This is a genomic window from Anaerobacillus sp. ABA4_114, from assembly GCF_056159065.1.
Genome location: NZ_JBSWUM010000001.1, coordinates 230,687 through 286,800 on the forward strand (window position 1 = coordinate 230,687; position 56,114 = coordinate 286,800).

The 56,114-nt window shown below is 43.4% G+C and carries 68 protein-coding genes (1 of these 68 cut by a window edge); 57 read left to right on the forward strand and 11 right to left on the reverse strand.

Annotated elements, in window-relative coordinates; genetic code table 11:
* Positions 1 to 740: the 5' portion of an Nramp family divalent metal transporter gene (locus ACXAEY_RS01120; RefSeq protein WP_474809882.1), read on the reverse strand. 484 nt of this gene lie to the left of the window's left edge; 740 of the gene's 1,224 nt are visible here — the first part of the coding sequence; the start codon lies at positions 738 to 740; the stop codon falls past the left edge of the window.
* A 114-nt stretch (positions 741 to 854) separates the two neighbouring features.
* Between ACXAEY_RS01120 and fliW the strand changes: the two genes are divergently transcribed.
* The 15 genes from fliW to flgL all read left to right on the forward strand — a co-directional run bounded on the left by fliW (position 855) and on the right by flgL (position 10,956).
* The gene (fliW, locus tag ACXAEY_RS01125; RefSeq protein ID WP_474809884.1) at positions 855 to 1,298 is read left to right on the forward strand and encodes a flagellar assembly protein FliW; all 444 of its coding nucleotides are present in this window, start codon (positions 855 to 857) and stop codon (positions 1,296 to 1,298) included.
* Between the two features lies 1 nt (position 1,299).
* Positions 1,300 to 1,527, forward strand: coding sequence for a carbon storage regulator CsrA (gene csrA / locus ACXAEY_RS01130; protein ID WP_474809886.1), 228 nt, complete (start codon positions 1,300 to 1,302; stop codon positions 1,525 to 1,527).
* A 153-nt stretch (positions 1,528 to 1,680) separates the two neighbouring features.
* On the forward strand, positions 1,681 to 2,793 hold the full coding sequence (locus ACXAEY_RS01135) for a flagellin N-terminal helical domain-containing protein (protein WP_474809887.1): 1,113 nt from the start codon (positions 1,681 to 1,683) through the stop codon (positions 2,791 to 2,793).
* Positions 2,794 to 2,858: 65 nt separating this feature from the next.
* Positions 2,859 to 3,035, forward strand: a complete 177-nt coding sequence (locus tag ACXAEY_RS01140; RefSeq protein ID WP_270180481.1) for a YjfB family protein — start codon at positions 2,859 to 2,861, stop codon at positions 3,033 to 3,035.
* Positions 3,036 to 3,084: 49 nt separating this feature from the next.
* The gene (locus tag ACXAEY_RS01145; RefSeq protein WP_474809889.1) at positions 3,085 to 3,432 is read left to right on the forward strand and encodes a flagellar protein FlaG; all 348 of its coding nucleotides are present in this window, start codon (positions 3,085 to 3,087) and stop codon (positions 3,430 to 3,432) included.
* Positions 3,433 to 3,546: 114 nt separating this feature from the next.
* The gene (fliD, locus tag ACXAEY_RS01150) at positions 3,547 to 5,019 is read left to right on the forward strand and encodes a flagellar filament capping protein FliD (RefSeq protein WP_474809891.1); all 1,473 of its coding nucleotides are present in this window, start codon (positions 3,547 to 3,549) and stop codon (positions 5,017 to 5,019) included.
* Between the two features lie 2 nt (positions 5,020 to 5,021).
* Positions 5,022 to 5,402, forward strand: a complete 381-nt coding sequence (fliT, locus tag ACXAEY_RS01155) for a flagellar protein FliT (RefSeq protein WP_474809893.1) — start codon at positions 5,022 to 5,024, stop codon at positions 5,400 to 5,402.
* A 12-nt stretch (positions 5,403 to 5,414) separates the two neighbouring features.
* Positions 5,415 to 5,783, forward strand: a complete 369-nt coding sequence (fliS, locus tag ACXAEY_RS01160; protein ID WP_474809895.1) for a flagellar export chaperone FliS — start codon at positions 5,415 to 5,417, stop codon at positions 5,781 to 5,783.
* Between the two features lie 21 nt (positions 5,784 to 5,804).
* A complete protein-coding gene (motA, locus tag ACXAEY_RS01165; protein ID WP_474809897.1) occupies positions 5,805 to 6,623 on the forward strand; it encodes a flagellar motor stator protein MotA in 819 nt (272 codons plus the stop codon).
* The gene (motB, locus tag ACXAEY_RS01170) at positions 6,616 to 7,401 is read left to right on the forward strand and encodes a flagellar motor protein MotB (protein WP_474809899.1); all 786 of its coding nucleotides are present in this window, start codon (positions 6,616 to 6,618) and stop codon (positions 7,399 to 7,401) included. Before motA ends, motB begins: the two co-directional genes overlap by 8 nt.
* 21 nt (positions 7,402 to 7,422) lie before the next feature.
* The gene (locus ACXAEY_RS01175; RefSeq protein ID WP_474809901.1) at positions 7,423 to 7,854 is read left to right on the forward strand and encodes a flagellar basal body-associated FliL family protein; all 432 of its coding nucleotides are present in this window, start codon (positions 7,423 to 7,425) and stop codon (positions 7,852 to 7,854) included.
* A 110-nt stretch (positions 7,855 to 7,964) separates the two neighbouring features.
* Positions 7,965 to 8,225: a flagellar biosynthesis anti-sigma factor FlgM gene (flgM, locus tag ACXAEY_RS01180; protein ID WP_270180473.1), complete on the forward strand. Its 261-nt coding sequence runs from the start codon at positions 7,965 to 7,967 to the stop codon at positions 8,223 to 8,225.
* Between the two features lie 14 nt (positions 8,226 to 8,239).
* Positions 8,240 to 8,707 carry a flagellar protein FlgN gene (locus ACXAEY_RS01185; RefSeq protein WP_474809903.1) on the forward strand — a complete coding sequence of 156 codons (468 nt, stop codon included), beginning with the start codon at positions 8,240 to 8,242 and terminating at the stop codon, positions 8,705 to 8,707.
* A 22-nt stretch (positions 8,708 to 8,729) separates the two neighbouring features.
* Positions 8,730 to 10,058: a flagellar hook-associated protein FlgK gene (gene flgK / locus ACXAEY_RS01190; protein ID WP_474809905.1), complete on the forward strand. Its 1,329-nt coding sequence runs from the start codon at positions 8,730 to 8,732 to the stop codon at positions 10,056 to 10,058.
* A 19-nt stretch (positions 10,059 to 10,077) separates the two neighbouring features.
* The gene (gene flgL, locus ACXAEY_RS01195; protein ID WP_474809907.1) at positions 10,078 to 10,956 is read left to right on the forward strand and encodes a flagellar hook-associated protein FlgL; all 879 of its coding nucleotides are present in this window, start codon (positions 10,078 to 10,080) and stop codon (positions 10,954 to 10,956) included.
* 377 nt (positions 10,957 to 11,333) lie between these two features.
* Here flgL and ACXAEY_RS01200 read toward each other — a convergent pair whose 3' ends face one another.
* Entirely contained in the window at positions 11,334 to 12,116 is a 783-nt protein-coding gene (locus ACXAEY_RS01200) for a flagellar hook-basal body protein (protein WP_474809909.1), read from the reverse strand.
* An 11-nt stretch (positions 12,117 to 12,127) separates the two neighbouring features.
* Complete coding sequence (locus ACXAEY_RS01205; RefSeq protein WP_474809911.1) at positions 12,128 to 12,946, reverse strand: flagellar hook-basal body protein; 819 nt, start codon at positions 12,944 to 12,946, stop codon at positions 12,128 to 12,130.
* 249 nt (positions 12,947 to 13,195) lie between these two features.
* On the opposite strand from ACXAEY_RS01205, the gene flgB reads away from it, so the two are divergent.
* From flgB to ACXAEY_RS01360, 31 genes are all read left to right on the forward strand, one after another.
* Positions 13,196 to 13,588 (forward strand): flagellar basal body rod protein FlgB, encoded by a 393-nt coding sequence (gene flgB, locus ACXAEY_RS01210; protein ID WP_270180467.1) that lies wholly within the window; start codon positions 13,196 to 13,198, stop codon positions 13,586 to 13,588.
* Positions 13,589 to 13,593: 5 nt separating this feature from the next.
* A complete protein-coding gene (gene flgC, locus ACXAEY_RS01215; RefSeq protein ID WP_474809913.1) occupies positions 13,594 to 14,040 on the forward strand; it encodes a flagellar basal body rod protein FlgC in 447 nt (148 codons plus the stop codon).
* Positions 14,041 to 14,066: 26 nt separating this feature from the next.
* Positions 14,067 to 14,357 carry a flagellar hook-basal body complex protein FliE gene (gene fliE, locus ACXAEY_RS01220; RefSeq protein ID WP_474809914.1) on the forward strand — a complete coding sequence of 97 codons (291 nt, stop codon included), beginning with the start codon at positions 14,067 to 14,069 and terminating at the stop codon, positions 14,355 to 14,357.
* A gap of 21 nt (positions 14,358 to 14,378) precedes the next feature.
* Positions 14,379 to 16,019, forward strand: a complete 1,641-nt coding sequence (fliF, locus tag ACXAEY_RS01225; protein WP_474809916.1) for a flagellar basal-body MS-ring/collar protein FliF — start codon at positions 14,379 to 14,381, stop codon at positions 16,017 to 16,019.
* Positions 16,020 to 16,032: 13 nt separating this feature from the next.
* Complete coding sequence (gene fliG, locus ACXAEY_RS01230) at positions 16,033 to 17,043, forward strand: flagellar motor switch protein FliG (RefSeq protein WP_474809918.1); 1,011 nt, start codon at positions 16,033 to 16,035, stop codon at positions 17,041 to 17,043.
* Entirely contained in the window at positions 17,036 to 17,833 is a 798-nt protein-coding gene (locus ACXAEY_RS01235) for a FliH/SctL family protein (RefSeq protein WP_474809920.1), read from the forward strand. Before fliG ends, ACXAEY_RS01235 begins: the two co-directional genes overlap by 8 nt.
* Complete coding sequence (gene fliI, locus ACXAEY_RS01240; protein ID WP_474809922.1) at positions 17,823 to 19,142, forward strand: flagellar protein export ATPase FliI; 1,320 nt, start codon at positions 17,823 to 17,825, stop codon at positions 19,140 to 19,142. The genes ACXAEY_RS01235 and fliI overlap by 11 nt, the downstream gene beginning before the upstream one ends.
* Positions 19,143 to 19,144: 2 nt before the next feature.
* Entirely contained in the window at positions 19,145 to 19,591 is a 447-nt protein-coding gene (fliJ, locus tag ACXAEY_RS01245; RefSeq protein ID WP_474814699.1) for a flagellar export protein FliJ, read from the forward strand.
* Between the two features lie 21 nt (positions 19,592 to 19,612).
* Positions 19,613 to 20,461: a MotE family protein gene (locus ACXAEY_RS01250; RefSeq protein WP_474809923.1), complete on the forward strand. Its 849-nt coding sequence runs from the start codon at positions 19,613 to 19,615 to the stop codon at positions 20,459 to 20,461.
* A gap of 20 nt (positions 20,462 to 20,481) precedes the next feature.
* Positions 20,482 to 21,573 (forward strand): flagellar hook-length control protein FliK, encoded by a 1,092-nt coding sequence (locus ACXAEY_RS01255; protein WP_474809925.1) that lies wholly within the window; start codon positions 20,482 to 20,484, stop codon positions 21,571 to 21,573.
* Positions 21,574 to 21,583: 10 nt separating this feature from the next.
* Positions 21,584 to 22,000: a flagellar hook assembly protein FlgD gene (flgD, locus tag ACXAEY_RS01260; RefSeq protein ID WP_270180458.1), complete on the forward strand. Its 417-nt coding sequence runs from the start codon at positions 21,584 to 21,586 to the stop codon at positions 21,998 to 22,000.
* Between the two features lies 1 nt (position 22,001).
* Complete coding sequence (locus ACXAEY_RS01265) at positions 22,002 to 22,361, forward strand: TIGR02530 family flagellar biosynthesis protein (RefSeq protein ID WP_270180457.1); 360 nt, start codon at positions 22,002 to 22,004, stop codon at positions 22,359 to 22,361.
* A gap of 73 nt (positions 22,362 to 22,434) precedes the next feature.
* Complete coding sequence (locus ACXAEY_RS01270; RefSeq protein WP_270180456.1) at positions 22,435 to 23,208, forward strand: flagellar hook-basal body complex protein; 774 nt, start codon at positions 22,435 to 22,437, stop codon at positions 23,206 to 23,208.
* Positions 23,209 to 23,255: 47 nt separating this feature from the next.
* Entirely contained in the window at positions 23,256 to 23,444 is a 189-nt protein-coding gene (locus tag ACXAEY_RS01275) for a flagellar FlbD family protein (RefSeq protein WP_270180455.1), read from the forward strand.
* Positions 23,445 to 23,474: 30 nt separating this feature from the next.
* Positions 23,475 to 24,461, forward strand: coding sequence for a flagellar motor switch protein FliM (fliM, locus tag ACXAEY_RS01280; RefSeq protein ID WP_270180454.1), 987 nt, complete (start codon positions 23,475 to 23,477; stop codon positions 24,459 to 24,461).
* Complete coding sequence (gene fliY, locus ACXAEY_RS01285; protein WP_270180453.1) at positions 24,451 to 25,530, forward strand: flagellar motor switch phosphatase FliY; 1,080 nt, start codon at positions 24,451 to 24,453, stop codon at positions 25,528 to 25,530. Before fliM ends, fliY begins: the two co-directional genes overlap by 11 nt.
* Before the next feature lie 18 nt (positions 25,531 to 25,548).
* On the forward strand, positions 25,549 to 26,145 hold the full coding sequence (locus ACXAEY_RS01290) for a flagellar biosynthetic protein FliO (RefSeq protein ID WP_474809929.1): 597 nt from the start codon (positions 25,549 to 25,551) through the stop codon (positions 26,143 to 26,145).
* Positions 26,145 to 26,828: a flagellar type III secretion system pore protein FliP gene (gene fliP, locus ACXAEY_RS01295; protein ID WP_474814700.1), complete on the forward strand. Its 684-nt coding sequence runs from the start codon at positions 26,145 to 26,147 to the stop codon at positions 26,826 to 26,828. Before ACXAEY_RS01290 ends, fliP begins: the two co-directional genes overlap by 1 nt.
* A 10-nt stretch (positions 26,829 to 26,838) precedes the next feature.
* On the forward strand, positions 26,839 to 27,108 hold the full coding sequence (gene fliQ, locus ACXAEY_RS01300) for a flagellar biosynthesis protein FliQ (protein WP_270180450.1): 270 nt from the start codon (positions 26,839 to 26,841) through the stop codon (positions 27,106 to 27,108).
* 5 nt (positions 27,109 to 27,113) lie between these two features.
* A complete protein-coding gene (fliR, locus tag ACXAEY_RS01305) occupies positions 27,114 to 27,890 on the forward strand; it encodes a flagellar biosynthetic protein FliR (protein WP_270180449.1) in 777 nt (258 codons plus the stop codon).
* Positions 27,891 to 27,894: 4 nt separating this feature from the next.
* Positions 27,895 to 28,995: a flagellar biosynthesis protein FlhB gene (flhB, locus tag ACXAEY_RS01310; RefSeq protein ID WP_270180448.1), complete on the forward strand. Its 1,101-nt coding sequence runs from the start codon at positions 27,895 to 27,897 to the stop codon at positions 28,993 to 28,995.
* A gap of 2 nt (positions 28,996 to 28,997) precedes the next feature.
* Complete coding sequence (gene flhA / locus ACXAEY_RS01315; protein WP_474809932.1) at positions 28,998 to 31,034, forward strand: flagellar biosynthesis protein FlhA; 2,037 nt, start codon at positions 28,998 to 29,000, stop codon at positions 31,032 to 31,034.
* Positions 31,031 to 32,212 (forward strand): flagellar biosynthesis protein FlhF, encoded by a 1,182-nt coding sequence (flhF, locus tag ACXAEY_RS01320; protein ID WP_474809934.1) that lies wholly within the window; start codon positions 31,031 to 31,033, stop codon positions 32,210 to 32,212. Before flhA ends, flhF begins: the two co-directional genes overlap by 4 nt.
* Positions 32,196 to 33,059 (forward strand): MinD/ParA family protein, encoded by an 864-nt coding sequence (locus tag ACXAEY_RS01325; RefSeq protein ID WP_474809936.1) that lies wholly within the window; start codon positions 32,196 to 32,198, stop codon positions 33,057 to 33,059. Before flhF ends, ACXAEY_RS01325 begins: the two co-directional genes overlap by 17 nt.
* A gap of 25 nt (positions 33,060 to 33,084) precedes the next feature.
* A complete protein-coding gene (locus tag ACXAEY_RS01330; protein ID WP_474809937.1) occupies positions 33,085 to 33,870 on the forward strand; it encodes a FliA/WhiG family RNA polymerase sigma factor in 786 nt (261 codons plus the stop codon).
* Positions 33,871 to 33,884: 14 nt separating this feature from the next.
* Complete coding sequence (locus ACXAEY_RS01335; protein ID WP_270180443.1) at positions 33,885 to 34,352, forward strand: DUF6115 domain-containing protein; 468 nt, start codon at positions 33,885 to 33,887, stop codon at positions 34,350 to 34,352.
* Complete coding sequence (locus ACXAEY_RS01340) at positions 34,349 to 34,786, forward strand: YaaR family protein (protein WP_474809939.1); 438 nt, start codon at positions 34,349 to 34,351, stop codon at positions 34,784 to 34,786. The genes ACXAEY_RS01335 and ACXAEY_RS01340 overlap by 4 nt, the downstream gene beginning before the upstream one ends.
* A 156-nt stretch (positions 34,787 to 34,942) precedes the next feature.
* Positions 34,943 to 35,509 (forward strand): RNA polymerase sigma factor, encoded by a 567-nt coding sequence (locus ACXAEY_RS01345; protein ID WP_474809941.1) that lies wholly within the window; start codon positions 34,943 to 34,945, stop codon positions 35,507 to 35,509.
* Positions 35,506 to 35,652, forward strand: a complete 147-nt coding sequence (locus tag ACXAEY_RS01350) for a YvrJ family protein (RefSeq protein WP_270180440.1) — start codon at positions 35,506 to 35,508, stop codon at positions 35,650 to 35,652. The genes ACXAEY_RS01345 and ACXAEY_RS01350 overlap by 4 nt, the downstream gene beginning before the upstream one ends.
* Positions 35,653 to 35,654: 2 nt before the next feature.
* Complete coding sequence (locus ACXAEY_RS01355) at positions 35,655 to 35,906, forward strand: helix-turn-helix domain-containing protein (protein ID WP_474809943.1); 252 nt, start codon at positions 35,655 to 35,657, stop codon at positions 35,904 to 35,906.
* An 89-nt stretch (positions 35,907 to 35,995) separates the two neighbouring features.
* Positions 35,996 to 36,364 (forward strand): DUF423 domain-containing protein, encoded by a 369-nt coding sequence (locus tag ACXAEY_RS01360; RefSeq protein ID WP_270180438.1) that lies wholly within the window; start codon positions 35,996 to 35,998, stop codon positions 36,362 to 36,364.
* A 34-nt stretch (positions 36,365 to 36,398) separates the two neighbouring features.
* On the opposite strand, the gene gerQ is transcribed toward ACXAEY_RS01360, so the two are convergent.
* The 3 genes from gerQ to ACXAEY_RS01375 all read right to left on the reverse strand — a co-directional run bounded on the left by gerQ (position 36,399) and on the right by ACXAEY_RS01375 (position 39,319).
* Complete coding sequence (gene gerQ, locus ACXAEY_RS01365) at positions 36,399 to 36,884, reverse strand: spore coat protein GerQ (RefSeq protein WP_270180437.1); 486 nt, start codon at positions 36,882 to 36,884, stop codon at positions 36,399 to 36,401.
* 340 nt (positions 36,885 to 37,224) lie between these two features.
* Complete coding sequence (gene hemQ, locus ACXAEY_RS01370) at positions 37,225 to 37,971, reverse strand: hydrogen peroxide-dependent heme synthase (protein WP_270180436.1); 747 nt, start codon at positions 37,969 to 37,971, stop codon at positions 37,225 to 37,227.
* A 250-nt stretch (positions 37,972 to 38,221) separates the two neighbouring features.
* Positions 38,222 to 39,319: a S8 family peptidase gene (locus ACXAEY_RS01375; RefSeq protein ID WP_474809947.1), complete on the reverse strand. Its 1,098-nt coding sequence runs from the start codon at positions 39,317 to 39,319 to the stop codon at positions 38,222 to 38,224.
* A gap of 190 nt (positions 39,320 to 39,509) precedes the next feature.
* On the opposite strand from ACXAEY_RS01375, the gene pta reads away from it, so the two are divergent.
* Positions 39,510 to 40,484, forward strand: coding sequence for a phosphate acetyltransferase (gene pta / locus ACXAEY_RS01380; protein WP_270180434.1), 975 nt, complete (start codon positions 39,510 to 39,512; stop codon positions 40,482 to 40,484).
* A gap of 237 nt (positions 40,485 to 40,721) precedes the next feature.
* On the opposite strand, the gene lipL is transcribed toward pta, so the two are convergent.
* A complete protein-coding gene (gene lipL, locus ACXAEY_RS01385; RefSeq protein WP_270180433.1) occupies positions 40,722 to 41,555 on the reverse strand; it encodes an octanoyl-[GcvH]:protein N-octanoyltransferase in 834 nt (277 codons plus the stop codon).
* A 168-nt stretch (positions 41,556 to 41,723) separates the two neighbouring features.
* Here lipL and ACXAEY_RS01390 point away from each other — a divergent pair, with 168 nt between their 5' ends.
* The 4 genes from ACXAEY_RS01390 to ACXAEY_RS01405 all read left to right on the forward strand — a co-directional run bounded on the left by ACXAEY_RS01390 (position 41,724) and on the right by ACXAEY_RS01405 (position 45,425).
* On the forward strand, positions 41,724 to 41,861 hold the full coding sequence (locus ACXAEY_RS01390; protein ID WP_270180432.1) for a zinc ribbon-containing protein: 138 nt from the start codon (positions 41,724 to 41,726) through the stop codon (positions 41,859 to 41,861).
* Positions 41,862 to 42,155: 294 nt separating this feature from the next.
* On the forward strand, positions 42,156 to 43,397 hold the full coding sequence (locus tag ACXAEY_RS01395; protein ID WP_474809950.1) for a dicarboxylate/amino acid:cation symporter: 1,242 nt from the start codon (positions 42,156 to 42,158) through the stop codon (positions 43,395 to 43,397).
* Between the two features lie 139 nt (positions 43,398 to 43,536).
* Positions 43,537 to 44,820 carry an HD domain-containing protein gene (locus ACXAEY_RS01400; protein ID WP_270180430.1) on the forward strand — a complete coding sequence of 428 codons (1,284 nt, stop codon included), beginning with the start codon at positions 43,537 to 43,539 and terminating at the stop codon, positions 44,818 to 44,820.
* A 101-nt stretch (positions 44,821 to 44,921) separates the two neighbouring features.
* Positions 44,922 to 45,425 carry a YwgA family protein gene (locus ACXAEY_RS01405; RefSeq protein ID WP_270180429.1) on the forward strand — a complete coding sequence of 168 codons (504 nt, stop codon included), beginning with the start codon at positions 44,922 to 44,924 and terminating at the stop codon, positions 45,423 to 45,425.
* Between the two features lie 52 nt (positions 45,426 to 45,477).
* Here ACXAEY_RS01405 and ACXAEY_RS01410 read toward each other — a convergent pair whose 3' ends face one another.
* Positions 45,478 to 45,912, reverse strand: a complete 435-nt coding sequence (locus tag ACXAEY_RS01410) for a hypothetical protein (RefSeq protein ID WP_474809952.1) — start codon at positions 45,910 to 45,912, stop codon at positions 45,478 to 45,480.
* A 167-nt stretch (positions 45,913 to 46,079) separates the two neighbouring features.
* On the opposite strand from ACXAEY_RS01410, the gene ACXAEY_RS01415 reads away from it, so the two are divergent.
* Positions 46,080 to 47,111, forward strand: a complete 1,032-nt coding sequence (locus ACXAEY_RS01415) for an oxidoreductase (RefSeq protein ID WP_474809954.1) — start codon at positions 46,080 to 46,082, stop codon at positions 47,109 to 47,111.
* 32 nt (positions 47,112 to 47,143) lie between these two features.
* On the opposite strand, the gene ACXAEY_RS01420 is transcribed toward ACXAEY_RS01415, so the two are convergent.
* A complete protein-coding gene (locus tag ACXAEY_RS01420) occupies positions 47,144 to 48,355 on the reverse strand; it encodes an EAL and HDOD domain-containing protein (protein WP_474809956.1) in 1,212 nt (403 codons plus the stop codon).
* A gap of 120 nt (positions 48,356 to 48,475) precedes the next feature.
* Positions 48,476 to 49,792: an NCS2 family permease gene (locus ACXAEY_RS01425; RefSeq protein WP_474809958.1), complete on the reverse strand. Its 1,317-nt coding sequence runs from the start codon at positions 49,790 to 49,792 to the stop codon at positions 48,476 to 48,478.
* A gap of 187 nt (positions 49,793 to 49,979) precedes the next feature.
* Here ACXAEY_RS01425 and ACXAEY_RS01430 point away from each other — a divergent pair, with 187 nt between their 5' ends.
* Complete coding sequence (locus tag ACXAEY_RS01430; RefSeq protein ID WP_474809961.1) at positions 49,980 to 50,507, forward strand: YwhD family protein; 528 nt, start codon at positions 49,980 to 49,982, stop codon at positions 50,505 to 50,507.
* Between the two features lie 174 nt (positions 50,508 to 50,681).
* Positions 50,682 to 50,936: a DUF2164 domain-containing protein gene (locus ACXAEY_RS01435; protein ID WP_474809962.1), complete on the forward strand. Its 255-nt coding sequence runs from the start codon at positions 50,682 to 50,684 to the stop codon at positions 50,934 to 50,936.
* A gap of 255 nt (positions 50,937 to 51,191) precedes the next feature.
* Here ACXAEY_RS01435 and ACXAEY_RS01440 read toward each other — a convergent pair whose 3' ends face one another.
* On the reverse strand, positions 51,192 to 53,252 hold the full coding sequence (locus tag ACXAEY_RS01440) for a transglycosylase domain-containing protein (protein WP_474809964.1): 2,061 nt from the start codon (positions 53,250 to 53,252) through the stop codon (positions 51,192 to 51,194).
* A gap of 118 nt (positions 53,253 to 53,370) precedes the next feature.
* On the opposite strand from ACXAEY_RS01440, the gene bacA reads away from it, so the two are divergent.
* The 3 genes from bacA to speB all read left to right on the forward strand — a co-directional run bounded on the left by bacA (position 53,371) and on the right by speB (position 56,085).
* Positions 53,371 to 54,177 carry an undecaprenyl-diphosphate phosphatase gene (gene bacA, locus ACXAEY_RS01445; RefSeq protein WP_474814702.1) on the forward strand — a complete coding sequence of 269 codons (807 nt, stop codon included), beginning with the start codon at positions 53,371 to 53,373 and terminating at the stop codon, positions 54,175 to 54,177.
* 190 nt (positions 54,178 to 54,367) lie between these two features.
* On the forward strand, positions 54,368 to 55,195 hold the full coding sequence (gene speE, locus ACXAEY_RS01450) for a polyamine aminopropyltransferase (RefSeq protein ID WP_474809966.1): 828 nt from the start codon (positions 54,368 to 54,370) through the stop codon (positions 55,193 to 55,195).
* Between the two features lie 11 nt (positions 55,196 to 55,206).
* Entirely contained in the window at positions 55,207 to 56,085 is an 879-nt protein-coding gene (gene speB / locus ACXAEY_RS01455; protein ID WP_474809968.1) for an agmatinase, read from the forward strand.
* The last annotated feature ends 29 nt before the right edge of the window (positions 56,086 to 56,114 follow it).

Below are 56,114 nucleotides of genomic sequence, written 5' to 3' on the forward strand. Positions count from 1 at the left end.
ACAACGATCGAAAGTGAGATCAACCCTCCGACGATGATCGAGAAAACGGTATCAAAACGACTCTCTTTTAACCCTTCCTTCCCACGCCAGTGTTCTTGAACAGTAGAAGAGTGAAGAAAGATGTTATAAGGAACGACCGTCGTCCCGATCAAGGCGATCGCAAACAGTGTGCCACCAGTTGGGAACGTTGGCAGGAATGCGCCTTTAAACATTGCCCCGAGATCCGGCTTAATGACTATGGCAGTCGCTACAAAGCAAACGCTCATGACTAGCACGAGAACGACGAACACTTTTTCAATCGCTTTGTAGTTTCCTGAGTAAAGAAGAATCGCAGCGATGATCCCGATGACTGGCCCCCATATGTTCACTGAAATGCCCGTCATGGTAGAAAGACCGAGCGCACCGCCCAGGATGTTGCCCGTTTCGTAGGCGGCCGTTCCTACACCGATCGCTGCAAGAACGAGAATGATGCTGATTCCTTTCATCAACGGACTGCTGAACTGCTTTCTCATCGCTTCGCCAAGCTGCATTCTCGCCGTGATTCCAAGTCGCGCTGACATCTCATGAAGGGTGATCGTTGCGAGTATCGAAAAAACGAGTGCCCACATCAATGCAAATCCAAATCCAGCTCCTGCCTGAGTAGCGGTCGTAACGGTTCCTGGTCCTATAAAAGCTGCGGCGACGATGGCGCCAGGGCCAACGCTTTTAAGTTTCTTTAGAAACGTGTTTTGATCGCTCATAAGCTCCTCCTTTAAGTGTATCGAATTTTAAAATTTTCAACAAATTCAACCTGTTAAAAGACGACAAAAGACTTATAATGAGGATAGACTTTTACAGATAAAGGAGTTTTTTCTATGAAAATCCTCACGACCCGCTTCGGTGAACTAGAAGTGAACAAAGATTCTCTCATCACCTTTTCGAACGGAATTCCCGGCCTTGAACAATACACCACATACTGTCTATTACCCGCTGATGAACAGAATGAGTCGCCGTTTTTCTTTCTGCAATCAACGGATGAAAGCAGTTTGTGCTTTATTCTCGCTGATTCATTTTCTTTCTACCCGGATTATGAAATTAATCTAGAAGAAGACTTGTTGCAAGAGTTAGCGATTGAAAAGCCAGAGGAGGCGATGGTACTATCCGTCCTCACCGTACAAGGATCATTACAAGATGCAACGATGAATTTAAAAGCCCCGATCATCCTGAATCTTTCGAGCGGAAAAGGAAAGCAGATCGTACTCAGTAAGGATTTTCAAATTAAAGCGCCATTGGTGAGTGCGGTAGAGGGAGGCAGATAAAATGCTTGTACTCGGACGGAAAAAAGATCAGTCGATCATCATTAACGATGAAATCGAGCTGAAGGTCATCAGTATTGAAGGCGATACGGTGAAACTAGGGGTGGAGGCTCCAAAGAACATTAGTATACATAGAAAAGAAGTGTACGTGGAGATTCAAGAGGAGAATAAGCTAGCATCCTCACAAGAGATCAATCTAAGTGAGTTGCAAAACTTTCAATTGAAACGTTAGGCAAAGAACCGCTATAAAGCACATAGCGGTTCTTTTTAATTTATTTTTCAAAAAACTATAAACAACTGAATTTTCCAGCCGATAATGAAAATATCAGGAAGTCCAAACGGATGTGGGCTTTCTAGAAAACACATTACACGGAGGTAATTTAGAATGAGAATTAACCATAATATTCAAGCGATGAACACGTACCGTCAGATGAATGTAAACCAAGGTGCTGCAAGTAATTCAATGGAAAAGTTGTCTTCAGGACTTCGTATTAACAGAGCTTCTGATGATGCAGCTGGTCTTTCGATTTCTGAGAAGATGCGAGGACAAATTAGAGGTTTGGAGCAAGCGAGCCGAAATGCTCAAGATGGTATTTCATTGATTCAAACAGCTGAAGGTGCTCTACAAGAAACGCATTCTATTCTACAGAGAATGAGGGAATTATCAGTCCAAGCATCAAACGACACTCTAGCTGCAGAAGATAAAACCGCTATAAGTACAGAACTTGACCAATTAGTTGAGGAAATTGATAGAATTTCTAAAGATACTAAATTTAACGGAAAAGAATTATTAGGCGGTAATTTAGGGGTATCCAGAACAGGTGGTACTCTTGATACTTCTGTAACTGGTCTTGCCAATCTGTCTGATATAGACGTTTCAGGTGCAAAAGCTAGTACAACTTACAATATTACTGAAACAGCTACGCATATTACATTACAAGAAGGTGCTAGCGGAGATTCACAAATGATTGAGAAAGCATCCATCACTGCTGGTGATAGACTTAATTTTGATTCTCTAGGAGTAAGTATTAAGACAGACTCCAATTATGCAGTGGGTGGTACTGCGTTTACAGGATTGACTGTGACTACCGGGACTGCCGATGGTGCTACATTCCAAATTGGAGCAGATAGTGGACAAAATCTTTCTTTAACAATTGGAGATATGGGGAAAACGGCTAGTGGTTTAAACATTGAAGGCCTACAAGTAGATACTAGAACAAATGCTAATGCAGCAATTACTACTATTAATACAGCTATTGAAAAAGTTTCTACTGAACGTTCTAAGCTTGGTGCGAATCAAAATCGTCTTGAACATACAATCAATAATTTAAACACTTCTTCTGAAAACCTTACAGCTGCTGAATCCCGTATCCGCGACGTAGATATGGCAAAAGAAATGATGAGCATGACAAAAGAAAACATCAAAGCTCAAGCTGCACAAGCGATGCTTGCACAGGCTAACCAGAATCCACAGCAAGTACTTCAGCTTCTTCGTTAATTTCTAACAAGAAAGGCCTTAGATCTCTCATCTAAGGCCTTTTTATTCGAAGGGAGTGTTTTGAGATGGATATTGCAGCGCTTTCGGTGGTGCTGAATCAAGCAAAGGTCCAGCAGCAGGTTGATGTATCGTTAACCAAAAAAGCTTTGAATCAAGCACAAGAAAATTCGAATGGACTAGTGAAGATGATGGAGCAGTCGGTACAGCCTCATCTTGGAGGTTCTATCGATATAAAGAAATAATCTCATTAGAGGTCGGGTTTAAGTAACTCTTATTGAAGGGGATCGGACCATGGAAATAAAATCAATTTCAAATCAAATACCTGGTATAGGGAAGCAAGTGCAACAGCCCATTGAAGTAAAAGAAGTAAAGGAACTAAAAGAAGAAAAGAAGGAACAGAAAGAAAAGGTTCACACAAAGGAACAGGTCGTTCAACAGATCGAACAGCTGAATGATTTCATTATGCCAGTAAAAACGAACCTTAAATTTCAGCTGCACGATAAGTTGAATGAGTTCTATGTTCAAATCGTCGATAGCACGAATGATGAAGTCATAAGAGAGATTCCATCGAAGGATTTTCTCGATCGGTATGCGGCAACTGCTGAACTGCTTGGCTTTATGGTGGACCAAAAAATATAAAATGCTGAGAACCTTCACAAACGAAGGTTCTTTTTTATAGTACTATTTACATCTTAAAACCGAGCGGATCTTTGCCGATAGTATGTGTATGAGTGATGAACGGAGGAGATGTTCATGAGGATTTCCGGGCTTGCATCGGGAATGGATATCGATCAGATGGTGAAAGATCTGATGAGGGCGGAACGCATACCGCTCGATAAACTATCACAGCAAAAACAAACTGTTGAGTGGCAAAAGGATTCTTATCGTGAACTTAACACGATGATGTCGGATATGAGAAGTGCTGCATCGAAGCTGAGACTTCAGTCAACGTTTAACGCATATAAAGCAGGTTCATCGAACGGCGCTGCTGTTACGGCAGAAGCAACGCCTACTGCGGCTCCCGGGTCTTATGCGGTTGTCGTGAACGGGCTTGCTGAGAGTGCCAAGCTAACGTCAGCGCAGGCAGTTACGAACGAAGCTGGTGCTGCAGCAAAAGGAACTGATCGAGTTCTGCAATCTGGCGCAAACGACACAACGTTTACCCTTACGAACGGAAAAGGGCAGGAAACAAGTATCACGATAACGGCAGCAGATACGTTTAAAAGTCTTGCTACAAAGATTGCTGAGGCAACAGATGATACGACGGGTGAAACGCTCGGTATGAGAGCGAACTTTGATGATACAACGTCACGCTTTTTTCTATCGACAAAAGCGATGGGTGGAGATGAATCGATCACTCTCTCGAACTTTAGTGATGCAGGTGTTGAAAACCGCCTATTTGGAGGAGCAACCACTGCGAATGGTTCGTATGGTTCGGTCACTTTCGACGGCATCACGGTAAATAACCTGAAAACAAACGAAACGACGATCAATAACATAAAGCTTAACCTTGTTGAAAAAGGCACGTCGACAGTATCGATTACAAGCAATCCGGATGCGCCTTTTGAAAGTATCAAATCGTTTGTCGAGAAGTACAACGAGTTGATTGAGAAAACGCAGGGTCTTCTCACAGAAAAACGCTACAGAGACTTCCCGCCTTTAACAGATGCGCAGCGCGAGGATCTTTCAGACAAAGAAATCGAGCTTTGGGAAGAGAAGGCGAAGAGTGGTCTTCTCCAAAGCGATGCAACGGTGAGAGGGATTGCGAGCGACCTTCGCAGTGCCTGGATGACGCCTGTAAATGGTATTCCAGCTGGGGAACTGTCGATGCTTTCAGAAATCGGCATCAATACAGGGTCTTATCGTGATGGCGGAAAACTTTTTATTGATGAAGCGAAGTTGAAAGAGGCTATCTCACAAAAGCCAGAAGAAGTGATGAACCTTTTTACAAAAGGGGATGCTGGAATCGGAGATCGAATCTATGAGAAGGTGAACGAAGGGATCGATCATCTCGGTAAAAAGGCTGGAACGCCCGGTGTTCTTGTCGATAATAGCTTCTTATCCAAAAGGTTGGATAGCATCAACCAGCAGATGGATCGCTGGGAAGATAAGCTCGGCTCTATCGAAGACCGCTATTGGAAGCAGTTTACCGCGCTAGAAACAGCGATGGATAAAATGAATCAACAAAGCATGTGGGTACAACAAAACTTACTTGGTGGGATGTAGAAATGAAAAGAATTGATGCACTGAATCAGATGCACGTTGTGACGAATCAAATCGTAAAGTCGCTCGATGGACTGAATCCTTCGATGGATGAAAACGGGCCTGAAGAATTAGATGGAATCAACAACATGATCAACCGACGAGAAGAAACGATTCAGCTTCTAGATAAAGCGATGAAGCAAGAAGGTACCGACTGGACGGAGGAAGAGCAGCTCATGCTTCGGCAGTTGAGTACGCTTGAAGAAACGATCCAACCTCGTCTGTCCGATCTTTATGCAGCGTTTTCTGAGCAGATGAGGCGTTTGCAGCAAGGAAAGACAGCAGCGAATAAATATAACTCTGGGCAAGCTTACACAGACGGAGCATTTTTCGATAAGAGAAAATAGGGGGAACGTTCGATGGCAATGCACAATCCTTATCAAACGTATCAACAAAATTCAGTCGCTACATCCTCTCCACAGGAATTGACGCTCATGCTGTACAACGGATGTCTTAAATTTATCCGGATGGCAGCGATCGCGATGAAAAAAGGCAATGTGGAAGGCAAGCATACAAATATTATCAAAGCACAAAACATTCTTGAAGAACTACGCGCAACGCTCAATATGGACATGGACCTTTCTCAATCGATGGATTCGTTATATGCGTTCATGATCGAGCAGCTTGTGTCTGCAAACATCAATAACAATATTGAGAAGCTGCAAGAAGTTGAAGAGCTAGCTGAAGAGTTTCGAAATACTTGGAAAGAAGCGATGGAACAGAAATAAGCAGTATAGAGGGTGAAAGCATTGGAAAAAACATCTTTGTTCGGATTATTGCTCGGCTTTGCCGTCCTCGTAGGCGGGTTGATTTTGAAGGGAGCCAATCCAGCTGCTCTACTTAATCCAGCTGCCCTCGTCATCATCTTTGTCGGGACAGCCGCAGCATTGTTGATCGGTTTTCCATTTTCCGAAATCAAAAAATTTCCGATTTTATTAAAGATTATTTTTACGAATCAAAAGTTAGTCTCTGCTAAGGAAATCATTCCGATGTTCCGTGAGTGGGCAACGATCGCTCGTCGAGATGGCTTGCTGTCACTAGAAGATAACCTCGATAAACTAGAAGATGATTTCCTAAGAAGAGGGTTTCAAATGGTCATCGACGGTCATTCTAGGGAAATTATCGAAGAGATCCTTGTAGAAGATATCGAAGCGATGAAAGAACGTCATAAAGCAGGAGCGGGGATCTTCACGCAAGCTGGAACGTATGCACCGACGCTTGGGGTACTTGGTGCCGTCGTAGGACTCGTCGCTGCACTCAGTCATCTCGGTGATATGGAGCTTTTAGGAAAATCGATCGCTGCAGCATTCATTGCGACGTTGTTTGGAATCTTTACAGGATACGTCCTGTGGCATCCGTTTGCGAACAAGCTGAAACGAAAGTCGAACGCGGAAGCGAAGATCAAGATGATCATGCTTGAAGGTTTGCTAGCGGTACAGTCAGGCGCGACACCTACGATGGTAGAAGATAAACTTCTCGTCTACCTTCCAGAGAAAGAGCGGAATCTTGATGAAATGAAGAAATCAAGTGACGTCAAAGTTGGAGAAGGGGTAGGTGCCGATGCGTAAGAAAAGGCATGAAGAGCATGAAGAGCACGTCGATGAAAGCTGGCTCATTCCGTATGCTGATATGCTCACGCTGCTTCTTGCTCTTTTCATCGTTCTATTCGCAGCGAGTACGGTCGATGCAAAAAAATATGAAGCGATCACACGATCGTTTGAAGAAGTTTTGAACGGTGGTACGGGTGTGCTCGAAAGCGAGCCATCGGTCATGAAGCCTGAAGATGATTCGTTCGTTGGGTTAACAGAAGAAGTAGAGGATAAAGAAGATGTAGAGGAACTACCTGAAGAGAAAGATGAAGAAAAGCTTGAGGAAGATCTCCATAATCTTCAGGAATTAAAAGAGCGAATCGACCAGTATATTTCGAAGCAGAGCCTCGATTCGTATTTACAAACGAGTTTAACCGAAGAAGGGTTATTGATCACGATAAAAGAAGCTGCGCTGTTTAATAGCGGTCAAGCCTACTTAACGAATGATGCGAAGGGGATCGCAAGCGAAATTTCTCGTTTTCTCGTCACAGATCCTGCGAGAAACATTACTGTGACAGGTCATACAGATAACAAACCGATCAAGACATCTCAGTATCCGTCGAACTGGCATCTTAGCTCAGATCGAGCGCTGAACTTCATGACGGAACTTTTGAAAAACAGTAAGCTAGACCCACAGCTTTTTAGTTTCACAGGCTATGGAGAGTATCGTCCGGTCGCCTCGAATGACAGTGAGAAAGGCAGAACGAAAAATAGACGCGTAGAAGTGTTGATCCTGCCTTACGATGTTGAAAATTAACAGTTGAGGTGAATAGAGTAGATGAAACGTATCCTATTGATTATTTTGGCAACTCTCGGTGTCGTTGCAGGGGGTGCCATTGCAGCAGTGTTCTTCCTAGATATCGATCTAGGAAAAGTACTTGCTCAGGAAGAGAAAGAACCGACTGCTGAGGAGCTAGCAGAAAGGAGCTACAGCATGGAGCCGATCACGACGAACCTACTGTCTGATCACTACGCTGTCGTTCAGCTAAACTTGTTAGCGGACGGAGGAGAGAGCTACCATGAACTAGAGGTTCGTATCCCAGAGTTAAAGTCGATCGTCATCGCTACTCTTGCAAACTCTTCAAGAAATGATTTGAAGGGCGCAGAAGGACTCAAGACGTTCGAATCGAGCATCAGAGAACAAATAAATGAAGTCCTGCAAGATGGGGAGATCGAGCGAGTACTCATAACCGACTTCAAAATTCAGTAACTAGTAAACTTTTGTAAAGAATTTTCCGATATTAACGGTAAGATGCTCAAAATAGGGTACGAATAATAGAATAGGAGTAGTTTTACTATTATCGAAGAGGGGTGAACGGATTGAACGTTAACAAACCGTCAGCACCGCCATTTGTTAACCCTTACAAAAAGCACAATCCTGTTACAAAAGTCGAGCAAGCAAAAAAAGCTCCTCGTGAAGATGAGCTGCAAATCTCAAACAAAGCGAGAGAACTATACACGATGAAGGCTGAAGAAAAGCGCGAAGCCAAATTAGATGCAATTCAAAAGAAGATTGAAAATGGAACGTATAGTGTCGACAGTAAAAAAACAGCCGAAAAACTGTTTGATCAGTTGTTTTAACAGGAGGCAGCACGATGGGGCAACAATTACTGGCTACAATGAGCAACATGATAACTCTACATGAGAAGTTGCTATCACTCGGAGAGCAGAAGCAAGAAGCGCTCATCGAAAGAAATGTGAACAGCTTATCAGATTTGATGAAGACGGAAAGGGAGCTTCTGCAGGCCTTAAGCGTGGAAGAGGAGAAACGCCAGGGACTTGTTGAGGAGCTTGGCGGATCAACGCTTAAAGAGGTGCTGCCAAAGCTAAGCCCTGCTGTTAGAAGAATGATCGAAAATAGAGCGACCACATTAAAAGAAAAGGCAGTAGCATTACAAACGTTGAACGAACAAAACGATGTTCTACTAAAAGACGCGATGGCGTTCGTTCATCATATGATCGGGCATTTGACTGCATCGCCTGATCAATCCCTTACATACTCAAGACCAAACCAAAAACAGGCATCATCGACACCAAGAGGGTACTTCGACACAAAAGCATAGGCTTAGAAAGGAACGTGACAATATGACGTCAACATTTCATGGGTTAGAGATTGGAAGGAGAAGTTTGTATACGCAGCAAACGGCACTATCGACCACTGGTCATAATATCGCGAACGCAAACACTCCAGGTTATTCCAGACAGCGTGTGAATATGGAGGCGACGTCGTCGATCACGAATCCTTATCAGAGCGGCACATCCTCTGAGCTCGGAACGGGTGTTAGCGTTGGGTCCATCGAACGGATCCGCTCAAAGTACCTTGATACACAATATCGGGAACGAAATGCAGCGCTCGGCTCAGAATCTATGAAGTTAGAAACGCTTCAGCAAATCGAGATGATGTCAGCAGAGCCTGGTGAAAACGGACTGAATGCGTCTCTCAACAAGCTCTGGTCTGCATTCGAAGATCTTTCAGCCAACCCTGATAGCCTGGCTGCTCGATCTGTCGTTGTTTCACGGGCAGAAGAGGTGCTGGATAAAGGGAAGGCATTTAACAAAGACCTTCAGAATCTATCAGAAAGTCTGCAATCACAGACTGATGCGGTTCTTAAAGACATCGATTCGTTGTCAAAGCAGATCAACGAATTGAACAAGGAAGTCGTTCGTACGAACGGCGCAAATGATGTGAAGGACAAGCGTGATCAGCTGATCGACGAACTATCTAGCCTCATCGATGTCGACGTGACAGAAAATAGTAACGGTGCACTCGAGGTGAATTACGATACAGCTAACCCGAAGGCTGGGAAGCTTAAGGGTCTCGAAGAAGCTGCTGCGTTGACGAAAAATGTCCAAACAAATCTGAACGCGGTGTTTGAGCAACTAGCTCCCGAGATCAATACCCTTGCAGAATCAGGGTATTCGCTCGTGAAAGTGAATGGCACGATGCAGCAGGGAAAAGCGCTATTCACAGAAGCTACAGGAGATGGAAGTTACCTTGAACGCCTAAGTGTATCGAACGATGTGAAATCGAATCCAGCGAATCTAGCAGCTTCCTCAACAGAGGGAACGGTAAGTAACGGTGACCTCGCTGCAAAGATAAGTGAATTAAAAGACAAAACACTATTATTCGATTTAGCAGGTTCAGAAGATCAAGTCGATGCGACGACGAACGACTTTTACAGCATGCTCATCTCAGATATCGGATCAAAAACACAGTCTGCCGAGCGGACTGTTGGGAACAATGAGACGGTTCTTAAGTCGATCGAATCAAACCGGTTATCGGTGAGCGGCGTCTCACTCGACGAAGAGATGGCGAATCTCGTTCAATTTCAACATGCGTATAACGCAGCGGCTCGATACGTAAGTACAACGGACGAGATGCTAGATGTGATCATCAACCGAATGGGCGTCTAACGGGAAAAGGAGTCATATGATGAGAATTACACAGCAAATGTTAACTCAAAATGTTACGAATCACATGAATCGAAACTTGTCCCGCTTAGAGCGAGCGAATGAAGAAGTATCGACAGGGAAGCGAATCAATAAACCTTCTGATGATCCGATGGGAACTGAAAAATCGTTGAAGCTCTCATCAGAGCTTGCGAACAACGTCCAGTTTGAGCGGAATGCGGATTACGCGCAGTCCTGGTTAGAAGTAACCGAGCAGTCATTGAGCAGCGTATCTGATCTTCTTCAACGGGCGAACGAAGTTGGTCTGCAGGGTGCTAGCGGAATCAATTCACCTGACGAATTGGAGAACATGGGTAAAGAAATCGATCAACTTCGGGATGAGTTAAAGAATCTTGCCAATACGAAACTTGACGGGAAATTCATCTTCAATGGACAGAAGACAGATCAGGCGATTGAAATAAGCGCATCTGGTGACATCACTCACGATAACCAACCGCTCAAACAGCGTTTGTCCCCGTTTAGTTCGATGACGATCAACGTTCATGCAGGTGAAGTTTTTGGCGGAGAAACCAACCTGTTTAAGTCACTCGACGCTTTATCTACCGCATTAAAAAGTGGTGATGGAGATGCTCTGCAAAGTGCGATCGGTCAAATCGAAAAAGGCTCCGAGCAAGTGCTCAACAAGTGGACATCTCTTGGGGCAAAGCAATCGAGAGTGGAAAGCTTGTCACAGCGCCTCAAGGAAGAAAATGTTTCGCTGCAAAAGCTTGTCTCCAAAAATGAAGATGTGGATATTGCAGAGGCGATTATGAAGCTGAAGTCTGAAGAAAGTGTATACCAGGCTTCACTAGCATCGAGTGCAAAAATCATTCAGCCTTCTCTAATGGATTTCCTTAGATAAAAACACTCATCCAACGAGGATGAGTGTTTTTCAGCTTGTCGAGAAACCTATGTCATTATTCAGTGCTCCCTATGCCGTAGTCGATGACGATCGCATGCTTTCCGCGGACGAACGTCCAAGCCCGAGGTGAAACCCACACCCCGGTCTCGGCCGCCCGTACTACCGCAGGAGTCCGGGATCGTCTCTCCTACTTGAAAGATTAAATCCAAAATCAATACTCCGTCCCAATAGTTTAACAGACGAATATGGCAATTTTGACCTTCCTTATATCCATCAACGTTATTTGGAAAGGAAATGATTGACTACTCTTTTCGCAGCCCCAAGACTTTCTCTACCTTCTAACAAAAACACTCATCCAACTTGGATGAGTGTTTTTGTTATCGCTTGATCGTATTCGCAAGTCCCATCATTTCATCTGCCATCTTCATCGCTCGGCTTTGGAACTGTAAAAGTCGCTGAGTGGTGATCATCTCTGTCGTTTCATTCGCAAGATCAACGTTAGACATTTCTAGAAACCCTTGTTTCACGTTAAATCCTGTATCGACGATCTCCCCTTCTCCTTCACGCAGTCGAAATTCGTTCCCGCCTTCGTTTAGAAGTGACTGAGGACGATCGATTCTAGCAACGCTCAACTGGAACGTTTCGTTAGTAGGTTCAACGCTGATCTCACCAGAATCTGAGATGACGATGTTGGTTGGTTCGCTGCTAAATGAGATAGGATCTCCATTTTTATCGAGAACATTGCTGCCGTTGCTGTTTACAAGATTAACCCTTCCATCCTCGGTGTTTTGAAGCTGGAAAGCGCCATCTCTTGTGTAATGAACATTGTCACCATTTTGGACTCGAAAGTAGACGTTTTCTCCCTCTAACATCACATCGAGGTTTCGTCCTGTTTCATTCGTAGCTCCTTGATCTGTACGGAGATTTGTCATCGCAATCTTCGCCCCGTAACCAACTCGTAAGTTTTCAGGGGTGAGTCGTCCTGGTTCAGTTGCTTCGCCAGTATTATTTTGATATTGCTGCGTTAAGAGGTTTTGAAAGCTTGCTTCCCGTCTCTTATACCCAACTGTGTTCACGTTCGCGATATTGTTCGCGATCGTATCCATCTTCTTCTGTGTCTGACTCAATGATGAAGAAGCACTATACATCCCGATGTTCATTCAATACCCTCCTAGTACACTCTACCGATATCATTAACAGATTTGTCGATACTCTGATCATAGGTTTGTAGGACACGCTGGTTCGCCTCGTACATCCGGTACGTGTTGAGCATATCTGTCATCGTCGTCGTAAGGTCGACGTTTGATCCTTCAAGAAATCCTTGTTCGACGGTAAACTGGTTGAATTCAGTAGTTCGAATGTCACGAGGAGCATTATTTTCATCTCCAGACCATTCGAAAACTCCGTTCCCAAGTTGAGTCAATCCTTCTGGATTACCGGTATATCCGACCCAGAGCTCTTGCTCGTTTCCGTTTGCCTCGATCAGGTTGCTACCTTTTAACGTAAATTGTTCACTGGAAAGTTGGATTGGCTCGAGGTTAGCGTTTAAAACGCGATATCCCTCACTCGTAGTCAAGAAACCGTCATCGCTTAGTGTAAAGTTTCCGTTTCTTGTATATCGAATCGTATCATCATCGGTTCGCACTCCAAAAAGGGAGATCCCTTTCTGGCCGGTTTCTTCATCGATCGGGAGGCGATCATCGAGCAAAGCAAAATCAGTGTTATTCCCTGTTTCCTTCAAGGTACCGCTAGAGAAGAGTGGTACACCTTCTTGCGTATAAACACCATGAGAGAGTTCTCCCACTTGTTTATTACTTTTGAGAGAGTCCGTATTACGTTCTTTTAATAAATATTCAGGAAAAGAGCGAATGACAGCTTGATCTTGTTTAAACCCCGGAGTCTGTGCATTCGATAAATTATTTGTGAGGTAGTGCTGTTTTCGTTCACTCGCCATCATTCCTGATGTTGCAGTGTACATTCCTCTAAACATTTTTTCCTCCTAGCCTCCTAGATAGTTCCTTTTAACTATCATTTCATAGATATTATTTCCATTATACCGTTGATTTTTGGAAAAAATAAGTGAAAAAAGTAGTTTATTAGGTTAAAACTCTCATTTACTATTAATTTTGACAGTGCTATGCTAAAAACAGAGAAAATATTGTCGAATGAAGATGATTATGGAATGATTACCAAATATTAACAAATAAACCAATATTTCATGAGGAGTGTGAAATGCTTCGTGAAGGTATTTCAATCGATAAATCCAATGCAACATGCGTTGAATGCTTCAATGACTCAGCAGCGGACAATAACGTCAAATATATCAAATGTTGATACCCCTAATTACAAACGGAAAACCGTTTCGTTTCAGGATAACCTGCAGGAGGCCGTAAATCAGCGCTTCCAAAGCTACAAATCAAACCCCAACCATGTGTCTTTTAGTACAGAACAACAATCACCAAACGTCACTGTGAAAACGGATCGAAACACCTTAAGTAAATCAAACGAAAATAACGTCGACATGGATGTTGAGATGGCAGAGCTCGCCAAGAACCAGCTCTGGTACAATTCGATGATCGAGAAAACAAACAGCCAGTTTCGTGATCTGCAAACTGCTATTCGAGGGAGCTGAACGAAATGAAATTGTTTAACGGATTCAATACGAGTGCTTCAGGTCTTACAGCAAATCGTTTACGAATGGATGTCGTTTCGTCCAACATTGCCAACGCTGAAACGACTCGGGGAGAGCTAGTAGATGGTGAATGGCAACCGTATAAGAGAAAAGTCGTTCAACTTCAAGAAAACTCTTTTGAGAGTCAGCTTCAATCTGCGATGGGGCAGAGGAATTCATCTTCTTCTGGAGTGAAAGTCTCCGAAATAACCGAGGACCGAGCACCGAACAAGCTTGTTTATCAACCGACTCATCCAGATGCAAATGAAGATGGATATGTGGAAATGCCTAACGTTGATATGGTGAAGGAGATGGCCGATCTTATGTCGGCTTCAAGGTCTTACGAAGCAAACGTGACGGCTCTAAACGCAACGAAAAGTATGTATATGAAAGCCCTTGAACTTGGGAAATAGTTTAATAGCTCTTTGGGAGGAAAAAAATGAACACGATCAATGCGCTTCAAAGCCCAACGCTTCAAACTCCTAATTCATCTCAACCAAAAGAAGCTACAGGGGATTTTGGAAGCATGTTAAAAGATGCGATTCAGCAGGTGAACAAGAATCAAGTTGAATCCGAACAAATGTCTCAAAAGCTCGTAACAGGCGAGGTACAGAACGTTCATGAGGTGATGATCGCAGCTCAAAAAGCTTCTATTTCACTTAATTTAACTGTACAGGTTCGAAACAAGGTGATCGAATCTTATCAAGAAATCATGCGTATGCAAATGTAGTTCTTCAGGGATGGATGGCAGATGAATGAACAATTACTAAAAATGAAAAGCCGCTGGGGCGAGACGTGGAGTAGTTATTCCTCTAAAACAAAATGGTTGATAGGTGTGACGTTTTTAGTAACGCTCCTACTTCTCTCTTTCCTCGTTTTTTGGATGTCTAAACCTAATTTGACGCCAATTTATTCCAATCTTACTCCAACAGAGGCTGGTGAGATCAAAGGAGCGATCGAGCAGAGAGGAATCGCAGTTGAAGTTTCGTCTGATGGAACAACGATCAGCGTCCCGAAAGCAGATGCTTCAGATTTGAAAGTGAGCTTGGCAGCTGAGGGAATTCCGAAAAGCGGTAATGTTAACTATAGTATTTTTAGCGAAAACATGGGGATGGGAATGACCGATAAGCATTTCGATGTTGTCGAACGAGATGCGATGCAAAATGAACTGAGTTATCTGATCGAACAGATCGATGGCATTCAGCAATCGAAAGTCATGATCACCTTACCAAAAGATAGTGTTTGGCTAAATGAAGAAGGCGATGTAGCAACTGCATCAGTCGTGGTGACAAGAGAGCCTGGTTTCAATCTCGATCAGGGACAAGTGAACGGCCTCTACCATGTGATCAGTAAGAGTGTTCCGAACCTTCCGATCGAAAACATTGTCGTGATGGACCAGAACGGCTCATCTTTTGATTATGGTGAAAGTAAAGTTGACTCCTCCCTCACAGCGTATCAGCAGCAGGAGCAGATTCGCCGTGATATCGAAAAAGACATGCAAAAAGACCTTCAACAAATGCTTGGATTACTCCTAGGTCAAGACAAAGTAGTCGTATCTGTCATGACGAGCGTCGATTTCACAAAAGAAAAGCGAGTTGAAGATTTAGTTGAACCTGTAGATGAAGAAACAGGCGAAGGAATCGATATCAGCGTTGAAAAAATCATGGAAACTTACTCGGGTAATCCTGACGTTGCTAATGATGGTACAGGAACTGCCGAGGGTGAGATTCCAAACTATAATGCTGATGATCCTGATGCCGAGGGCGATGGCTCTTACGAAAAGGTCGAAGAACGCATCAATCGAGAAGTCAATCGGATCCATAAAGAAATCGAAGAAAGTCCTTATGTGATCGATGACGTTACGATCAACGTCGGTGTTGAACCTCCGATCGCAGACGACATGACGTCGCTTACAGCAGCACATATAGAAGATATTCGCACCGTACTAAAAAATGTTGTCCGTACTTCCTTGAGTGGAAGTGACGTACCTCTTGAAGATGCCGATTTAGAAGATCGAATCTCGGTATTTGCAAATGAGTTTAGAGGAAAACCTGGCTATGTTGCGCCTGAAAAGAACTTTTTCTCTAGTACTCTAGACATTCTCCCGCCATGGGCGATTTACGCAGCTGGAGCAGGTGTAGGCATTCTTCTCATAACCGGTACGATGCTCCTTTTCCGCCGAAGAGGAAAGCGTGAAGAAGAATACGAGGAGTTCGAACGAACGTATGCACCGAGTGAATCGGAAGATCACTATCTACCTCGTGAAGATGAAGAAAAGGAAGTCGACCTGACACCTGAAGTGATCATGGGTAAAGATGAAATTGAAAAACTCGCAAAAGAAAATCCAGAGGACTTTGTTAAGTTACTAAGAGTATGGATGAACGAAGATTAGGAGGAGCGGTGGCGTGAGTAAAACAAAAGAAATATCTGGGACACAAAAAGCAGCAATTTTACTTACATCTCTCGGTCCTGAACTCTCGATTCAAACGTTCAAGCTTTTGACTGAGAAGGAGATCGATAAACTAGCATTAGGGATCTCTGAACTGAATAGGGTTGAGTCGGCAGATCGTGAAAACATAATGGATGAATTCATCCATATGGTAAAAGCGAAAGACTATATTGCTGCAGGTGGTATTGATTTTGCAAGACACGTGTTAGTGGAAGCACTTGGCCCGAAGAAAGCTGAGGAAATCCTTGCGCGCTTGCAGTCGAATACACAGGTGAAGCCTTTTGCATTCGCAAGGAAAGCAGACCCAGAGCAAATTTTAAACATTGTTCAACAAGAGCATCCTCAAACGATCGCGCTTATTCTTTCGTATTTGGATGCGCAGCAGTCATCGAAGATCTTGTCGGCTCTCCCTCAAGAACGACAGGCGGATGTCGCTAGGCGAATCGCTTTGATGGAAAGTACGTCACCAGAAGTGATTACTAAGCTAGAAGACATCATCGAAAGAAAATTAAATGCGAGCGGCTCACAGGATTACACGTTTACTGGTGGAGTTGAATCGATCGTAGAAGTCCTGAGCGGCGTGGATCGTAGTACAGAAAGAACGATTCTAAGTGCTCTCGAGAAGGACGATCCGAAGCTTGCTGAAGAAATCAAGCAGCGGATGTTCGTCTTTGAAGACATCGTTCTACTCGATGATCGTTCGATCAGACTTGTGATAAGTGAAGTGAAGGATGATGATCTATCGATCGCACTTAAGGTTGCTAGCGAAGAAGTGAAAGATCTTATCTTCCGCAACATGTCAAACCGACGTGTGGAAACAGTGAAAGAAGAACTGGAATTGATGGGACCACTGCGTCTTAGCGAAGTGGAAGAAGCACAGACACGAGTCGTTTCTGTTATTCGATACCTAGAAGATACGGGAGACGTCGTCATCGCACGTGGTGGAGGAGATGATGTGATTGTCTAATATCATTCCAAAGTCATATAAAGCAGTAGACGAAGCGCCAAAAGTGATCGGTCAAAGAGAGATCGTTGAACCTAAGAAACAGAGGGTGCTGCAATCTCGGAAATCAACTGTGGAAGAAAAGAAAACTCAATTACTTCAACAGATGATTCGACTCGAAGATCAATACCACACGATTCGAACGAGGTTACAAAATGAAGAAGATCACGTGTTATCGAGTCTAGAAAAGAAGCAGTTACAAAAGGAACAAGAGTGGGAAAAGCTCGCTGAACAGAAGTACAGGGAAGCTGAAGATAAAGGGTTTGAAGCAGGCTATCAGGCTGGTCTCCAACAAGTGCAGTTCGAGTTTCAAGAAAAACGAAAAGAAATGGAATCAGTTCTAACCGAGGCCTACAAGAAAAGAGATGAATTGATCCAAAGTGCTGAGCCGTTCTTACTCTCACTCAGTACTGCGATTGCAAAGAAGGTCATGCTGAATGAATTGAAACAACACCCTGAGTCGATTGCTGAGATGGTCAGAAAGACGCTGCAAACGGTTCAGGACCGAGGGGAAGTTGTTCTTCAAGTTTCAGTTGAAGATTATGCTCATATAACACCTATGGTGGAAGAACTCGAGAAACAGCTTGATGGTCATGCGAGCTTAAAACTTGTTCCGATGAGTGATCTCCCGCCCGGCTCCGGAATGATCCATACTCCGAGCGGAAGTTATGACATTTCCATACACAGTCAGCTAAAGGAGATCAAGAAGGAGCTATTTGCACTATTTGAGGAGAATGATACCGATGGGCATTAACGTCGATCGTTATCTTTCTCACCTTGAATCGATTCAATCCGTTCAAAAGTATGGAAAAGTAACGCAGGTGATCGGATTGACCATTGAATCGATGGGCCCTGAAGTGAAGATGGGTGAGCTTTGCTATCTACATCCAGGTCCAGGTCACACCCCGATCGAGGCAGAAGTCGTAGGATTTCGAGAAAACCGAGTTCTCCTCATGCCGATGGATGATCTTTCAGAAATTGGACCAGGTTGCCTTGTTGTTGCAACGGGACAACCGTTAGAGGTGAAGGTAGGGTATTCGATTCTCGGGAGTATTCTTGACGGTAGAGGAAAACCACTAGATGAAACCCTATTACCTAGTGGGCTTAAATCAGTCACTACGAACAGACAGCCGCCAAATCCGATGACAAGACCAAGAATATCGACTCCTCTTCAGCTCGGAGTCAGAGCGATCGATGGGCTGCTTACTGTTGGACATGGCCAGAGAATCGGCATATTTGCTGGAAGTGGTGTTGGGAAGAGTACGCTTATGGGTATGGCAGCACGAAACTCTGAAGCTGATGTAAACGTCATTGCGCTTATTGGTGAACGTGGACGAGAGGTTCGAGATTTTATCGAACGTGACCTTGGTGAAGAAGGTCTCAAGAAATCTGTGATCGTCGTAGCAACTTCTGATCAATCCCCACTTCAGAGGATAAAAGGGGCGCTCACTGCGACCTCGATCGCTGAGTATTTCCGTGATGAAGGCAAGAACGTCATGCTGATGATGGATTCCGTTACGCGATTTGCGATGGCTCAGCGTGAAGTCGGGCTCGCGATCGGTGAACCGCCTACAAGTAAGGGATACACACCTAGTGTTTTTGCATTATTACCAAAATTGTTAGAACGATCAGGAACGTCACATCATGGATCGATCACTGCCTTTTATACAGTTCTCGTCGATGGTGACGATATGAACGAACCGATTGCAGATGCCGTTCGTGGGATCCTTGATGGTCACATTGTGTTAGACCGAAAGCTCGCACAAAAAGGGCAGTACCCTGCGATTAACGTTTCGCAAAGTGTGAGTAGGGTGATGAAGGAGATCGTACCTCCTGAACATATGGAAGCAGCGAATGAATTGAAGCGACTTCTTTCTGTTTACAACTCTTCTGAAGACCTTATCAATATTGGTGCCTATAAATCAGGTACTAACAGCAATGTTGATAAAGCGATCGCAAGCCATTCAGAGATCGAGAGATACATCAAACAAGGAACAGACGAATCAGCAACATTTCAAGAGAGTCAGGAGCGGCTTCTATCAAAGTTTGGAAAGGATGATTAGCGATTTACAAATTTCCGTTTCAGCGCATCCTGGATATGAAAGAAAACGAAAAAGAGCAAGTACAGCTCGAGATGGCGGAGACTTTGAAAGTTCAGAGCGATCTTGAACAAGAAATAGCGATGCTCGAACAGAAAGTGAATAGTTTTCGTGAAACTCTTGAAAAAAGGCAGTTTGAAGGTCTTTCCATTACTGAATTGATCGAAGAAGAAGCGCACGTTTCTTTTTGGAATCAAAAGCTCAATGAAAAGAAAGAGGCTCTCAGACAGTTAGATGAGCAGGTGTCAGGTCATCAAGAAAACTTAGCTGAGAAGGTAAGAGAAGAAAAGACGTGGCAGTCGATCAAGGAAAAGCGACGTGAAGAACACAACCGCGAAATTCAACTTATCGAACAGAACGAATTGGACAGCTTCAATACAGTTAGAGCTTACTTGCAATTAAAGAATGGCTAGCGCGTAGAAAGGGTGAAAAAGGTGCGAAAGAAGCGGACGACCACATCGATTAAAGAAGTCATCATACATAACATTCTTCTGCCGCTTACTTTCGTAGTGACGGTACTGTTGATCATTCTTCCGTTTATGGGCTATGACCTCAAGGCAATCGCTTCAACCGTAAGTGAAAAACCTCTCGCGTTTATCCAGAATACGTTTGCGGCAGAGCTAGACGATGATGAGCAAGCGCCTGATCTCGAGAAAAAAATCGCAGAACAAGAGCAAGAGATCGAGAGACTCACTCGAACGGTGCAAGAGCAAAAAAGCGAAATCTCTGATTACGAGAGTGAAATCAAAAAACTAACGAATGAAATGGAACAAAACGCAAAAGAAGCGGAGGATTTAGAGCAAAAACAGCAAAACCTCGCCTCTATGTACGAAGGGATGACGCCATCCAAGTCAGCCGCAATCATCGAAAAGCTTACCTTAAACGAAGCAGCGGTCCTTCTCGATAGGATGGGGAGTACTGAAAAAGCTGCGATTCTCGGAAAAATGAACACGGCGATCGCGGCCGATATTACGATTGCTCTAAGAGACCTTGATCAAGCAGAACAACCAGAGGTAGCTGCGATGCAGGAAAGGCTCTCCCTACTGATGAATGCGATCGAGCGGAAAGAAAGTTCGATACCGATCGAAGATCTAGCAAAGCAATTGGAGGATATGGAAGAAACGAAAGCAGCCGGCATTTTAGAAGCGATGAGCGAAGTGAAAGAGGAAAAGGAAGTTGCTGTTGGAATCCTTTCTGCACTCAACGAATCGAAGCGGACGCTCATTCTTTCAGAAATGGATGAATCGGTTTCGTCTACCTATGTAGCAGAGTTAGCCGATTGAGTTTAAAAGGAGGTGAAAATGTGAGTAATACGATTCAACCCCTTATAAATGGAACAAAAGCTCCTGCAAAAAAAGGTGAGACTGCAAAGGGCAATTCTAATTTTGAGAAGCTATTGACGATGCTTGCAGATGGAAAGACCTTGGAAAAGAAAAGCGTGAATTTACCTGCAGAAGAAGTACCCGAAGAGCCATCACTCGATTCGGGCGAAACCAAACCTAGCAACTCACACGTACAAGCGATTCAGTTAGCGGAAAAGTTGGCGGATGACCCGAAGCTTAAGCAACTCCTTTTAGGGAGCTCGAAAGGGAATGGGTCTTCTGAAGTGGGGGTACATGGGTTTACGAAAGAAGAATTGCTCAAGCTTGAATCAGCACAGCAGAAAAGCCTTCAAACCCTAAGCAAGTCGAGTGAAGAAGCAGCCGGTAAGGTGTTGAAATTGGCTGAAACAGAGCCTGCGTTACTAAAACAATCGCAGTCAGAACTTCATCTTTTCTTAAAGCGAAACGGTATCGATTTAAGCTCTTTGACTGGTAAAGCGTTGAACCAAGAGCAATCGGCTCCGATCGAAACCGCTACAGTTCGAATACCTGAAGAAAATGAGCAGGTTCAAGTTAAACCAAACGAATCGCTTACGCAGACAACGGTGAAAGAAGAAACGCCCGTGATCAAAGCTCGCCAATTCACAAGTGAGTTCAGTCAGCTTTTAGAACGAATGCAAGTGATGAAGAACGGAAAAGAATCGCAGCTTCGTATTAAGCTTTCTCCTGAAAACCTAGGGCAGCTTGATATTCGATTATCGACGGTGGATGGAAAAGTAACAGCACAAATCGCGACTTCCACTGCAGCAGCGAAAGAAATGATCGAGGGACAGTTACATCAGCTGCGACAAACCTTCGTGCAGCAAGGGATTCAGCTCGACAAAGTAGAAGTCGTGCAGCAGTCAACGCAATCACTTTTGCAAGACCAACAAAGTCAGCAGCAGGGACAACGCCAGTTTGGGCAGGGAAATCGCCGGGAGAAACAGTCCGGTCAGTATGAAGTTGAAGAAAATCCAGTCGTCACTCATGAGCATGAACAGGAAGAGACGATGGGAATAAATTATTCCGTTTAGGAGGGGTGGTATGAAGACAGGCTCAGTTACTAATGCAACTACATCTGCTCAACAGCGTCCGCAGCTGCCTGGACAACTCGGGAAGGATGACTTTCTCAAAATCTTAGTAGCACAGTTAGGCAACCAGGATCCCATGAAGCCAATGCAAGATACTGAATTTATCGGACAGATGGCGCAGTTCAGTTCTCTTGAGCAAATGACGAATATGAACAGTTCACTCACGCAATTTGTAAACAATCAAATGCAGAGTTCAATAACCGATCATGCTCATCTCATTGGAAAAACGGTGAAGTGGAAAGAGAACGAAGTACTAAGTGCTGGGAAGGTATCAGCAGTAGTGTACAAAGAAGGCGCTATTCTTGCAGAACTTCAAGATGGAAAACAGGTGAACATCTCTTCGCTAGAACGAATTGAAACGGGGGAGTGAGATGACGAATATACACGTCCATGAGAGGTACCATCCTAATCAACCGCTCATAGCCCCAAAAAAGAAGGCGTCGGCATTTGCAGAACAGCTGAAGAAATCCTTACATAAACCAGTATCCTTCAGTCATCATGCAAAAGAACGATTGTCACAGCAAGGTATCTCGCTATCTGATGTTCAGCTGAAAAAGCTGAATGAAGGCGTTGAAACGGCTCGCGAAAAAGGAGCTCAAGATTCACTTCTGCTTATGAAAGACCTTGCTTTTGTAGTAAGTGTGAAGAACAACAAGGTAATCACTGCGATGAAGCAAGACCGGATGGAAAATCAAATCGTAACAAAGATCGATTCTGCACTCATCATTTAAAAGGCTGGACCAATTGGAGGCCTAACGCTGTGGACCGATTGAAGCAGCGACTTATAATCTAGGGGGAAAACACATGCTACGTTCTATGTATTCAGGTGTATCAGGTATGAAAGGGTTTAATACAAAGTTAGATGTCATTGGTAATAATATCGCAAACGTAAACACGGTAGGATTTAAGAAAAGCCGCGTGATGTTTCAAGACTTGCTCAGCCAGAACATGGGTGATCGACAGGTTAACTCAACGCAAGTGGGACTTGGGGTAACAGAAGGCTCGATCGATACGTTACACACAACGGGGTCGTTTATGACGACTGGCGTGCAGACGGATCTTTCTATTGAAGGAGATGGCTATTTTCGAGTAAGACGTGAAATCACGACTGACAATGGAACGACAGAGACAGATTTGCTCACAAGGTCAGGGAATTTTTATGTGAACAACGATAGTGAACTCGTTACATCACAAGGGTACTTCGTTCTCGGCGAAGATAATGAGAAGATTGAGCTAGACGGACCTTTCACGATCAACCGACAAGGTGAGATCAGTATGATTGGTGCGGACGGTGAACCTACGTTTTATAAGAAAATAAGCATGGGAACAGTAAGCAATCCTTCAGGCTTATCAAAAGACGGAGGCTCAATGTATATGGAAACCCCTAAATCAGGCGATTTCACTCAAGGTCTCCCAGAAGCATCCCGCGTGGTTTCCGGACAGCTTGAAATGTCTAACGTTGACCTTACAGAAGAGTTTACGGAAATGATCGTTGCGCAGCGAGGGTTCCAGGCTAACTCAAGAGTCATCACCACCTCAGATGAAATCCTTCAAGAAATCGTCAACTTAAAACGATAGGAGGTAAGAGCTGAGGAAGGTTCCCTTTCTCGGCTCGTTCTGTTCTTATGATTACACTTACGAAACTAAACAAAGAACCTTTTACGCTTAACGCAGTTTATATCGAAAAGATTGAGGCAACGCCAGATACGATGATTTTCCTTACGAACGGAAAACATTATGTTGTACTCGAGCCAGTTGATGAAGTGAAAAGAAGAGTAACGGCATTTTATCGTGATATACACGTGTTGAAATAGTGGCTAGTAAAAGGAACGGAGGTGACAACGTTGTCTGATATGCTATCTCCTGAAACTGTCGACGCATTATTATCTGCGATCGATGATAAACCTAAAGGTCCTGATCCGCTGGATGGGCGACGTGTCCGAACATACGACTTTAAACGTGCCCTTCGTTTTTCGCAGGACCATATTCGAATTCTAACAAGAATTCATGAAAACTACGCACGGCTCATGACGACATACTCATCTGCACAGCTTCGGTCGATCGTACAAGCTTCCGTTGAATCAGTTGATCAAATGTCGTTTGAAGAGTTTGTGAAATCTCTTACAGACCAATCGATCATAAGTCTTTTTGTCGCAAAGCCGCTATCAGGACAGATGGTGCTCGAAGTATCCCCAGACCTCGCCTTTGCTATGCTCGATCGTATGCTCGGGGGAATGGGGCTTCAGCCAGATAAGCTATCTCACTTAACGGAGATCGAGACGATGGTGATGGAGCGTATCTTCAGTAAGATACTAGAGAGTTTTCAGGATGCGTGGAACTCGGTTTTGAAGCTGAATACGGAACTGCAAGAGCTTGAAGTGAATCCTCACTTTCTTCAAATCGTTTCTCCTAACGAGACGGTTGTCACGGTTACGATCAAAGTGAGTGTTGGAGATGTGACTGGGATGGTGCGCGTTTGCCTACCGCACGTGGTTCTTGAACCGATCATGCCAAGATTATCAGCGCATCACTGGCTATCGAACCAAAAGAAAGACCCTGAACCTCTCGAGAGTGAAGCGTTGCAAAAAAGGCTTCGAAAGACGGACCTCACGATTATTGCTGAACTGGGCAATTCAGAAGTGACGATCGAAGAGTTTTTGAATTTAGAAATCGGCGATGTGATTCGACTGAACGAAAATGTTTCAGATCCCCTCATCGTTAAAGTAGATGACAGAGTAAAGTTCCATGGGTATCCAGGAACTTCGAAAGGCCGTATGGCCATTCAAATTACAGAGGTTAAGGAAGAGGAGGACGCGGGCAATGACAGATGATCGCCTTTCACAAGAAGAACTGAATGCTCTGTTCCAGGAAACTGCAGCTAGTAAGGAAGGATCTACAATACAATTCCAAGAGGTAGAGTTAGAAGCATTGAACGAGTTGTTCAGCGTCTCTTTAGGAACCCTTTCTACATCACTTTCTTCTATTTTCATGGAGGAAGTAACCGTATCGAACATCCATACAAACCTATTATCAGAGGAAGGCATTTCAGAAGTGTCCTTTCCATATGTAGAAGCAGCAACCCGCTATGAAGGGGCGGCTTCAGGTGAAGCGGTGTTCATGTTGAATCCTCCAGATGCCCAGGACATTGCCGACATCTGGGCTGTGGTAAGCGGAGATGAGAACGAAGACAATATCGATAAGAGTTTAACATCGGTCGTCACGCACATCATGGAAAGCTTACATAAAGGACTGAGTATGGCATCAGGATCTTCATTTAATGGTACATTCTTGAACCTGCAAGTTGTATCGGAGTGGAGCAACTCCGTACTGAATCAAAGTGGAGCATTGATCGATACGTCATTCGACCTTTCGATAGGCTCGATCATTCAAACGACAGTGCACCACGTGCTGCCTGCACCGATCGGAAAACAGATCTCAGAATTGCTCGTAAGTGAAGAAGACCTTCAGGAACAAACAACAGAAAAAATGGTGGAAGAAGCGCCTCCAACAGAACGAACACAAGCAAGCGAATGGAAGGAGCCTGAGCGTTCTTATGATGAAAAAGTGAAACAGCATGAACCAGCAATTCAGAACGTGCAGTTTACGAATTTTAATCAAAAGCAAAACCCTTATTCCGAAGAGCGGAATCTCAATATGCTGCTCGATATTCCTCTTCAAGTCACTGTAGAACTCGGTCGCACGAAGCGGATCGTCAAAGATATTCTAGAGCTTTCACATGGATCGATCCTTGAGCTCGATAAGCTCGCTGGTGAACCAGTCGATATTCTTATCAATCAGAAGCTCATTGCCAAAGGAGAAGTCGTCGTGATCGACGAGAACTTCGGTGTCCGTGTGACAGATATATTAAGTGCAGCAGAGCGATTATCAAAGTTGCGGTAAAACAAGGAGTGTTAGAGAGTGAAACAGCGTTACGTAGTCATCATGGCACTCGTGCTTAGCTTTTTTGTTATGACTCCACACGTAGAAGCGGTTAACGGAAGCGTTACCGATTGGCTTAATGAAGATGGAGAGAAGCCAGCTGAAGAGCAGGAAAGCGAAACGCCTCCGAAAGTAGAATCCAAGGATACAAATATCTTTGTTCTCTTGATAAAACTCGTTTTCTACACGGTTGTTGTCGTTGGACTGATCTACCTTCTTATTCGCTTTCTAGCGAAGCGACAGCAAAAAATGCAGCAACATTCCATCTTTACACCGGTAGGGGGCTCCCCGCTTGGGAACAACAAGTCAGTTCAAATGATAAAAGCAGGAAACTCACTCTATATGCTCGGTGTTGGGGAGAATATCAATCTATTAAAAGAAATTAAGGATGAAGAAGAAATGAACGTCATCATGGCTCATGCTGAAGAACAGAAAACCGTTCCTTTTCTAAATCGAAAGCAGTCAGAAGACTTGAAGGATTTGTTTCAATCCAGTTTGAACCGTCAACGTTCAAAACGATCGAAATGGGAGCGGGATATGGAAGATCACGATCCTGATAAGAGAGATCGACTATGATGGATTTCGTTATCGGTTTATCGATCCCTGGCCTTGATTTTGGGTCGAGTGCACCTGAAGACGTATCAGTAACCGTTCAGCTCGTCCTGTTGCTGACTGTGCTTTCGATCGCCCCCGCAATTCTTGTGCTCATGACCTGCTTTACTAGAATCGTAGTCGTCCTTTCGTTTGTTAGATCTGCGCTCGCTACGCAATCGATGCCGCCAAACCAGGTGTTGATTGGTCTTGCGTTGTTCCTGACATTTTTCGTCATGTCGCCTGTTCTGTCAGAAATCAATGCAGAAGCCCTGCAACCTTATATGAACGAAGAAATTGGGCAGGAAGAGGCGCTAGATGCTGCTGAGATGCCGATCAAAAGATTTATGGCAGAACATACGCGTGAAAAAGATTTAGCGCTCTTTTATAAGTATGCAGATCTAGAAAAACCGGAGTCGGTCGAAGACATCAGATTGACCGCACTTGTCCCTGCCTTTGCTATATCGGAATTAAAGACAGCTTTTCAAATAGGTTTTGTTATTTTTATTCCTTTTCTTATTATCGATATGGTCGTCGCGTCCACGCTGATGGCGATGGGGATGATGATGTTACCACCCGTTATGATTTCTTTACCATTCAAAATTTTGCTTTTTGTACTCGTCGATGGCTGGTATTTAGTTGTCGAGTCACTTTTATTAAGCTTCTGAGGAGGACGACATGTCACCGGATTTGGTTATTTCGATTGCTGAAGACGCTGTGTACACGGTCATCATTATATCTGCACCGCTCCTGCTCATCGCACTCGGTGTCGGTTTGATCGTCAGCGTATTTCAAGCAATGACTCAAATACAAGAGCAGACGCTCGCATTCATACCGAAGATCATTGCGGTACTGCTGACCATCGTTCTCTTTGGACCGTGGATGTTAACGATGATGCTAGATTATACAACGAATCTCTATCAAAACCTCTATAGGTTCATCGGGTAAGGTAAATGGAAAGTGTCATAAACGCCCTGCCATTGTTTTTACTCGTATTCATGAGGGCGACCTCCTTCTTCATCGTTGCCCCGGTTTTTTCAACCCGAAGCGTTCCGGCACGGTTCAAAGTAAGCCTTGGATTTTTTATCGCACTGTTAGTAACGGCGGGCATCGGTTCAGTTGAGAGCATGACGCTAGATCTCGCATTCATACTATTGATCATAAAAGAGTTATTTATCGGCCTGTCTCTCGGCTTTATCGCAACCCTTATCTTGTACACGGTCCAAGTTGCTGGGGCATTTATTGATTTTCAGATGGGCTTTGTTATGGCGAATGTAATCGATCCCCAAACGCGTACTCAAGTGCCGATCATAGGGAACTTCAAGTACATGCTCGCGCTGCTTTTTCTCGTTTCTGTCGATGGTCATCATATGATGCTCGATGGCCTCGTTAAAAGCTATGAACTTCTTCCAGCCGAATCGCTCCTTGGACAGGCAGAGAGTGATTCGCTTGCTAGATTTATAGCAGAAGTCTTTTCAGGGATGTTCTTCTCAGCATTTCAGCTGGCGCTGCCGATCGTCGCATCGTTATTTCTAGTCGATGTTGCTCTTGGTCTATTAGCGAGAGCAGTTCCTCAAGTGAACATCTTTGTTGTCGGCCTTCCCCTGAAGATCTTTGTAGGGTTTGTGTTGATTCTAGTCACAATTCCGACCTTCTTCTTTTTATTAAGAGGAGTGTTTAGAGACATGATCGATACGATGGGCCAGCTTATTCAAATTCTGGGTGGTTAATGCGATGGGTACATACCGTTTGAAAATGAATCTACAGTTCTTTTCTCAAGAAAAGACAGAAAAAGCGACCCCTCAGAAGAAGCAGGATTCTCGGAAGAAGGGGCAGGTTGCAAGAAGTGCAGAGATTCCATCTGCTTTGATGATGATCGGCGTGTTCTTATTCATGTCGTTTATAGGCGGGTGGATGGTAGAGGGACTTCAAACGATGATCAAGGGAAACATCATGAGAATTCCAGAATGGGAACTCACAGAAAAGAACCTCGACCTCTTGATGAAAGAGAACGTTTGGCAAGCAGCGATTATTGCAGCGCCATTGATGGGCATCTCACTCGTTATGGGAGTGATCGGAAACTACATGCAAGTAGGCTTTCTAGTCGCAACAGACCCACTGAAAGCAAAGCTTGAGAGAATCAACCCTATAAAGGGAGCGAAAAGGATTTTCTCGGCTCGTACACTAGTCGAACTTTTAAAATCGTTAATCAAAATAACATTCATCTCAGCCGTCACGTTCATCGTCTTATGGAGGAAACGAGAAGAGATGATGGTGATCTCCCAGATTTCGATGGGGGATGCCCTTGAGTTAATTGGTTCATTGATCGTTCAAACAGGATTAGCGGTAGCGATTCTCATGTTGTTTCTATCGATCCTTGATTACGTCTATCAAAAATATGACTTTGAAAAAAACATCCGTATGTCAAAGCAAGACATTAAGGATGAACATAAAAAGAGTGAGGGTGACCCACTCATCAAATCACGCATCAAAGAAAAGCAGCGTGAGCTTGGGATGAATCGTATGATTTCAGAAATTCCAAAAGCGGATGTGGTGATTACGAATCCAACACACTTTGCAGTTGCGCTTAGGTATGACCCGAACGAAATGGACGTACCGACCGTCGTTGCGAAAGGGATGGATTACGTAGCTCAAAAAATTAAAGAATCAGCGAAAGAACATGACATCGTGATGTCTGAAAATGTCCCCTTAGCACGCGCGCTTTATCACCAAGTGGATATTGGTGAAGGTGTGCCTGAGGATTTGTTCAAAGCAGTGGCTGAGGTGCTCGCTTATGTTTACAGTATCAAAGGCTATCCGGGAGGAGGAAACTAACCATGAAATTAAAGGATTATGCCGTACTCGTATCAGTCATCATGATCGTGATCATGATGGTTATTCCGTTTCCTCCACTATTGCTGGATTTCTTAATCATGATGAACATCAGTCTGGCACTGACGATCATTCTTGTCGCGATGAATACGAAAGAGGCATTGCAGTTTTCGATCTTCCCCTCGTTACTGTTGCTTACAACCCTTTTCAGGCTAGGCCTTAACGTCTCCACTACCCGATCGATTTTGACAAACAAAACGGGTGGACAGGTCATTGAAACGTTTGGATCATTTGTGGTTGGAGGAAGTGTTGTAATAGGGCTCCTTGTTTTCCTTATTCTTGTTATCATTCAATTTATTGTCATAACGAAGGGGTCCGAACGTGTGGCTGAAGTAGCAGCACGTTTTACGCTAGATGCGATGCCAGGTAAACAAATGAGTATCGATGCAGATTTAAATGCAGGAATGATTTCAGACCGTGAAGCCCGTGAACGTCGTCAAAAGATCGAACGAGAGGCAGACTTTTATGGTGCGATGGATGGTGCTAGTAAATTCGTAAAAGGAGATGCCATCGCAGGTATCGTCATCACGCTCATCAATATCATCGGTGGACTTATCATCGGGATGGTTGTTCACGGAATGGCGGTTGGAGATGCGGCGGCGACGTTTACACTTCTATCGATAGGTGACGGCCTCGTCAGTCAAATACCAGCACTCTTAATTTCGACAGCTACCGGGATCGTCGTTACTCGTGCTGCTTCTGATGGCAACCTTGGAACGGATATTACTGGGCAGATCTTTGCATATCCAAAGTTGTTGTACATCGTTGGTGCCGTAGTGGCACTCCTTGGAATCGCGACGCCGATCAATCCGCTGTTAACCTTTCCGATCGCAGGGTTGCTAATCTACTCAGGCTGGTTGATGCAACGAAATCTCGACCAAACAGCTGAGGAAGTAGAGACCGCTGCAGGTGAAGAAGAAGCGGAAGAAATGAAGAGTCCAGAGAGTGTGACAGGACTTCTGCATGTTGATCCGATCGAGTTTGAATTCGGCTATGGCTTAATTCCACTCGCAGATCAAAAGCAAGGCGGAGATTTGCTTGACCGTGTCATCATGATTCGTCGACAGATCGCACTTGAACTAGGAATCGTTGTACCGGTTATCCGCATTCGAGACAACATTCAGCTTCAGCCGAATGAATATGTGGTCAAGATCAAAGGAAACCGTGTTGCTGGTGGTGAGCTTTTGCTAAACCAGTATCTTGCGATGAGCAGTGGCGTGGAAGATGAAACGATTACGGGAATCGAAACGGTGGAACCAGCCTTTGGGCTACCTGCTCTCTGGGTGACTGAAGAGATGAAGGATCGCGCTGAGCTTTCCGGTTATACCATCGTGGATCCGCCATCGGTCGTATCGACCCATTTAACTGAAGTGATCAAAAAGCATGCGCACGAACTGCTGAGTCGACAAGAAGTGAAGAATCTCTTAGATAACGTTAAAGAAACGTCACCCGCTGTGTTAGAAGAGCTCATCCCAAATGTGCTTACGATCGGTGATGTTCAAAAAGTTTTGATGAGGTTACTAAAAGAAAAAGTGTCGATCAGGTCACTCGATATGATACTAGAATCACTTGCTGATAATGGTATTCGAACAAAAGACACCGACGTGTTAGCCGAATACGTGAGACAGGCGTTATCAAGGCAGATCACGGCTCAAATCGCAGCCCCTGGTGAAGCGGTAAAAGTACTAACTGCTGGTGCTAGACTTGAAAAGCGATTTGCAGAATCTGTGCAGCAATCTGATCAAGGCAGCTACCTAGCACTTGATCCTGAAACGTCTCAGGCTATTTACCAGGAAGTATTGCAGCAAGTAAACCGCCTGCAGCAATCTGGCATTCAGCCGATCTTATTAACTTCTCCTGCTATTCGAATGTATTTAAGACAATTTCTTGAGCGATATATGCCTGACTTAACCATTCTATCTTACAGCGAATTAGAACCTGATGTTGAAGTTCAGAGTGTAGGGGTGATCAATCTGCCATGAAAATTAAACGATATACCGTTAACCATTTGAGAGAAGCTATGCCTATGATTCGAAAGGATCTTGGGAAAGACGCAGTCATTTTAAATACGAAGAAGATAAAAGTAGGGGGCTTTCTCGGATTTTTTCAGAAGACGAAACTAGAAGTCCTCGCTGTACTAGATGAAGATAAGGCAGAAAAAGAAAAAAAGGACGAGTTTCAGACGCTGCTCGAATCAGAGAAAAAGCGAAGAGAACAGCAAGTACCTGAAACTTTCAAAGAGCCTCTTCAAGAGGTACGACAAGAACCAAAGCCCGAACCCGTGAAAGAGGACGATCACCATGTGATGGGTGAACTAAAGTCCATGAAGGAAATGATGATGCAGATGATGGAAACAGAAAGGTTACCGGTGCATCTGAAGCCTGTGAACGCCTTTCTCGAAGACCATGAATTCTCAAAGTCGATCCGTTCCTCGGTTATGGCAGATTTACTCATGAAAGCGAAACTTTCTCCAGGGTTTTCAAAAGAAGATGCATTCACCTGGATGAGACAAGGGCTTCAAAAACGTACACAAGAATACCCTGATATGCCAACTTCCTCTAAGAAAATTCGCTGCTTTGTTGGTCCGACAGGTGTAGGAAAAACGACGACGATCGCAAAACTTGCGGGAGATATTATTTTAAATGAACGAAAGTCAGTTGGCTTGATCACATCTGATACGTACCGTATTGCAGCGGTCGATCAACTTCGAACGTATGCTGATATTCTAGGGATTCCTTTAGAAGTCGTTCAATCACCTGATGACCTTGCTCTTGCAATCAGAAAGCTCTCTGAGTGTGACACGATCCTGATGGATACAGCGGGACGAAACTATCAGCAGTATAAGTATATTTCCCAGCTTGAAGAGCTTGTATCGAGTAATGATATCGCGATTAGTCTCGTTCTCAGTTTGACGCACAGATACAACGATTTAAAAGTGATCACAGATAATTTTCAGAGCGTGGGTGTAACGGAAGTCATCTTAACGAAAATGGATGAAACGAGAGCAAGAGGCCCGATCTTTAACTTGATGGAAGATTACAAGCTGCCAGTCACACTCATTACGAATGGACAGAACGTGCCTGATGATATGTTGAAGACCACAGAAGGAACACTTGTTGATCTAGTGATGGAGGAAAAGATGTATGGCAGATCAAGCTAACAAACTACGAGAGAAGGTTACTAGTCAGACTCAGTCTACTCCTCGCGATCGGAAGACAAAAGTGATCGCAGTAACGAGCGGTAAGGGCGGGGTGGGCAAATCTAATATTTGTTTGAACTTAGCGTTAAGTATGGAAGCACTCGATAAAAAAGTAATGATTCTGGATCTTGATGTAGGCATGGCGAATGTTGACGTATTGATGGGCGTGACGCCAAAAGGAACATTGATCTCGATGCTTGAAGAAAAACTTCCACTCGAAGAAGTTCTCGAAACTGGGGTCAACGGACTAACCTACATCGCTGGGGGTAATGGAATCGGTCGGGTGTTTTCGATGAGTGAGGATCAGCTTCACCACTTTTTTCACGAATTTAGTAGTCTACAAGGTAAAGTCGACTACATCATTTTGGACACGGGCGCAGGCCTTACCCAGGAAAGCATGAGGTTTCTTCAGGCAGCCGATGACATCTTTATCGTTCTTAATCCAGAACCACCGTCGATCACGGATGCCTATGCAGTGCTGAAGGCCTTGCATATGAAGAATGATCAACTACCGATCAAGCTCATCGTCAACCGTACGATCAACGAGTTTGAAGGAGAACAGGCATCGGCAAACTTCTTACGAGCTTCTAAACAGCTTCTTAACAAGCCGATCGAGGTGCTTGGCTACATTCCAGATGATGATGCAGTAAGAAAAGCCGTTATGGCACAAACGCCATACTTGTTGCAATACCCACGTTCGAAAGCCTCAGAAGCAGTTAATCAGATCGCAAGGACGTACCTTGACCTTCCTACACAATATAAGTTAGGCGTGAAAGGGTTCCTTATGAAGACGTTGTTTCATAAATAAATGGAAGACATTGGTGGTGAATCCCATGAAATCCAAAATGGACGAACAGACAATTGAATATTGGAAGGCATGGAAGAATGAGCGAAATGAAGCAGCTGGTAACTATCTTGTGTCATTCTATCGACCACTTGTGGATTATGCTGTTAAACGGTATATGGCTGCACTTCCATCCTCTGTCCATCATGATGATATCAGTAGTTTTGCTTATAATGGCCTACTCGACGCAATCGACAAATTTGAACTAGAGCGCGATCTTAAATTTGAGACGTATGCAAACTGGCGGATAAAAGGTGCGATCATCGATGGGTTAAGGCAAAACGACTGGGTACCACGTTCTGTGAGAGATAAAGCACGTAAGATCGAGGAAGCGTATGCGCTATTGGAGCAAGAGAACCAAAAATCTTGCACAGATGAGCAAGTCGCAAAGCACCTCGGGATGTCGGTAGTAGAAGTGCAACAAACGATACAGGACGCCTCTCTTTCGATTATGATTTCAGTTGACGAACCTGTATATGAAGAAGATCAACAGCAGATCGAACGGTACAACGTGATCGAGAATGAACGTGCAGATTCACCTGAAAAGCATATTCATGAGCATTTTATTAAAGAAATTCTGACCGAAACGATCGATCGACTACCTGAAAAAGAAAAACTAGTAATCTCGCTCGTATATTTTGAGGAGCTGACTCTAACAGAAATCGCGAAAATTTTAAAGCTTTCTACAAGTCGAGTCTCTCAGCTTCATTCAAAAGCGTTGCTACGAATGAAAGGTGCCCTTCGAGCGAATAAAGAACATGTACAATCCATGTAATCGGAGTGAATACAATGGTAATCTTCATCTTTATCAGCATAGCACTACATCTCGTTAGCTTTTTGTGTATCGTTCTCTTATTCCTTAAGCAGTCCAAAGGTTCAAACTTAAAAGAAGAAGTCAGGTCGAGTATGCAGTCGTACATCGAACAGCTCGAGGAAGAAAACGATCAATTGATCGATCGAGTGAAAACACTCGTTGAAAAACGAGAGGGGCAAATCGATTTGCGCCTTCGAGTACTTGAGCAGTCGAAAGCTGCACCTCAGGAAAGCGTACCGGCGCAGCAGCCGAAAGAAAACCAGCCATATCAGAAGCCAGCGGCTGTCCTTCAGCACCCTTCAGTGAGGAACGATCGAAAGCAGCAAGCACTCAAGCTATACAAAGAAGGCTTTACGATGACAGAAATTGCAAAGTTCTTGAACTGCGGTATTGGGGAAGTCGAACTGATCGTCAATATACACGGAAGGTCTCAGCAGCTATGAAAATACAGCAATCAACTCAAGTGATGCTCGATTCACTTAAGAAAGATACGATGAAATCATCTTCACCTACTCCGTTCAACGGTGTGATGAATGAAGCGGCAAAAGAGTTGAAAGGCTCCGCACTTCAGCGGCTGCTTCATCAGATTGAAGAACAAGGGAAGGTACTAGGAAAAGAAAAAACACTCCAAAACCTAACGGCATACAAACGGTTAGTGAAGCACTTCCTTGAAGAAGCAGTTGGTCAGGGCTTGTCACTATCTGAAAAGAACAGCACGGACCACAGAGGGCGAAACAGAACGTATAAGCTCGTCGAGACAGTTGAGCAGAAGTTAGTTGATCTTCAAGAAGAAATACTACAAAAAGAAAAGTCAGGTGTGCACGTGTTATCACTTGTAGGAGAAGTAAAAGGTCTGTTGGTAGATTTAATGCTCTAGGTCGTTTATACTAGAAAAAATAGGAAGTATTTGCTCATGTGCGAACACATGAGTTTTTTTATAATAAAAATAAGAACATACGTTCGAATTAATGGTTGTGATTTTTGCAAGAAAGGATACTTTCTATCCTACACAAAAGAGAAGGGAGAGGTGAGGATGAAGCAAAAGTGTCCATATTCTATGATAAAGGGTGCTCATGGAGAGCTCATGAAAAACCCCCTTTTCCGGTCATTTATTCAAGATGAAGAAAGCTGGAGATGTTATCTCGATGTGATTAACGATAATGATAACGAAGCACTAAATCGACTGAATCAACTTTTTCACATGTTTTACGCCGAAATTCGTTTCATTGCATATGTATCACGTTTAGTCCATTATACGGCGATAAACTATGACAGAAAACGAAGATTAAACAGCATGAGGTATCCGCTTACGCTTGATCAACCCATTAAGGAAAGTGGAGATTCTTGGGTCGATCTCATGGCAGGTGCACCGATCTATACTTCAAACGAAGTTGAGCAGCAGTTCCTGTCCTATTCGCTGTTCCGAGCGTACAAGAGACTCACTACGAAGCAGAAAGAAGTGTTGACCCTTTACTATCGTGAAGGTGCAACAGACACAGAGATAGCGAATGATTCAGGGGTTTCTCAACAGGCCGTAAGCCGACGCAGAAAACGTGCTCTGCAGAAATTAAGAGAAGTCGTGAAGGAGGGAATCCGATGAATATCACAAACATTATTAATACGATGATCGGTGATTTAGGTTTTCCGATCGTTGTATCACTGTATCTACTCATTAGACTCGAGCGAAAAGTTGAAAATTTATCGAACGTGATTGCAGAGCAGGAATCTGATAAGAAGGGATAACTATGGAAATCAGATTATATAACCTTTTACAACGTGCTAAGAAGCAGGATGAGGAAGCACTCTCCCTCATCCTACAAACATTTGAGAAAAAGATACAATCAGAATTAAGACAGACGTCGTTTGGAGCGAGAGACGACCTGCGCCAGGAGCTGTTCGTGAAGGTGTGCGAAGCAGTGGGGAAATACAAGGTGGATGATGTACCTGACTTTGAGGAGTTTGCGATGAAATTAGAAAAAGATAAGCGCGAGGAGTGAATGATGTATGAACATTTATGAAAAACGTTGTGGCATGAATCGCTTTTAGCTATGATGAAGATGGAATGAAACAATACGGAGGGTTACTCATGAAACTTTTCTTGATCATCGGTGCGATCAACGCTTGCCTAGCAGTTGGTCTTGGCGCTTTTGGCGCTCATGGATTAGAAGGACGATTGTCAGAAAGAATGTTAGAGACGTTCAAAACAGGTGTTCAGTATCACATGTATCATGCTCTTGGTTTGATCGGCATTGCCGTTGTTGCAGACAAGCTTCAATCAACGGGGCTCATTAACTGGGCTGGATGGCTCATGTTTGCAGGGATCATCCTCTTCTCAGGTAGCCTTTATGTGTTGAGCTTGAGTGGAATTAAAATTCTTGGTGCGATCACTCCTCTTGGAGGTCTCGCATTCATTACTGCTTGGATTCTCCTTGCAGTTGCTGCATTAAAGCTATAAAAAAACGGCCTGAGCATTCAGGCCGTTTTTTGATTTATCTTGGAGAATATGAGGTCATTTGTTGAACAGGGTAGTTATATTCAAGTTCTTCATCAAACGTAATATAGTCAAGATAAACCATCAACAGGATATAGCGTTTTCCAGTCTGAGGATCAGAAATAATAATATGATCTCTCCCAGCTGCCTCCACGATCCCTTTAAATACTTTCGCATTCCATTTTTCGTTGTTCTCAAACGTCATGTAGATCGTCGCGACTTTTCCAAGGTTTAACCTGAGAATGTTTTCTATATACGATTGCTCGACTGCCAATTGAGCTGGAAATCCTTGCCCTTGCATTGCGCCCTGTACTTGCCCTTGGCCCTGCGTCGGGTATCCTGATGGAAAAGATTGCTGCCCCATCTGCCCCTGGCCTTGTTGCCCCATCTGTCCCATTTGCCCCATCTGCCCCATTCCATTTTGTCCTTGCTGCGGCATCTGTCCATAGCCGCCGCCACCGTTGTTCCAGAGCTTATTTTTCATCGTAACCCTCCTTAAGCGTTCTCCTAGCCATAGTAAACTTCTGAGCACTCACTTTCGGTAGGTTGATAAAAGCAGTGAGCTTTAAACCTTCCTGAAATCAGTTGATCGTACAATAGGGCAAGTTCCTGAAGGCTTAAAGAACCACAGTGCATGACTTGCCGAGTGGTATGGGATGCTTCGAGCAAGCCGCCCATCCATTTCGCTGCTTCAAGATAAAGGAAAATGCCATGACCCTTCGTAACTCATTGTATGTTCGATAATGGATGATATGCCTTTTTATAAACGGGAATTGCACATAAAAAAGCCAACGAAAACAGCTGTTTTCGTTGGCTCATATTAATTAGACGTATAAGAATTGAGGCAGGCGTTCTTTCGGCAGATGCGTCCCAACAAAGAAGCTCCCGAATTCGCCGAAACGTGCGCTCACTTCGTCGAATCTCATTTCATACACAAGCTTTTTAAACTGAAGAACATCATCAGCGAATAGGGTAACGCCCCACTCCCAGTCATCAAAACCGACTGAACCTGTGATGATTTGCTTAACCTTACCAGCATAGCTTCGACCGATGAGCCCATGACTGCGCATCATTTCACGACGCTCTTCCATTGATAGCATGTACCAGTTATCGTTACCCTCACGCTTTTTATTCATAGGGTAGAAGCAAACATAAGGTGCTTCAGATAGCTCTGGCTTCAAACGTGCTTGGATACGAGGGTCATTCTCAGGGTCACTGTCTTTGCCAGCCATGTAGTTACTGAGCTCTACAACAGATACATAAGAATAAGCAGGGATTGTATATTCAGCGAGTGTTGTTTTATTGAACGCATTTTCGATTTCATTTAGTTCTTCCATTGTTGGGCGAAGGAGCATCAACATAAAGTCTGCTTTTTGTCCCACGATGGAATAAAGCGCATGACTTCCTTCTTTATAATTCGCTGTAGCTTCCCATTTTTCAAGGAAAGAATAGAATTCATTCATTGCGTTGTCACGTTCTTCGCTAGATAGCTGCTTCCATGCAGTCCAATCCATCAAACGGAAATCATGCAGGCAATACCAGCCGTCAAGAGTTACTGCTGCTTGGTTCATATATGATCCACTCCTTAATAATTATCCAATCAATCTCCACCCTCTACTATACCAATAGTTCTGCTTGTTTGAAAGCGATTGAGGCGTGGAACGATCTATCTGTCATAAAGAATGTTCCAGATTTGATGAAAAAGGAAAAAAGACAGCAAACCAGTCTCCAAAGAGAATTTGATATGCTGACTTTACCATTTTATTTATCTCTTTTATAGAAGAGTTGGCGCTTTTTGTGGGCGTAAGATATGTGCACATTCTATTCCTGAACATGTAATAGGGCAATATACGCGTTGATCCTACCGTTTTGATAAAGCGTTCCAGTACCATCGATGTTGACAGTCGTTGCTTTCAACTTATTTCTCACAATGTTGGGATTTGGGTTAAGAGAGAGCATAAGAGCAGCGAGGCCACTTACAAATGCTGTTGCTTGAGATGTACCAGAAAGGTATCCGTAATCAGTTTGTCCAGTTTTATTTTCTTGAGTAGGTAAAGTAGATAAGATGCTGACCCCAGGTGCTGCGAGATCCACCCATGGGGCACCAAAATTAGAAAAAGGAGCGATCGTATCGTTTCGTTCTAATGCAGCAACACTAATACACTGAGGATATGCTGCAGGGTAAAAAAGTTGGTTTGCAGCAGCGTTTCCGGCTGAGGCTATTAAAAGAACCCCCCTATCCTGTGCATACTGAACGGCGTTTTGAATAACGGTACTTGACGTAACACTTCCGCAACTTAAATTAATTACGTTTGCACCATTGTTTACAGCATAGACGATTCCTCGAGCCACGTCACTGAAGCTTCCTTGTCCATTATCATCCAATACTTTTACGTTCATAATTTTAGGGTTTATCCCGATACCAGCGATACCAACATCATTTCTTGTCATGGCAGCCGCGATACCAGCAATATGTGTTCCATGTCCGTTTAAATCCTGAGATGTAGGGGAAAGCGTAAAGTTTTTGCTTAAAATTACTTTTCCATAAATGTCCGGGTGTCTTGTGTTGATACCAGTATCTAAAATGGCGATCTTAACAAGTGTAGAACCTCGCGTCACATTCCACGCCCTAGTTGAATTTATCTTCAAGGCTCCCCACTGGTACTTAAAAAGAGGGTCGTTTGGAATAAGCTGTGCTTCCATAATTCCATCATAGTCTACATGCTTTACACCATAGAAGTTTGATAGGCGCTTAGCAATGATATTGAGTAAATGAGGTTCAGTTGAAATGGTGTATGTGTTGAATTCTTGAATTTCATCAATAATAGGAGTGTTGAGCATATCAAAAATTTCAAGAATCCTATTTCGAGAAAGAGTGGGAATGAAGCTCACCATTAAACGATTAGGTAGGTAGTTCATTCTTTATGCCACCTCCTATATCTAGCAATTTCTATAGTATATTACTCAATGTAGGAGTTTCTTGGAACGGCTCATTAGTCAGAAAAGTAGAACTTTTAAATGGAAGGGTTTACAACTACGGATTTATTTTTGTTTTTAGGGAAAAAAGAGTATCGTAGGGATTGGAAATCAAATTAATGAGGTGAATACAATGAGTGATCTTTTTACAAGCATGAAAGATACGGTAAGAAACGGCCAACCGACGATCGTGTTTCCAGAAGGAACAGATGAAAGAGTTCTTGTTGCGGCAAATCGTCTCGCTCAAGACGGCATCCTAAAACCAATCGTTGTTGGTGGAGAAGCAGCAGTAAAGGACAAAGCGTCATCTTTAAACGTTGCTCTTCATGAAGATCTACAAATTATTGATCCTGCAAACTATTCAGACATGGATGCACTTGTTGAATCGTTCGTAGAACGCCGTAAAGGAAAAGCAACAGCAGAACAAGCACAAGAGATTCTTCTCGATGTGAACTACTTTGGTACGATGCTTGTTCATACAGGAAAAGCTGATGGCCTTGTAAGTGGAGCTGCACACTCGACTGGTGACACGGTCCGCCCTGCACTTCAAATCATCAAGACAAAAGAAGGAATCAAGAAGACGTCAGGCGCTTTTGTAATGGTGAAGGACGATCAGAAGTATGTGTTCGCAGACTGTGCGATCAACATTGCTCCTGATAGCAACGACCTTGCTGAAATCGCTGTTTCTAGTGCTGAAACTGCGAAAATGTTTGGTATCGATCCAAAAGTTGCGATGCTTAGCTTCTCAACAAAAGGTTCTGCTGTTTCCCCTGAAACAGAAAAAGTCATGGAAGCTACAAAGATTGCGAAAGAAAAAGCACCTGAGCTTGTTATCGACGGTGAATTCCAATTCGACGCTGCATTCGTCCCTGAAGTAGCAAAGAAAAAAGCACCTGAATCCCCGCTAGAAGGGCAAGCGAATGTGTTTGTATTTCCAGGCCTCGAAGCAGGAAACATCGGATACAAAATGGTTCAACGCCTTGGCGGATTCGAAGCAGTAGGTCCAGTTCTACAAGGTCTTAACAAGCCTGTAAATGACCTTTCTCGCGGCTGTAGTGAAGAAGATGTATACAAGCTTGCTTTGATCACAGCAATGCAAACTTTATAAGGTTCGTTGAAGACTGTCGACACTCGATCGGCAGTCTTTTTTTGGGGGGATGAAACGGTAGTTTCGCGGATATATTCTCGTTTACGCGGATATAGGGTTAGATTTAGCGGATATAATTAAAAAATCGCGGATAAATCTCCATAATCGCGGATATTTTTAGAAATTCGCGGATATACCACTAATCTCACGTCATATTAAAAGCACCCGAAACGAAGTTCGGGTGCTTTTTTTCTAACATTAGTAAAGTGCTTTCTCATTTCGTGTAAACACACGCTGGTAGTTGTAATCGTAAAGGGATAACTCTGGAATCGAAAGGTGTTGAGTCGTCAAAGTCCCTGCGTATTTATTCAGCGTTTTAAGCGTTCCCATCATCAGGTCACTTACCGCCAAACTTTCTCCCGTCAATTCACTCAACGATGCCATCGTCTCCGGAACGATACGTGGATACGTGAACTTCGTTTCTTCGCCACCGAGGGAGCGTTCGTAAAATTCCTTAATTAAAGCTGCCCGCTCTGAACCACTTCCATCTACACAGAGATAAACTTGAACCGCAACGCCTCCTCGAAGGCGTCTTTGGGAAATTCCTGCAAACTTCTGCCCGCCTATACTCAAATCGTAGCGGCCCGGGCAATAAGAGCCTACAATCTCACGATCTTCAACATTAACCCCATATGGTGAAAGGATTTCCTGTACAAAATCGACCATCGATTCATATCCTTTGTCGATTCCAACCTGCTGCTCTTTTTCTGCAAAAACAAGCGACAGGTTCAAAACACCACTATCTAGTACAACTGCAAGTCCGCCTGAATTTCTAACAATGACCTTGTATCCTTGTTGTTTTAAGTACGCGATTCCACGTTCGATGTAAGGAAGTCGTGTGTCTTGTATGCCAAGGACAACCGTGTCATGGTGTACCCAGGATCGCATAACTGGTGAAGAATCCCCGCTACCTGTTGAGTTGCAGAGCGTATCATCCATTGCAAACGATTGAAGTGCATCGAAAGACGGTCCAAGAGTAGATTGATCTATTATTCGCCATTCTGGCTGATATAGTACTGAGTCATTCGCCATAGCTATTTCCTTTCTGTTACAAATCATCTTTAGCTATTATAGCACGAGAAATACCAGCATTCAGAATACAGATTGCGACAATATTTCCCGGGAGATGACATATTATGATGTTTTAACATAGTAAAACTTGTGGAATATACATACTAGATAAATATGGGAGGTGAAGGGATGCCACGTGCGACCGATAGACCCGGTGAAGGTACATATAAATGTACGAACTGTGGTCAAGAAATGACGATCGAGAAAGAGAGTGATCAGTTACCACCTTGTCCAAGTTGTGGTAATAATACCTTTAATGCGGCATAAAAGCATAGCACCTCAACATTGGAAAGTACGGGAAATTTATCTCGTACTTTCTTCTTAGTTTTAAAGGTTTTTTAGCTATAAAACCTTTATTTAACAGGGGAATTGTAAACTAACTAAGTAAATATAATTTTGCGAGAATTAGTGAAAATGCTATAATAATGTTTGTGTGTTTACTAGTTAGCGAGAAAGAGAGCAAGCAAAGCGAACAATATCACAATGTGGAAGTGCTTTCATAAAAACAAGACAGCAAACGAATGACTTGCATATAAACCATTCACGAAAGGGGTAATGTCCATGAAGCTAACGGTTAAGATTATCGCCGGTTTAGTATTGGGTATTTTAGTTGGTGTCATCTTTAACTTGTTTGCACCAGATGCGTTTGGACCCGTAGATAAGTATTTTCTTGGTCCTGTAGGACAGATCTTTTTAAACTTAATTAAGATGCTAGTTGTGCCGATCGTGTTCTTCTCGATCGTAGTAGGTACAGCAGGAATCAGTGATCCTAAGAAACTTGGTCGTATGGGAGGAAAGACAGTAGGGTTTTTCCTAATCACGACGACGATCGCTATTTCGATCGCTATGGCACTTGCTTATTTAATCAAGCCTGGTGTGGAAGGTTCATTCACTGGTCAAAGTGATTTTAAAGCAGAAGAAGCACCTCCTGTAATGGATACGATTCTTAATATCATCCCGACGAACCCTGTTCAGGCGTTGACAGAAGGGAACATGCTTCAAATCATAGCCTTCGCGATCTTCATCGGTTTTGCGCTTGCGGTACTCGGTGACAAAACCAAAGCATTGCGAGACCTTATGGAACAAGGTAACGATGTGATGATGTATCTTGTTAAAATCATTATGGAAACTGCTCCATATGGAGCGTTCGCTTTGATCGCCTCTGCTGTCGGTGGTCAAGGTAAAGAAGCACTTCAATCCATGGGTATGTACTTTATCGTCGTACTGGCTGGACTGTTTATACATGCACTCGTCACATACAGTAGTGCGATTTACTTGCTGGGTAAAGAGAATCCGCTTAAATTCTATAAAGCTTTTTCACCAGCAATGGCAGTTGCATTCAGTACCTCATCTAGTAGTGGTACACTTCCTGTTTCTATGAAAACTGCTCAGGAAAACTTGAAGATTCCAAAACAAATCAGTAGTTTTGTTCAGCCCCTAGGGGCAACCATCAATATGGATGGAACTGCAATCATGCAGGGTGTTGCGACTGTTTTTATCGCGCAGATCACGGGTGTTGAGCTAACCTTCACACAGCTCATCATCGTCGTTGTCACTGCTACTCTCGCAAGTATTGGGACAGCCGGTGTTCCTGGTGTAGGACTTATCATGCTTGCGATGGTTCTAAACCAAGTTGGTCTCCCGGTTGAGCCGATCGGCTTGATCCTTGCCGTCGATCGATTGCTCGATATGACGCGTACAGCGGTTAATATTACCGGTGATGCGGCTTGTGCTCTCTATGTAACAAAATCAGAAGAAAAAAGGAATGGGAATACAACGTCTGCTGCTGAGATTAAAGGATAACCTACAACAGTAAACAGATGAATATTCTCCTTACAAAAACCTTCTATTACCTGTCTTTTTGACGGGTAGTGGAAGGTTTCTTTTTGGTATAATTTGAGATATAATAAGGGGATGAATTTGACGGAAGGAGTCCAACGCTGTGCTCGAACGATTAAACGAAGAAAAAGTTTTTAAAGATCCAGTTCATCGCTACATACATGTTCGCTACCGTTTAATCTGGGAGCTGATTGGAACGAAGGAGTTTCAACGTCTTCGCAGAGTTAGACAGTTAGGGACGACCTATTTAACGTTTCACGGAGCTGAACATAGTCGCTTCAGTCATTCACTCGGTGTTTATGAAATCGTCAGGAGGATTAACGAAATCTTCTCTCAATATGACGGTTGGAACGAAGAAAATCGATTGTTAAGTATGTGTGCTGCGCTTCTTCACGATGTTGGACATGGCCCGTTTTCTCATTCGTTCGAAAAGGTATTTGGACTCGATCACGAAGACTTTACCCGCATGGTCATATTGGGTGATACGGAAATCAATCGCATCCTTCGGAAAGTGAGCGATCGTTTTCCTGAAGAAGTTGCAGACGTGATTGCTAAAACGCATGACAACAAACTAGTTGTTTCCCTTATTTCAAGCCAGATCGATGCGGATCGAATGGATTACTTATTGCGTGATGCTTACTTCACAGGCGTTAGCTATGGTCAGTTTGATATCGAGCGTATCTTGCGCGTCATGAGACCTGGTGATGATCAGATCGTCATCAAACAGAGTGGGATGCATGCGGTAGAGGACTACATCATGAGTCGTTATCAGATGTATTGGCAAATTTATTTTCACCCCGTGACAAGAAGTGCGGAAGTTATTTTAAGCAAGATCTTACATCGTGCAAAGAAACTTTATCTCGAAGGTTACTCCTTTAAGTACGAACCGATCCATTTCTACTCACTGTTTAATGAGAATATCAGTCTTGAAGATTTTCTTAAGCTTGATGAATCTGTTGCGATGTTTTATTTCCAAATGTGGCAAGAGGAAGAGGACGAGATTCTTAGCGATCTTTGCGAGCGATTTATGAATCGAAGGCTATTCAAGTATGTTGAATTCAATCCGATGGAGAAGATGAACGATTGGAGAGAGCTATACGATTCATTTAAAGAAGCTGGCATCGATCCAGACTATTACCTTGAAGTAGACTCTTCCTCAGATCTTCCATATGATTTCTATCGACCTGGAGAAGAAGAAGAAAGGCTTCCAATCCATCTCCTTAAGCCAGGTGGCGATCTTCGGGAACTTTCTCGAGAATCCGAAGTTGTCGAAGCGATCTCAGGCAAGAAGCGTACAGATCACAAGCTCTATTATCCCGCAGATTTAATCCTGAAGGGGGATACGAACGTAACTCGTCGCATAAAGTCATTGCTTCAATTAGATTAACCTGTTCAAAAAGAAACCTGCATGGTCTGCAGGTCTAACCAAATCAGATAAAGAAAGCTTTTTGGACAACCTGTAAAAAGAAAATTGGGGAGGGGTACAGGTTGCTAGAAGATCATGCGAAAGTCATCACTGTATTAAAAGAAGCGGGAGAAGTCATCGGACGGAAAAAGCTTCAGAAAATCGTCTACATTTGTAAAAAACTACAGTTCCCATTTAACGAGAAGTATCAGTTTCACTTTTATGGACCTTATTCCGAAGAATTGACGCTCAGAGTGGAAGAGCTATGCAACCTTGGACTCGTCAGAGAAGTGAAGGAAAGCAAAGGGAACTATTATCAATACAAGTATTCCGTAACGGATCAAGGAACTGAATTCCTGAGCCATTATAACCATGACTTTCCATCTTTAAATGAATGTATTTGTAGAATGAATGGAGAAAGCTCACGTTTTCTAGAGCTTGTTTCGACAGTGTTGTTTTTCGATAAACTTACGAAAGAAGAAGTGATCGATAAGATTCAGACGATCAAACGAAAGCAAAACTACTCGAGTGATGAGATCGAAGAGGCATATACGTTTATCTCTAGTCTTAATCGCTTGCTTCAATAGAATAAGAGTTCAATAGAAAAAGGTGCACGAAGTTGATTCGGCACCTTTTTGTCTAACCTTTTATTGGAATTCTTTTTGAAAGACTCGTTTGTAGCTTGCTGAAGTTAATTTTCGTTAGAACAAAGCCGTTCAGAATGATTAGCCCTATCATAAGGAGAGAAAAGATCAATGTGCTTAGGTAGGGAAGGATGAGCTGCTGTAATCCAGGAATGGATTCTGTTAATAGAAAGACGATCGAGAAGGATGATAGCACATGAAAGGTGATGCCGGCAGAAAGACTTAATGATTCTCTTCGTTCGATGAGAGAAGGCATCCAAGCAATACCTAGAATTGAAAAAATGATAAGAACAAGAATAAGAGCGATGCTGCCACTCATCACGCTATGCTGAAAGTTACCGGCTTCTAACAGGAGTACATACATCAGAGTGGCTAGAATACCGATTCCTATTCCGATTGTCATTGGCGAAACTAAACGTTCTTTCATCATCGATCTCCACCTTTTATTACAATTATTTCGAAACTATTACAATAAATACCCTATTGAAGACTAGTATAATCCCTCCATTGCAGAAGATATTGCAGAATTATGTCGAGCTTAGGTAAATTACGAAAAAAGGTTCAAAAGACTCATATTGAAGTAAAGGAGTGTTCTTCATGGAACAAATAAAATGTGCGATCGTAGGTTTCGGGTTTTCAGGGGCAACGTTTCACGCTCCGGTGATGAAGGCTGTAAAAGACATGCATATCACAAAGGTAGTTTCTTCAAACCCTGAGAAGGTAAAGCATACCTTGCCTGATGCGGAGGTTGTTCCTGTTATCGAAGACGTTCTTGATGATAACGAAATCCAACTTGTGGTCATTACGACACCAAATGAATTTCATTATCCTATGGCGATGAAAGCACTGAACGCAGGAAAGCATGTTGTTCTTGAAAAGCCATTTGCAGTAAGTGTTTCAGAATGCGAAGAACTCATCAATGCTGCAGAACAAAATGGATGTCTCCTAAGCGTTTATCATAATAGACGTTTTGATAACGATTTTCTTACGATACAGAAACTGTTGAAAAACGATGCCTTAGGTAAGGTAGTTACGTATGAGGCTCACTATGATCGTTTTCGGAGCGAAGTGCGCGAGCGTTGGAGAGAACAAGATAAGAAAGGTTCGGGTATCCTCTTTGACTTAGGTTCTCACCTGATCGATCAAGCTCTTACGTTATTTGGAGAACCTGACAGCGTGATGGCAGACGTCGTCGCACAGCGTGAAGGCGCAAAGACTGATGACTATTTTCATCTGGTACTGAAGTATGGGAAGAAGAGAGTGATTCTGCATGGAGGTTCACTCGTTCACAAGCACGGACCGCGCTATCAAATACACGGTATGGAAGGTTCGTATGTGAAGTGGGGCATCGATCCGCAGGAAGATGCGCTGAAGAAAGGTCACATTCCAGGCGAGTCTGGATGGGGTGAAGACTCTGAACAGAGTTATGGCACGCTTACTACAGGAGATAATGAGAAAAAAGTTCCTACTGTTCAAGGAGCTTATCACCATTACTATGAAGGTATCGTGCGATCGATCAAAGAGAAAGCCCCAGCACCCGTTACGGCTCATGAAGCGCTGAACGTCATCAAATGTATCGAGCTGGCGCTAGAGAGTAGTGAAAACAATCGAACGGTTGAATGGAAGTAGAAGAGATGGCTCAAGGAGCCATCTCTTTTTTTCTAAACTTTCACTGCTACTTGAATGATAGAGTCGGACCATTTAAGAGCGTCGATATAAGAACTTTGAAGATCTTCACTCGCTAGATTGAACTCATTTAGGAAAGAGGCTACCGTTTGCCAGTCGTTCCGTTCTAGAGCTTTAATCATAGTTAAAATGTGATGATAAACCGTCTCTCGATCGTTCGTTAAGGTTTCTTTTAATGTGTCATCTATCGGTAAATCATTCAGAACTTCTTCCATCGGACGCTGCAAAATCGTATCGAGCAACGAAAACATTCCGACGAGAGAGGCTTGGTGCGGGTTCACGTTTACTTTCTTTGCTACTAACTCTGATAGTTTTGCACGCGTAAGAGACAGGTGCAGAATTTCAGTAGATTGATTAGAATCCTTTGTAAACATGAGTATCAGAATCCATTTTTTCACTTCGGCTAGCCCCAATAGAACGATTGCTTGTCTAACATTGCTGACTTTTACCTGAAGGCCGAGGGAATTGATCAAGCGTAACAACTTATAAGAAAGTGCGACGTCCTTTTCAGCAAGAGTAGCGACTGCCTGGATATCAGGCATAGGCTTGTTGATTTCATCCAGCATCTGAATATAAAGCTGGGGCATTGGTTTCAAATCTTTTGTAGAAAGGATAGAAGGCTTGCTAAAGAAATAACCTTGAAATAGTTTGAATCCTAGCGCTTTGGCTTCTTCAAATTCTTTTAATGTCTCTACTTTTTCCGCTAGAAACTGAATCGGAAGGTGACGAAAACGATTCATGATCTCGATCCGTTTTTCTTTTGATGTTCCAAGGAAATCAACTTTAATGATATCGATCACATGTAGAATGCTTTCGTAATTTCCGAAATCAGTGAAGTCATCGATTGCGATGGTATATCCTTTCGCTTTAAAGCTTTCACACTTCTCGATCACATCTCCAGTTATGTCAATGTCCTCAAGCAGCTCGATAATGATTGAGTCAGGAGAGAAGAGGAGTGGTGTTTCATCAAGAATTAACTCTTTCGTAAAATTGATGAAGCATTTTTTATGATCTGATAATTTATCTAATCCAAACGTCAAATAGGAATTGGAGATGACTTCAGCTGTTGCTTGATTACCATCTAAGCCATCAAACGAATTAAGATTTCCAGTCCTGTGCAGCAATTCGTAACCAAACAGCTGCTTATCGACTGTTAAGATCGGCTGACGCCCGATAAATACGTCCACGTTATACCTCCAACAGGAAATTTATTACTATTCTCTTAAATAAATATTATAGTGGAATTTCAAGGGAATTGGAACGCTAATTAAATGAAAAAATGACCTGCTGAAGAGCAGGTCATGTGATTAAGCATGCGGAAGAAATGCGAGTTGGTAGAAGAAGAGAACGGCAAACAGATAGAGAAGCGGGTGTACCTCGCGTCCTTTTCCTTTTACTAATTTAAGAACAGGATACGTAATGAAGCCAAGTGCGATTCCTGTCGCGATGCTTGATGTTAAAGGCATCGTCAAGATGATTAAGAAAGCAGGAAATGCTTCATCGAACTCATGCCACTCAATCTTTCCAACTGCACTGATCATTAAGCTTCCGACGATGATCAGCGTTGGAGCAGTAATCGCAGCAAGTCCTGAAACAGCACCTACTAGTGGACCGAAGAAAGCAGCGGCAATGAATAAGGTTGCAACCACAACAGACGTTAAGCCGGTACGACCACCAGATGCTACGCCTGAAGATGATTCGATATAAGCACTAGTCGGGCTCGTTCCGAATACAGCACCAACTGTTGTACCGATTGAATCTGCGAGAAGCGCTTGACGTGCACGAGGCATTTTCTTCCCTTTCATCAAACCAGCTTGCTCTGCAACGCCTACCATGGTGCCAGTAGTATCGAAAAGCGTAACGAGTAAGAATGAGAAGACAACAGCATATAGTCCGTACTCGATCATATCTTTAAATGCTTGTAGCGGACTTCCGAAAATAAATAGATCTGGAGACGAAGGTGATCCAACGATCCCTTCTTTAAATTCAAGCTGTCCTGTCGAAATAGCGATGATCGCTGTAGCGATCATTCCAAAGAATAACGCACCGTGAATATTACGGGCCATCAGAATAAGCGTGATGATTAACCCTCCGAGTGCGAGTAATACTTCTGGAGAATGGAGATCACCGAGTGTAACGAGATTCTCTTTATTAGCAACGATGATTCCTGTCATGCGTAATCCGATGAACGCGATGAACAAACCGATACCTGCAGTAATACCAAGCTTTAGGTTCGTAGGAATCGCTTCGATCAATTTTTCACGAAACGGGGTTAGTGAAAGAATAATGAATAGGATACCTGCAATAAAAACAGCTCCAAAAGCTACTTGATACGACACGCCGGGCTGGCTGCCTACTACGGAGAAGGCAAAGTAAGCATTCAAGCCCATACCTGGAGCGATTGCGATCGGGTAGTTCGCGAATAGACCCATCCAAAGGGTACCGACAACAGCTGAGATGATGGTTGCCATGAACACCGTATCGAATGGCACACCAGCTGATGAAAGGATAATAGGATTTACAATAACGATATACACCATTGTTAAGAATGTGGTGATACCTGCTAATAATTCAGTTTTAACGCTTGTTCCGTTTTCTTTTAGTTTGAAAAAGGAGTTTAGCATGGGATACCTCCTGTAAATACGAACGATTTTTAAACACAATCTCTATATTATTCGTAAAAAGATTTTTTAGCAAGGGAAAATTATTAAATTCCTTTTTTATATCGGCACGATTGCTGCAGGATGAATACTGTAGTGTGTATATGATAAAATGTTAGCGGAGAATAATGAATAAAGGAGGTCGTTCAACGTGGCAAAAGATGAAGAAAAAAAGCCTAAGAAAAAGCCTTCAACAGGCTTTAATATTTTGAGTGGTGACTCTACGGATGGTCATGGAGGATATGGGGTCGGAACCATTAATTTAGACAACGTATCCCCTGTTATCATCGATCCTACGACGGACGAGGTTTATGTAGATATAGGTGCACTGCACGCAAGAAGTGCACTTGAAAAGCGTAAAAAGCTCGTCAAAACGAAAGAAGAAGTTCCTGATGGACATACGGCATGGATCGTATGGGTAACGCTTCAAAGAGGTGAGGAAGGCCCGTTTTATCATGGGATCGGAGCATGTGAGTTCTTCTTGAACGCAGAGGCGAAGCGTGCATGGAAGAGTATGCCTGAACACGTGAACAACATGGATAAGTCGATGAAAGGGAAGGTCATCGTCGACAATATGGATGATAAATCTAGAGAAATGCTTCGTAACTACTTGATCGACTTCGATAAAGGTGTTTACGACCGCTCTAGTGATGAGTTGAAAGTGGCACTTGAGAAGTAAGTTATGACCTTTTTTTGAAAAAGTTATGAAATCGCTTGAGCTTTCGATGAAGTAGGATTAAAATTATGATACACAACACATATAGCTAGGACACAAAAGGACCCGGAGAAATGTCTCCGGGTCCTTTTGTATTGAGATGTTATACTTTTCTTAAACGTGAGAGGAGTGGTCGACATGTGGAAACAGTTTCCCCGTGAGAAAAAACAAGACTTGATCGAGCGAATTCAAACATACTTTTATAATGAGCGTGATGAAGAGATCGGTGAGCTCGCTGCAGAGAACTTTCTTCATTTTGTTATGTCTGAGTTAGGTCCATCCTTTTATAACGCAGGCGTAAAGGATGCGATTACGATGACAGAACAGAAGTGGATGAGCATCGAACAAGATTTGGATTCACTGATTAAGCCTGATCCAGAAGTGAAGAGATAAGGAAAATCCTGAAAAATCATATTACTGTGCTCCCGTTGCCGTAGGACTACCGCTTGCTTTCCTGCGGACGAGCGCCCGAGCCTCCTCCCGGGCAAAAGCGGTCCGGGGTCTCTGTCGCCCGTTCTTCCGCGGGAGTCAAGCGGTAGTCACTCCTACTAGTTTGCAATGAACCCAAATCGGATTGGCCTTTCTATTCAATTCAACTATATAAGAAAAACTTAAGCTGCCGAGAAGTTCTCGACAGCTTTATATTCGTTACCTTATCCAGTTAAAGAAGCGGTCTAAGAATCCTTTCTTGTTTTCTTGAATGTCTTGCTGGTGAGATGGGCCGACGTGGACGTCGCATACCTCATGCGGTTCGCTTCCTTCTATAAAGTATGTGAGCCTTTTGTTCGGGCAGTTTTCACCTGCGATCTTCCCTGTTTGCGGGTCGATGTCGATTCCTACGACACCTTCAGGAGCTTTAAATTCTTTTGCTTCTTCCCCTTCGAGTGCACCTTCAACAAATTGAGCCCAAATTTTCTTCGCATAGAACCCATCGTTTCGATAATTCAGTTTCTTGCCTTCATCGTATCCGATCCATACGGATGTAGCGAGTTGTGGTGTGAAGCCGACCATCCAACTATCTGTCGACGTCGAACCAGTCTTTGCAGCGGCAGGTCTCGTTAGCAAATGATCGACACCAGATCCCGTTACTTTTGTATAATCATTCAGTGATTCATCGAAAACCCCTGTCATCATGCTCGTTGTGACGAATGCAGCTTCTGGCTTTAATCGAAGTTCTTTCTTCGACTTGTGCTCATAGATCACCTTGCCATCACGGTCTGTTACTTTTTCAATGTAATGAGGTTCAACACTGAACCCTCCGTTTGCGAGCATACTGTAGGCTTCCGTCATCTCTAAGATTCCTACAGGTTTCGTGCCGAGTGCAAGGGATGGAATCGCTGATAACTTACTATCGATCCCGAATGTTTTTGCTGTTTCAACGAGAGTCTTTTCTTCTAGAAACATATGTGTTTTGACAGCGACGATGTTATCAGATAGGGCGAGTGCTTGCGCAATCGTAATTTCATCGTTCGCATATGCATCCCCATAGTTGTGAGGAGAATAGGTTTTTTTATCACCGTCGTAATAAAAGTTCGTGGGCTCACTTCTTACGAGCGTTGATGGTGTGAAGCCGTTGTTCATCGCAGCATAATAGAGAAAAGGTTTGAAAGTCGATCCAGGAGTACGCTTTGCCATGGTAGCTCGATTGAATTTACTTTCTTTATAGTCTCGTCCACCAACCATCGCTTTGATCGCTCCGGATTTTGGATCCATTGCAACGAGCGCGGCTTGGATGTCGCTTTTTTCCTCAATGGAATTCGCCACAAGATCTTCAGCCTTAACTTGCATCTCGGAATCTAATGTCGTATAGACATGAAGTCCGCCTTCTTCAATAATTCGCTCATCTAATGAAAGTTTATTTCGTAATTCTTTCTTCACTTCTGCTGTAAAATAAGGAGCCGTTTCGGACTCTATTTTTTCTTCGTTAAACGCCTGTAGTGCCATCGTTTCGTTTTCAGCCTCGATCGCTTCAGCCTTTGAGAGCTTATTCGTTGCGACCATCGCGTTCAATACGGTCGACTGTCTTTCTTTTGATCGATCGGCATCTGCGTATGGGGAGTAGTAGCTCGGTCCTTTTGGAATGCCAGCGAGCATGGCTGACTCAGAAACCGATAGTTCATCCGCACCTTTTCCAAAGTAAGACCTCGCTGCTGCTTCAATACCATACGCTCCGTGTCCATAGTAGATCGTGTTCAGGTACCCTTCGAGAATTTCTTCTTTCGAGTAGTGAACTTCGAGTCGATAGGCATAGAACGCTTCGAGTACTTTTCGTTTCCACGTTTTATCGTGTTCTAAGAATAAGTTTCTCGCGTATTGCTGTGTGATCGTACTTGCTCCCTGCACTTTCGCCATCGCTTTTAAATCAGCTAGAACCGCTCCTCCGATCCGTTTAAAATCAAAGCCGAAATGATCGTAGAAACTTCGGTCTTCGATTGAGAGTGTAGCATCTACCAAAGCCGGCGAAATCTCGTCCAGCTGAACCCAGTAGCGATTCTGACCACTCTGGTTGCTTTCTCCTATAACGTGTTCTTCCGTATCATAATAAATCGTTGTTTGTGGCACCTGAAGTGGTGGAGCACCAACGAAAACGGCAAGCAAATAGATCGATCCAAAGGAAAGACCGATAAAAAGTAAGCCGATAACCATCAAACGTAAAGATAGTTTCCCCAAGCGTTTCCAATAGGTAAAACGTTCACTCATTGGCTTCATGTGGTTCACCCCCACATTTCTTGTTTAAATCTAGTATGTGACAATCAAGAAACTCTTAAACACGCCAATCTATAAAAATAATTGTCCAACTTTTGAATAGGATAAAACGAATGAGTTCATTTTTACAAAGGGAGAGAGTGTAGTGGAATTATTGATTGCGATCATTCTTGGAATAGTGGAAGGGTTGACGGAATTTTTACCAGTTTCGTCTACAGGTCATTTAATTCTGACAGGGTACTGGTTGAACTTTGTAGATGAACGAGCGAAAACGTTTGAAATCGTCATCCAGCTAGGGGCGATTCTTGCGGTAGTTGTGGTGTATCGAAAAAGATTTATAGATTTATTTTCCCTCGATGATAATAAGGGGGGACTTTCTCTCATGCACATTATTCTAGGAATGATACCTGCGATCGTAGCAGGATTCTTACTTCACGGAGTCATTAAAACGTATCTCTTTTCACCTTCAACTGTCGTCATAGGACTCGTGTTAGGAGGCGTTCTTATGATTCTAGCTGACCTGAAGAGGACAGCTGCAGTTACGAATGACCTCGATGAACTGACATTGAAACAGGCTTTCTCGATCGGCGTCTTTCAATGTCTCGCACTTTGGCCTGGGTTCTCACGATCAGGAGCAACGATCTCTGGTGGTGTGTTGCTAGGAACAACACATAAGACGGCAGCAGAATTCTCATTTATTTTAGCAGTACCGATGATGGTTGCTGCGAGCGGGTACGATTTACTGAAGAGCTACCAATACTTAACGGTTTCAGACATACCGGTTTTCGCGGTTGGCTTCCTTGTGTCATTTATCGTAGCACTTATCGCTATTGTAACATTTATCCGTTTTATCGAGCGGGTCCGCCTCATTCCGTTCGCAATCTATCGGTTTATTCTTGCAGGCATCGTATGGATGATTCTTTTCTAAAACCAGTTGAAAAATCCTCTTGCTTTTTTATAAAAGTGAACTATACTTTTCTTGTGCTTCACGATTGATGAAGCTGCAAAAAACATGAAGATTTTCGGTTCACATACAGTCATTTGCGTTATACTAATCCTGTTTTGAGTCATCTGAATCGGGAACTTAGATAAAGAGATAGAATTGAGGAGTGATAGAGATGGAATTATGGTATACAGAGAAGCAAACGGAGCGTTTTGGAATCACGGCAAAGATCAAACAAACGCTGCATACTGAACAAACGGATTTTCAACGTCTCGATGTAATTGAAACAGAAGAGTTTGGAAACATGCTCGTTCTCGATGGAATGGTCATGACGACTCAAAAAGATGAGTTCGTTTACCATGAGATGGTAGCGCATGTGCCTTTGTTCACACACCCGAACCCGAAACATGTCCTCGTGGTAGGTGGGGGAGACGGTGGCGTTATTCGTGAAGTTCTAAAGCACCCTTCCGTAGAAAAAGCGGTATTAGTTGAAATCGATGGGAAAGTAATCGAGTACTCTAAAAAATATTTACCTGAAATTGCTGGCGAACTTGAAAATGAACGTGTCGAAGTACTAGTAGCTGATGGATTTATGCATATTGCTGAAAGCGAGAACGACTACGATGTGATCATGGTCGATTCTACTGAGCCAGTTGGCCCTGCTGCGAAGCTTTTTGAAAGAGGCTTTTATGAGGGAATCTCAAAAGCCCTAAAAGAAGATGGCATCTTTGTTGCTCAAACGGACAACCCTTGGTTCAAAGCGGATCTCATTTCACAAGTGCAGAGCGACGTGAAGGAAATCTTCCCGATCACGCGCCTTTATACAGCAAATATCCCAACGTATCCGAGCGGACTATGGACGTTTATGATAGGCTCTAAAAAAGTTGACCCACTTGAAGTAGAAGAAAGCCGTTTCCATGACATCGACACGAAATACTATACGAAAGATCTTCATAAAGCTTGTTTTGCACTACCTAAATTTGTGCAGGATCTACTGAAGTAAGGAGAGCAGCTATGAAATTCGATGAAGCATATTCTGGAAACGTGTTTATTTTAAGTAACCCTTCATTTGATGATAGTAATGTTGTGATCTATGGCATGCCAATGGACTGGACAGTAAGTTTTCGTCCTGGTTCAAGATTTGGTCCTGCCCGCATTAGAGAAGCCTCGTTAGGCCTTGAAGAGTACAGTCCATATATGGACAGGCACCTTGAAGAAATTCGATATTTCGATGCAGGTGATATCCCACTGCCTTTCGGAAATCCTGAGCGAAGCATCGAACTCATCGAAGAGTATATCGATTCTTTACTCGATCAAGGGAAGTTTCCATTAGGAATGGGTGGAGAGCACCTTGTGACATGGCCGATTATAAAAGCCTTCAACAAGAAGTATGACGATCTTGCGGTCATCCACATCGACGCTCACGCTGACCTTCGTGAAGAATATGAGGGGGAAGCATTATCCCATTCGACACCTGTTCGAAAGATCTGTGGTTTGATCGGAGCGGAGAATGTGTACTCGTTTGGAATTCGTTCTGGGATGAGAGAAGAATTTCAATTTGCTAAGGATTCTGGCATGCACATGTCGAAATTTGAAGTGGTTGAACCATTGAAGAAAGTTCTTCCATCTCTAGAAGGACGCAACGTCTACGTCACGATCGATATCGATGTATTAGATCCAGCATACGCACCAGGGACAGGTACTGCTGAAGCTGGAGGCATCTCATCGAAAGAATTGCTAGAAGCGATCACAATGATCGCAGATGCAGGCGTACGCGTAGTTGGTGCCGATTTAGTGGAAGTTGCACCGGTTTATGATCCATCAGAAAAAACGCCGATCGCAGCAAGTAAATTTATTCGTGAAATGCTGCTTGGTTGGACTCATAAGGAATAAATTTGGACTGAGGCTGTATTCAATTTGAA

Bases quoted from the DNA above. Each gene is read 5' to 3' on its own strand.
- fliW (WP_474809884.1), top strand. From the start codon at position 855: ATGAAAATCCTCACGACCCGCTTCGGTGAACTAGAAGTGAACAAAGAT.
- csrA (WP_474809886.1), top strand. From the start codon at position 1,300: ATGCTTGTACTCGGACGGAAAAAAGATCAGTCGATCATCATTAACGAT.
- ACXAEY_RS01135 (WP_474809887.1), top strand. From the start codon at position 1,681: ATGAGAATTAACCATAATATTCAAGCGATGAACACGTACCGTCAGATG.
- ACXAEY_RS01140 (WP_270180481.1), top strand. From the start codon at position 2,859: ATGGATATTGCAGCGCTTTCGGTGGTGCTGAATCAAGCAAAGGTCCAG.
- ACXAEY_RS01145 (WP_474809889.1), top strand. From the start codon at position 3,085: ATGGAAATAAAATCAATTTCAAATCAAATACCTGGTATAGGGAAGCAA.
- fliD (WP_474809891.1), top strand. From the start codon at position 3,547: ATGAGGATTTCCGGGCTTGCATCGGGAATGGATATCGATCAGATGGTG.
- fliT (WP_474809893.1), top strand. From the start codon at position 5,022: ATGAAAAGAATTGATGCACTGAATCAGATGCACGTTGTGACGAATCAA.
- fliS (WP_474809895.1), top strand. From the start codon at position 5,415: ATGGCAATGCACAATCCTTATCAAACGTATCAACAAAATTCAGTCGCT.
- motB (WP_474809899.1), top strand. From the start codon at position 6,616: ATGCGTAAGAAAAGGCATGAAGAGCATGAAGAGCACGTCGATGAAAGC.
- ACXAEY_RS01175 (WP_474809901.1), top strand. From the start codon at position 7,423: ATGAAACGTATCCTATTGATTATTTTGGCAACTCTCGGTGTCGTTGCA.
- ACXAEY_RS01185 (WP_474809903.1), top strand. From the start codon at position 8,240: ATGGGGCAACAATTACTGGCTACAATGAGCAACATGATAACTCTACAT.
- flgK (WP_474809905.1), top strand. From the start codon at position 8,730: ATGACGTCAACATTTCATGGGTTAGAGATTGGAAGGAGAAGTTTGTAT.
- flgL (WP_474809907.1), top strand. From the start codon at position 10,078: ATGAGAATTACACAGCAAATGTTAACTCAAAATGTTACGAATCACATG.
- ACXAEY_RS01200 (WP_474809909.1), bottom strand. From the start codon at position 12,116: ATGAACATCGGGATGTATAGTGCTTCTTCATCATTGAGTCAGACACAG.
- ACXAEY_RS01205 (WP_474809911.1), bottom strand. From the start codon at position 12,946: ATGTTTAGAGGAATGTACACTGCAACATCAGGAATGATGGCGAGTGAA.
- flgC (WP_474809913.1), top strand. From the start codon at position 13,594: ATGAAATTGTTTAACGGATTCAATACGAGTGCTTCAGGTCTTACAGCA.
- fliE (WP_474809914.1), top strand. From the start codon at position 14,067: ATGAACACGATCAATGCGCTTCAAAGCCCAACGCTTCAAACTCCTAAT.
- fliF (WP_474809916.1), top strand. From the start codon at position 14,379: ATGAATGAACAATTACTAAAAATGAAAAGCCGCTGGGGCGAGACGTGG.
- fliI (WP_474809922.1), top strand. From the start codon at position 17,823: ATGGGCATTAACGTCGATCGTTATCTTTCTCACCTTGAATCGATTCAA.
- flgD (WP_270180458.1), top strand. From the start codon at position 21,584: ATGAAGACAGGCTCAGTTACTAATGCAACTACATCTGCTCAACAGCGT.
- ACXAEY_RS01265 (WP_270180457.1), top strand. From the start codon at position 22,002: ATGACGAATATACACGTCCATGAGAGGTACCATCCTAATCAACCGCTC.
- ACXAEY_RS01270 (WP_270180456.1), top strand. From the start codon at position 22,435: ATGCTACGTTCTATGTATTCAGGTGTATCAGGTATGAAAGGGTTTAAT.
- ACXAEY_RS01275 (WP_270180455.1), top strand. From the start codon at position 23,256: ATGATTACACTTACGAAACTAAACAAAGAACCTTTTACGCTTAACGCA.
- fliY (WP_270180453.1), top strand. From the start codon at position 24,451: ATGACAGATGATCGCCTTTCACAAGAAGAACTGAATGCTCTGTTCCAG.
- fliP (WP_474814700.1), top strand. From the start codon at position 26,145: ATGGATTTCGTTATCGGTTTATCGATCCCTGGCCTTGATTTTGGGTCG.
- fliQ (WP_270180450.1), top strand. From the start codon at position 26,839: ATGTCACCGGATTTGGTTATTTCGATTGCTGAAGACGCTGTGTACACG.
- fliR (WP_270180449.1), top strand. From the start codon at position 27,114: ATGGAAAGTGTCATAAACGCCCTGCCATTGTTTTTACTCGTATTCATG.
- flhB (WP_270180448.1), top strand. From the start codon at position 27,895: ATGGGTACATACCGTTTGAAAATGAATCTACAGTTCTTTTCTCAAGAA.
- flhA (WP_474809932.1), top strand. From the start codon at position 28,998: ATGAAATTAAAGGATTATGCCGTACTCGTATCAGTCATCATGATCGTG.
- flhF (WP_474809934.1), top strand. From the start codon at position 31,031: ATGAAAATTAAACGATATACCGTTAACCATTTGAGAGAAGCTATGCCT.
- ACXAEY_RS01325 (WP_474809936.1), top strand. From the start codon at position 32,196: ATGGCAGATCAAGCTAACAAACTACGAGAGAAGGTTACTAGTCAGACT.
- ACXAEY_RS01330 (WP_474809937.1), top strand. From the start codon at position 33,085: ATGAAATCCAAAATGGACGAACAGACAATTGAATATTGGAAGGCATGG.
- ACXAEY_RS01335 (WP_270180443.1), top strand. From the start codon at position 33,885: ATGGTAATCTTCATCTTTATCAGCATAGCACTACATCTCGTTAGCTTT.
- ACXAEY_RS01340 (WP_474809939.1), top strand. From the start codon at position 34,349: ATGAAAATACAGCAATCAACTCAAGTGATGCTCGATTCACTTAAGAAA.
- ACXAEY_RS01345 (WP_474809941.1), top strand. From the start codon at position 34,943: ATGAAGCAAAAGTGTCCATATTCTATGATAAAGGGTGCTCATGGAGAG.
- ACXAEY_RS01350 (WP_270180440.1), top strand. From the start codon at position 35,506: ATGAATATCACAAACATTATTAATACGATGATCGGTGATTTAGGTTTT.
- ACXAEY_RS01355 (WP_474809943.1), top strand. From the start codon at position 35,655: ATGGAAATCAGATTATATAACCTTTTACAACGTGCTAAGAAGCAGGAT.
- ACXAEY_RS01360 (WP_270180438.1), top strand. From the start codon at position 35,996: ATGAAACTTTTCTTGATCATCGGTGCGATCAACGCTTGCCTAGCAGTT.
- gerQ (WP_270180437.1), bottom strand. From the start codon at position 36,884: ATGAAAAATAAGCTCTGGAACAACGGTGGCGGCGGCTATGGACAGATG.
- hemQ (WP_270180436.1), bottom strand. From the start codon at position 37,971: ATGAACCAAGCAGCAGTAACTCTTGACGGCTGGTATTGCCTGCATGAT.
- ACXAEY_RS01375 (WP_474809947.1), bottom strand. From the start codon at position 39,319: ATGAACTACCTACCTAATCGTTTAATGGTGAGCTTCATTCCCACTCTT.
- pta (WP_270180434.1), top strand. From the start codon at position 39,510: ATGAGTGATCTTTTTACAAGCATGAAAGATACGGTAAGAAACGGCCAA.
- lipL (WP_270180433.1), bottom strand. From the start codon at position 41,555: ATGGCGAATGACTCAGTACTATATCAGCCAGAATGGCGAATAATAGAT.
- ACXAEY_RS01390 (WP_270180432.1), top strand. From the start codon at position 41,724: ATGCCACGTGCGACCGATAGACCCGGTGAAGGTACATATAAATGTACG.
- ACXAEY_RS01395 (WP_474809950.1), top strand. From the start codon at position 42,156: ATGAAGCTAACGGTTAAGATTATCGCCGGTTTAGTATTGGGTATTTTA.
- ACXAEY_RS01410 (WP_474809952.1), bottom strand. From the start codon at position 45,912: ATGATGAAAGAACGTTTAGTTTCGCCAATGACAATCGGAATAGGAATC.
- ACXAEY_RS01415 (WP_474809954.1), top strand. From the start codon at position 46,080: ATGGAACAAATAAAATGTGCGATCGTAGGTTTCGGGTTTTCAGGGGCA.
- ACXAEY_RS01425 (WP_474809958.1), bottom strand. From the start codon at position 49,792: ATGCTAAACTCCTTTTTCAAACTAAAAGAAAACGGAACAAGCGTTAAA.
- ACXAEY_RS01435 (WP_474809962.1), top strand. From the start codon at position 50,682: ATGTGGAAACAGTTTCCCCGTGAGAAAAAACAAGACTTGATCGAGCGA.
- ACXAEY_RS01440 (WP_474809964.1), bottom strand. From the start codon at position 53,252: ATGAAGCCAATGAGTGAACGTTTTACCTATTGGAAACGCTTGGGGAAA.
- speE (WP_474809966.1), top strand. From the start codon at position 54,368: ATGGAATTATGGTATACAGAGAAGCAAACGGAGCGTTTTGGAATCACG.
- speB (WP_474809968.1), top strand. From the start codon at position 55,207: ATGAAATTCGATGAAGCATATTCTGGAAACGTGTTTATTTTAAGTAAC.